Raw genomic sequence first — 56079 nt, forward strand, 5'->3', positions numbered from 1 at the left:
GGACTGCTCGAGACGCCCGCCCGGGTCGCGCGCGCCTACCGGGAGACGTTCGCCGGGCTCTACGTGGAACCGGATTCGGTGCTCAACACCACGTTCGACGAGGGGCACCAGGAACTGGTTCTGGTCAGGGACATCCCGATGTACTCCACGTGTGAGCACCACTTGGTGTCCTTCCACGGGGTCGCCCATGTGGGTTACATCCCCGGCCCGCACGGCCGGGTCACCGGCCTGTCCAAACTCGCCCGCCTGGTCGACCTCTACGCCAAGCGCCCGCAGGTGCAGGAGCGGCTGACCAGCCAGATCGCCGACGCCATCATGCGGAAGCTGGACCCGCGCGGCGCGATCGTCGTGGTCGAGGCCGAGCACCTGTGCATGGCGATGCGCGGGATCCGCAAGCCTGGCGCGAGCACTACCACCTCCGCGGTGCGCGGACTGTTGCAGTCCAACGCCGCCTCGCGCGCCGAGGCGCTCGATCTGATCCTGCGGAAGTGAGCGGGCCCCCGGTGTCCGAACCGAGGCGCGTCGACAGCCTCGGCGCCCGCGACGGGCGCTCCTGTGTGGTGATGGGCGTGGTGAACGTCACCAGCGATTCGTTCTCCGACGGCGGGCGATACCTCGACCCCGAACTGGCCGTGGCGCACGGTGTCCGGCTGCACGCCGCCGGCGCGGACATCATCGACGTCGGCGGCGAGTCGACCAGGCCCGGCGCGGTTCGCATCGACGCGGCGACCGAGACCGCGCGGGTGACGCCGGTCATCCGCGGTCTGGTCGCGGCGGGCGTGCCGACCAGCGTGGACACCATGCGCGCCGCCGTCGCCGAAGCGGCGATCGAAGCCGGGGTTTCGGTGGTCAACGACGTCTCCGGCGGCCGTGCCGACGCCGACATGGTGCATGTGGTCGCCGCCGCCCGCGTTCCGTGGATCCTCATGCACTGGCGGGCGGGCGCCGACTACCGGCACACCGGACCGGCCGACCACTACGACGACGTGGTCGCGGAGGTGGTCGCCGAGTTGGACGCGCAGGTGGACTCTGCCGTCGCCGCGGGCGTCGAGCCGTCGCGGCTGATCCTCGACCCCGGCCTCGGCTTCGCGAAGAACGCCGAGCACAACTGGGCACTGCTCGGCGCGCTGCCGGAATTGGTCGCGCGCGGGCTTCCGGTCCTGATCGGCGCCTCCCGCAAGCGGTTTCTCGGTTCGCTGCTCGCCGACGAGGCGGGTCTGCGTCCACCGGACGGCCGGGAGACGGCCACGGCGACCATCTCGGCGCTGGCCGCCTTGCACGGCGCGTGGGGGGTGCGGGTGCACGACGTGCGCGCCTCGCTGGACGCCATCGCGGTCACCGACGCGTGGCAGAATGCCGCACGGCAGCGCGCCGCACAGCACGACACCGCCCGATCCAGTGCGCAAGGAGCTCAATGATGAGCCGGTCCCCGGTCGACGCCGAAGACGATGTACCGCCGCGTGATTCGGCGCTCCGGCGCGGCGGCGACCGCATCGAGTTGCGCGGCCTGCGCGCCTACGGGCACCACGGCGTGTTCGAGCACGAGCGCCGCGACGGCCAGGAGTTCCTGGTCGACCTGACGGTATGGCTGGACTTCGCCGCGGCCGCGGCGTCCGACGATCTGGCGGCCACCGTGGACTACGGCGCGCTGGCCGAGCGGGCGGTGCGCATCGTCCAGGGGCCGCCGCGCGATCTCATCGAGACGGTGGTGTCGGAGATCGCCGACGACGTGATGACCGATCCGCGGATCAGGTCGGTCGAGGTGGTGTTGCACAAGCCGTCCGCGCCGATCCCGCACACGTTCGCCGATGTGCGGGTGATCACCGCGCGTCACCGGGGGGAGCCCGCCGAATGAGCGAGCACAACCGCGGCGCGGGCCTTTTCGCCGTGCCGGGCGTCGCGGAGGCGCGCCGATGACCCGTGCCGTGCTGTCCATCGGCTCGAATCTGGGTGACCGGCTCGCGCATCTGCGCAGCGTCTTGGACGGGTTCGGCCATCGCGTGCTGGCGGTCTCCGCCGTGTATTCCACCCCGCCCTGGGGTGGCGTGCCGCAGGGGGACTATCTCAATGCCGCTGTGCTCGTGGAGGATCCGGCCTTCGGCTGCGCCGACTGGCTGCGTCGCGGCCAGGAACTGGAGCAGGCCGCGGGGCGGGTTCGCGAACTGCGTTGGGGCGCCCGCACTCTCGACGTGGACGTGGTGTGGTGCGCCGAACTGCGCGACGGGCGGCCGGTCGCCTGCCGCAGCGCCGACCCGGATCTGATCCTGCCGCACCCGCAGGCGCATCGGCGTGCCTTCGTGCTGGTGCCGTGGCTGGACATCGCGCCGGACGCGGTGCTGGAGGTCGACGGCGTACCGCACGCCGTCGCGGATCTGCTCGCCCGGCTCGACCCGGCCGAGCGCGCCGGGGTGCGGCGCACCGAGTTCTCGCTGACGGGCGCGGTGTCGTGAAACTGAAGCCGACTCGCATTCTCGACCTCGTGGCGAACGTGCTGATCGCCGCGATCGTCGCGTGGATCGCCACCAGGGCGGCCTATGACAGCTTTCCGCCGATCTCGGTCTTCGCGGGCGCCTCGCTGTATCCGGTGGCCGCGATCGAGGCGGTGCTCGCCTTCGTCATCCGGGCGCGCGTCAACGATCATCAGATCGGCGACGGACGCCACCAGCTGCATCCGATCACCGCGGCCCGCGCCGTCGCGCTGGCCAAGGCGTCGGCGCAGGTCGGCTCGATCGCCGCCGGTATCTGGCTCGGCTTCCTGTGCTGGGTCTTCCCGCAGCGCGGCACGCTGCGCGCGGCCGCGGCCGACAGTCCAGGCGCGATCGTCGGGATGCTGGCGGGTGTCGCTTTGGTTGCTGCGGCCCTCTGGCTGGAGTATTGCTGCCGGGCGCCGGAGGATCCCACCGACGATGCGGCAACTACATAGCTAGCTTGACGAACGGAATCACAAAACCGAATCTGGGCGTGGCTCGAGCAATTGGCTACCCTGGCTGGCATGGTTTCACCCTCCCGTAGCAGCACTTCCCGTGGACGGCGGGACGACGCGGGAAAATTCTTCGTCGGCGTCCTGATCGTGCTCGGTCTGGTTGCCAGTATTTTCCTGATCTTCAGCAATAGCGTCGAGTTCGTACGGGTAGGTCTGGTCGCGGCCCTGTGGGCCGCGGCGATCGGGGCTCTGGCTGCGACGAAGTACCGCAAAGAGGCGACGATCGACAAGGCGAAGGTCCGCGATCTGCAGACCGTCTACGAGTTGCAGCTGGAGCGGGAGGTCACCGCGCGCCGCGAGTACGAGCTCGGCGTGGAGGCGCGGGTACGCGAGGAAGTGGGCGCCGACGCGGCCGAACTCGCGGCCTTGCGAGCGGAGCTGACCGTGCTGCGGCAGAGCCTGCAGCGGCTGTTCGACGGCGATCTGCCGATGGATCGCCCCGCGTTGCGCGCCGACGCGACCAGGATCCAGGAGCTGACCAGCTCGGGCGGGGAATCGGGGAACAATAGCTCCGCGAATGCCGGGATGTGGTCGCTGTTCGCCGACCAGCAACCGCGCAGCAGTATGACGCCGATCTTCGAGCCCGATCATCCCGAGCCGCCGGTCTTCGCCAGTCCGTTCGACGATCCGGTCACCGCGGAGACCGCGATCGTCTCGGTCGACGACGACGCCGAGCAGCCCGATGCGCAGCCGGCACGGTACGCCGAGCCGCGCGGCTGGGCCGACGCCTTCACCGAGACCGTGGACGAGCCGCCATCGGACGAGCCGCCGACCCAGCCCGCCGCGCGGCCGACGCCGGAACCGGCCCCCCGGCCAGCCTCGACGCCGATGGGCACGCCGAGCGCGCGCAGGCGCAGGCGGGCCGAGAGCGACGACCAGACGTCCGCGCGCCGTCTGTCGGTCGCGGAGATCATGGCCAACCTGCAATCCGAGGAGCGCGAACGCCGGTGATCCCGGCCGAGCCCGGTCCTGGCACTGCGGTCTAGATCACGCGCACACCCCGTGGCGGCGGCGAAGCGGCTCTGGATATCCTCTTGGCGTACCGTCCGGTACCCGCATGGCGGGACTGGAACGACATCGAGAGGACAACGTTGACCTCGAGAAGCGTGAATTCCGACAACGCTGATTCGGGCTACGACCCCGCGCCCGCACGCCTGACGGTGGGAATCGTCTCGGCGGGACGCGTGGGCTCGGCATTGGGCGTGGCACTCGAGCGCGCCGGACACGTCGTGTTCGGCGTCTGCGCGATCTCCGACGCGTCGGTGCGCCGTGCCAGGACCCGGCTGCCCGATTCGGAGATCCTGCCGATCGAACAGGTGGCCGCCCGCAGCGAGCTGCTGGTGCTGGCCGTGCCCGACGCCGAGCTTCCCGGCCTGGTTCGTGGCCTGGCCGGTGCCGGAGTGGTCCGGCCTGGCACCATCGTCGCCCACACCTCCGGCGCGAACGGCGTCGGCGTGCTCGCGCCGCTGGCCGAGGCCGGTGCGCTCGCGCTGGCCATCCACCCGGCCATGACCTTCACCGGACACGACGAGGACGTGGCCCGGCTCGGCAACGCGTGCTTCGGCATCACCGCCGCCGACGAGGTCGGCTATGCCATCGCGCAGTCGCTGGTGATCGAGATGGGTGGTGAGCCGGTCCGGGTCAGGGAGGAGAACCGGCCGCTGTATCACGCCGCGCTCGCGCACGGCAGCAATCACCTGGTCACGGTGATCGTCGACGCGGTGGCCGCGTTGCGCGCCGCCCTGGCGGGCCCCGGCCTGATGGGACAGCAGCTGGTCGACGAGCAGCCCAACGGCCTGGCCGAGCGTCTGCTCGCGCCCTTGGCGTCGGCGGCGCTGGACAACGCGCTGCGCCGCGGCCAGTCCGCGCTGACCGGCCCGGTCGCCCGAGGTGACGCGGACGCGGTGGCGGCGCATCTGGCCGCGCTGGCGTCGGTCGATGCCCGGCTGGCCGAGGCGTATCGCGCGCTGTCGCTGCGCACCGCGGAACGCGCGGGCACCGCCCCCGCCGTCATCGAACTGCTGGAAGGACGCTGATGTTCGACCCGAAATTGCGCGGCGCGTACCGGCCCGGTGCGCTGACCGTGCACCACGATCCCGCCGTGCTCGGCGCGGTGTCCGCCGCGCTGCGCGGTGTCGGCCGTACCGTCGCGCTGGTGCCGACCATGGGCGCGTTGCACGAGGGGCATTTGGAGATCGTGCGGTTGGCCAAGCGGACCAATCAGGTGGTCATCGTGTCGATCTTCGTCAACCCGCTGCAGTTCGGGGCGAACGAGGATCTGGACAAGTACCCGCGCACGCTGGACGCCGACGTCGAGCTGCTGCGGGCGGAGGGTGTCGAGCTGGTGTTCGCGCCCAGCGTGTCGGACATGTATCCGGACGGCCCGCGCACCACGGTGCATCCCGGCCCGCTCGGCGCGGAGCTGGAAGGGGCCAGCCGCCCGACTCATTTCGCGGGCATGCTGACCGTGGTGGCCAAACTGCTGCAGATCGCGCGGCCGACCGAGGCGTTCTTCGGCGAGAAGGACTACCAGCAGCTCACCTTGATCCGGCAGATGGTCCGCGACCTGAATTTCGATGTGAAGATCACCCCGGTGGTCACGGTCCGCGAGTCCGACGGCCTGGCCATGTCCTCGCGCAACCGCTATCTCGACCCGGCGCAGCGCGAATCGGCGCTCGCCTTGTCCGCCGCGTTGTCGGCGGGCAAGCACGCGGGCGGCCTCGGCGGGGATGCGGTGCTCGCCGCCGCCCGCCAGGTGCTCGACGCCGCGACCGGTGTGGACGTCGACTACCTGGAGCTGCGCTCGGCCACCCTCGGCCCCGCCCCGGCCACCGGCAACGCCCGGCTGCTGATCGCGGCCAGGGTCGGCGCGACCAGACTCATCGACAACATCGCCGTCACGCTCGGCGCTCCGATCGACGGCCATCCCAACGTCTCCGGTTCGCGGCCCGCCGTGGACTCCCGACCCGTACCGGCGGTGTCCGATCCCGCCCCGCTTCCTCCCGCGAACTAGAAAGGCCGACGCAATGCTGCGCACCATGATGAAGTCGAAGATCCACCGTGCCACCGTGACGCACGCCGACTTGCACTACGTCGGCTCGGTCACCGTGGACCAGGATCTGCTCGACGCCGCCGATCTGCTGGAAGGCGAGCAGGTCTGCATCGTCGACATCGACAACGGCGCCCGCCTGGAGACCTACGTCATCGCCGGTGAGCGGGGTTCGGGAGTGATCGGGATCAACGGCGCCGCGGCCCACCTGGTGCACCCGGGCGATCTCGTCATCCTGATCGCCTACGGCCAGATGAACGAGCAGGAAATCGCGGAATACGACCCCAAGGTCGTGTTCGTCGACGAGCGCAACCGCCCGGTCGAGCTCGGCTCCGACCCGGCGCACGCGCCGGAGGGCTCCGGCCTGACCTCGCCACGTTCGCTGTCGTTCGTCTGAGCGGCGGCGAGCCGGACATGTTGCTGACCATCGATGTCCGCAATACGAGTATCGAACTCGGCTTGTTCTCCGGTTCCGGAGAGCATTCGAAACTCGTGCGCCACTGGCGGATCCACACCAATCCGTTGCTGACCGCCGACGAATTCGCCATGCAGGTGCGCGGGCTGGTCGGCGCGCAACTGGACGAGGTGATCGGCGTCTCGGCGCTTTCCACGGTGCCGCCCGTACTGCGTGAACTGCGCGGCATGCTGGGCCAATACTGGGGTCATGTTCCGCACGTGTTGGTGGAACCCGGTGTGCGCACGGGGATTCCGCTGCTGGTGGACAATCCGAAAGAAGTCGGCGCCGACCGCATCGTCAATTGCCTGGCCGCCTACCAGCGGTATTCCGGGCCGGCGATCGTCGTCGATTTCGGCACGGCGATCTGTGTCGATCTGGTGTCGAAGAAGGGCGAGTTCCTGGGCGGGATCATCGCGCCCGGGGTGGAGATCTCCACGGAAGCCCTGGTAGAGCGCAGCGCGCTGCGGCGGGCGGAGTTGACCAGGCCGCGGTCGGTGCTGGGGAAGAACAGCATGGAATGCATGCAGTCCGGCGCGGTATTCGGTTTCGCCGGACTGGTGGACGGCCTGATCGATCGGATTCGCGACGAGTTCGACGCCTTCGCGGGCGACGATGTCGCGGTGGTCGCGACCGGCGCGACCGCACCGCTGATCGTCCCCGAATCGGAAACCATCGACGACCACGACCCGCATCTCACGTTGACCGGCCTGCGGCTCGTATACGAACGCAACCAGCGGCGCAAGGGAAATGTCTGATATGCGCGGTGTTGGATTTGTCGCAGGCCGGGACTTGTCGGCACCGCGTCGCATGCTGTTAAACTCCATCTCGTGACTTTCCACGTGAGCACCCAGGAGTGTTGTCGAGGCTGACGCGCCTCGACCGATCGAGGCTGACTTCCCGCCCTCGACCGTTACCTTCCTCCTGGAGATTCGCTCATGCGTTCTTCTGTCCTTTCCCTTTCTTCCGCGCGTACCGCGCTGTCGGCTACCCCGCCGGTGGAACGCTCGGTGGCCCCCGCCCTGCCCACCCGGTTGCGCCCGGCCGATCTGCTGCGGCTGACCGACGAAGGCGCCGAGGATGTGCTGGCCGGACGCTATGACCATCTCCTTCCCGCTGGTGGGATATGGCCGCAGGACGAGCGCTGGGCGACCAGACTGCTCTCCGACGACGAGGTCGACGTCTGGCTGATCAGCTGGACGCCGGGCAAGTCGACCGAGCTGCACGACCATGCCGGGTCGCTCGGCGCGCTCACCGTGCTCAGCGGCGCGCTGACCGAATACCGTTGGAACGGAACGGAATTGCGTCGCCGCACGCTCACGGCGGGTGATCAGGCGTCCTTCCCGATCGGCTGGGTGCACGACGTGATGCGGGCGCCTGGCGTCGTGGAATCCGCGGGCCCGCCCGATCCCACGCTCAGCGTGCACGCTTATTCCCCGCCGCTCACCGCCATGTCGTATTACGAGGTGACCGGCCACGGCACCCTGCGGCGCACTCGAACCGTCCTCACCGACCAGCCCGAAGGTGACATGTGATGACCCGTTTGACCATCGATCAGATGCTCGAGAACGCACGGGCCCAACTGGACCGGATCTACGCCTTCGAATTGCCGGAAGCCATCGAGCGCGGCGCCATTCTGGTGGATATCCGGCCCCAGGCGCAACGCGGCCGGGAGGGCACCTTGCCCGGCGCCTTGGTGATCGAGCGCAATGTCCTGGAATGGCGGCTCGACCCCACCAGTTCGGCCCGCTTGGCGCTGGCCTCCGATCACGACGTGGAATGGATCGTCGTCTGCTCCGAGGGCTATACCTCCAGCCTGGCCGCCGCCGCGCTGCAACAACTCGGGCTGCACCGGGCGACCGATCTGGTGGGCGGTTACCAGGCGTTGAAGGCCGCCGGGCTGTTGAACGTCGCCGTCGGGGCGCCGCACTTCGTGCGTGAGGCCGAGGCGCTCGCCTCGCTGTAATTACCCGTCAACACTTCCATCTCGAAATAGCCGGTCGCGCAGGTGTTTTCGCACACACTGTGATGCGCACCGGCTATTTCGCGTCTCCGGGAGGTCGGCTCCGGCCGCTCGGGCGCGGCCCCGCGTCGATACCGTTTCGTTACTCCGGGTCGGAGTCCGGGCGGCGCGCAAAACGATTTCCGGTGCACGCTAGGGTTGTTCGATGTGAGCACCCCGAACTCTGCATCTTCCAGCGCATCGACATCGGATTCGCGGCCCGCCGTGGCGCCGGCCGCCGACGATGCCCCGGAGCAGATACGGATTCGCCGGGAGAAGCGGGAGCGGCTGCTCGCGGCCGGTGGCGAGGCGTATCCCGTCGTCGTGCCGCGCACGCATACCCTGGCGGAAATTCGGGCCGCATATCCGGACCTGGCGGCCGACACCGCCACCGGTCAAGAGGTCGGCGTCGCCGGACGCGTCATATTCCTGCGTAATACCGGCAAGTTGTGTTTCGCGACACTGCAGGAAGGCGACGGCACCAAGCTGCAGGCGATGATCAGTCTGAACGGGGTCGGCGCGGACGCGCTGGCCGCCTGGAAGACGGACGTCGATCTCGGTGACTTCGTTTTCGTGCACGGTGAGGTCATCTCCTCGCGAACCGGGGAACTGAGCGTGATGGCCGATTCCTGGTTCATGGCGGCGAAGGCCCTGCGGCCGCTGCCGGTGGCGCACAAGGAGATGAACGAGGAGTCGCGGGTCCGGCAGCGCTATGTCGACCTGATCGTGCGCCCTGAGGCCAGGGAGATGGCCCGTACCCGCATCGCCGTGGTGCGCGCGCTGCGCGCCGCGCTCGAGCGCAGGGGCTTCCTCGAGGTGGAGACGCCGATGCTGCAGACGCTGCACGGCGGCGCGGCGGCCCGGCCGTTCGTCACCCATTCCAATGCCCTCGACATGGACCTCTACCTGCGCATCGCGCCCGAGTTGTTCCTCAAGCGCTGTGTGGTCGGCGGCCTGGAGCGGGTCTTCGAGATCAACCGCAACTTCCGGAACGAGGGCGCGGACTCCACGCATTCCCCCGAGTTCGCGATGCTGGAGACCTACCAGGCCTACGGCACCTATGACGACTCGGCGGTGATGATCCGGGAATTGGTGCAGGAAGTGGCGCAGGAGGCGTTCGGCACGCAGGTGGTGACCCTGGCCGACGGCACCGAATACGATCTGCGCGGCGAGTGGGCCACCGTCGAGATGTATCCTTCGCTGTCGGACGCGCTGGGTGTGCAGGTCACCCCGGAAACGTCGGTCGACGAATTGCGCGCGCTCGCGGATCGGGTCGGTCTGGAAATTCCGGAGGGCAAGGGCTACGGCCACGGGAAACTCGTCGAGGAACTCTGGGAACATCAGTATGGCGACAAGCTGTACGCACCGACTTTCGTGCGCGACTTCCCGGTGGAGACATCCCCGTTGACCAGGCAGCATCGCAGCACCGCCGGCGTCACGGAGAAGTGGGACCTCTATGTGCGCGGCTTCGAGTTGGCCACGGGCTATTCGGAGTTGGTCGACCCGGTGATCCAGCGCGAGCGGTTCGTCGACCAGGCTCGGCTGGCCGCGCAGGGCGACGACGAGGCGATGGTGCTGGACGAGGACTTCCTCGCCGCGATGGAGCACGGCATGCCGCCGACGACCGGAACCGGTATGGGAATCGATCGGTTGTTGATGGCCCTCACGGGTTTGGGAATCCGAGAAACGATACTGTTCCCAATTGTGCGTCCGGTCACCAGGTGACCACTGGATTGCAAAGCAGCGGCTCCGTCTTGGAATTTCCGGAATTCGAGGTATTCTTGCCTCGGGTAATCGGCCTAGTATGCGGGTCGCACGATTTCGAGAGGACGTTCATCTCATGGCAAAGAAGGTCACCGTTAGCCTGATCGACGATGTCGACGGTGAGTCCATCGCAGACGAGACCATCGAGTTTGCGATCGACGGTGTGTCGTACGAGATCGACCTGTCGTCGGCAAATGCGGCGAAGCTGCGCGACGGTTTGGAGGAGTGGGTTTCGAATGCGCGCCGGGTCAGCGGCCGGCGCCGGGTCAAGGCCGCCGCGGCTGCCACGGGCACTCCGAAGAGCCGGGTCTCGATCGATCGGGAACAAAGCGCCGCAATTCGTGAGTGGGCGCGTCGTAATGGACACAAGGTGTCCGCGCGTGGCCGCATCTCCGCCGACATCACCGACGCGTACAACAAGGCCGCGAAGGGATAGTTCTTTTTCCGGCCGCCGTCCCGGCGAATCGTGCGACGTCGGGGCGGCGGTCTTGTTTGTGATAGGGCTTCGATATAGCAGCGAGACCGGATGGCACGGTGGCCCGTCACGGCGGAGGAATCGATCTTGCTCGCGGTACCCCGACGCGGCACGATGGAAACGTGCGATGGTCACTGGCGGTATGGAGAGGTGAGGTATCGGCGCAGTGACAGGATTCGTCGGATCATTCTTGCGGTTCACCGATGACGCCGGTCGGCAACAGGAGTTCACGCTCACGCCCGACCGCGGCCGCGTCACCATCGGCCGCTCCCCGCATGCCGATCTCGCCCTGAGCTGGGACGCCGAGGTCTCCCGGCTACACGCGGCGGTCGAATACCTGGGCGCGCACTGGACCATCGTGGACGACGGCCTCTCCCGCAACGGCACGTTCGTCAACGGGGACCGGCTGGTCGGCCGCCGCAGACTCATGGCGGGCGACGTCATCCGGGTCGGCACCTCGCGGGTGTCCTTTCACGACTTCGGCGGCGTCTCCGACGACATCACCCGCACCTCCACCGGCTCGATACCCACCGCGCGGTCGCTCACCGAGACGCAGCGCTCGGTCCTGATCGCGCTGTGCCGCCCGTACAAGCACGGCGCCGGTTTCGCCACTCCGGCCTCCAATCAGCAGATCGCCGAGGAGTTGTTCCTCAGCGTCGACGCCATCAAGACCCATCTGCGCGCGTTGTTCGCCAAGTTCGGGGTGGAGGATCTGCCGCAGAACCAGAAGCGGGTGCGGCTGGCTGGACTGGCCATGCAGAGTGGGCTCATTTCCGATCGGGATCTGTGAGGCCTCCACCGTAGACGCTCGCTCATCTGGTCGAGCTTCTCGACCATGGAGAGTCGCGGCGGCGACGGCTTGACTCGGAGTATGCAGCCGGAACGACTCCGGCGGGTTTCCGAGCAGGAGGAAGTCATGACCGCGACACGTCTCGCCGCGCTGGTGCTCGCCACATTGGCGACGGGCCTGATCGCAGGCCTTTTCTACGCGTACGCCAACTCGGTGATGCCCGCGCTGGCCCGAACCGACGATCGCGCGATGATCGATGTGATGCAGAAGATCAACGTCGTGATCATCAATCCCTGGTTCATGGTCGGCTTCCTCGGCACGGTCGGGTTCACCGTCCTGGCCGCGGCGGTGCACCTGGGCCGCGAGCACCGGAGCACGCTGATCTGGATCGGCGTCGCGCTCGTTCTCAACGTGATCGCCTTCGCGGTGACCTCCGGGCTGAACGTCCCGCTCAACGACCAATTGGCCGCCGCGGGCGACCCGGCGTCGCTCGCCGATCCGGCCGCGGTGCGCGCCGATTTCGAATCGGCCTGGGTGCGTTGGAACATCGTGCGCGGCGCCTGCCACACGCTGGCGTTCCTGGCGCTGTGCGGTGCGCTGTTCGTCGCAGGCGTCCAGCAAGGGAAGGCCTCGGCCTCGGGGGCGCCCGGCCAGGCGATCGCGGACCGGTACCCGTCGTCGCAGCCCTCCGGCGCGTCGGCCCTCGGTCAGAGCTAGTTTCCGCAACGACCCGCCGGAATCTGCGCCGTGCGGTCCACTCCGTGCGGTAGCTTCCCCGCAGACGAGACCGGACCGGGAGGCTATCGTGCGGCGTGTCCCAGGCTTTTCGTTGCTCATCGTTCTGCTCGCCATGGTGTGCGCCCCCGCGGGTGCGGCGCACGCGCAGGACCGATATCCGGTCGAGTTCAACTTCTTCGCGGGCATACCCGCCGAACTCGCCAACCCGGGCGGCTCGCTGCCCGGCACCAACGACTGGTCCTGCAGGCCCAGCGCCGAGCATCCGAACCCGGTGGTTCTCGTGCACGGCACCGGTGGTGGCGCGCAGACGAATTGGGGCGTGTACGCGCCGTTGCTGGCCAACGAGGGCTACTGCGTGTACGCGGCCACGTTCGGCGCCTACAACCTGCCGTGGCCCGCGTCGGCCGTCGGCGGCATGCTCCCGATCGAGCAGAGCGCGGCTCAGCTGGCCGGTTTCGTGGAGCGGGTGCGCGCCGCGACCGGCGCGCGGAAGGTCGATCTGATCAGCCACTCCCAGGGCAACTTCATCGGCAACTACTTCGTCAAGCGGCTCGCGGGCGCGGGCAAGGTGGACAAGATGGTCGGCCTTGCCCCGCCGTGGGAGGGCTCCAACGCGTACGGCATGGCCGACCTCAACGCGTTCGGCACGCGCCTCGGCCTCGGCCCGCTGTTCGACGCGGTGGCCGGATCGCCGTGCAACGCCTGCCGCCAGGTGCTGCAAGGGTCGGAGTTCGTGCGCGCGCTCAACGCGGACGGCGTCTACCACCCCGACGTGACCTACACCAATATCGCGACCGTGCTCGACGAGCTGGTGGTTCCGTACACCTCCGGCTTGGTGACCGGCCCCCATGTGACCAACATCGTGGTTCAGGACGGCTGCGCGACGGACTACTCTGGGCATACGGGCATCGCGGGCAGCAAGAGGGCCGCGACCTACGTGCTCAACGCGCTCGATCCCGCTCATCAACGCCCGGTGCCCTGCGGTTTCGTCGACCCGTACACGGGGTAGGCGGCCGAGGTCGTACGTGTGCGGCGCTGATCCGGTCGGCGGACGGTTTGTTCGCTGAGGGCAAAACCCGGCCGGAAACGAATCCCGCGACGCCCACGTTATGAGTGAATGACCGTGCTGTCGCCGGTCGGCAATAGGGTGGACCGGCGGCGGTGGCATCCCCCGCCAACTAGAGTGGAGGCGGGGGCCGCAACCCCCGGGCTTCATGGCAGGCTGACGCCCACGGTTGTTGTACACAGCACACTGCGGCGTCTGTTGCCAGAATGTCGGAGCAGGAGAGTGAGGGAGCGATGTTCGAGAGGTTCACCGACCGCGCGAGGCGTGTCGTTGTCCTGGCCCAGGAAGAGGCCCGGATGCTCAACCACAACTACATCGGCACCGAGCACATCCTGCTGGGGCTGATTCACGAGGGTGAGGGCGTCGCGGCCAAGTCGCTGGAGTCGCTCGGCATTTCGTTGGAAGGCGTGCGCAGCCAGGTGGAGGAGATCATCGGCCAGGGCCAGCAGGCCCCGTCCGGTCACATCCCGTTCACCCCGCGCGCCAAGAAGGTGCTGGAGCTGAGCCTTCGCGAAGCGCTGCAGCTGGGTCACAACTACATCGGCACCGAGCACATCCTGCTCGGCCTCATTCGTGAGGGCGAGGGCGTGGCGGCGCAGGTGCTGGTGAAGCTGGGCGCCGATCTCAACCGTGTGCGCCAGCAGGTCATCCAGTTGCTGTCCGGGTACCAGGGCAAGGAGCCGGTCGAATCCGGCTCGCGCGGCGAGGCGGGCACCCCGTCCACCTCGCTCGTGCTCGATCAGTTCGGTCGCAACCTGACCCAGGCCGCGCTCGAGGGCAAGCTCGATCCGGTCATCGGCCGCTCGAAGGAGATCGAGCGGGTCATGCAGGTGCTCAGCCGCCGCACCAAGAACAACCCGGTGCTGATCGGCGAGCCCGGCGTCGGCAAGACCGCCGTCGTCGAGGGGCTCGCGCAGGCCATCGTCAACGGCGAGGTCCCCGAGACGCTGAAGGACAAGCAGCTCTACACCCTCGATCTGGGCTCCCTGGTCGCAGGCAGCCGCTACCGCGGTGACTTCGAAGAGCGCCTGAAGAAGGTGCTCAAGGAGATCAACACCCGCGGCGACATCATCCTGTTCATCGACGAGCTGCACACGCTGGTCGGTGCGGGCGCGGCCGAGGGCGCCATCGACGCGGCCTCGATCCTGAAGCCGAAGCTGGCCCGCGGCGAGCTGCAGACCATCGGCGCGACCACCCTCGACGAGTACCGCAAGTACATCGAGAAGGACGCCGCTCTGGAGCGCCGGTTCCAGCCGGTGCAGGTGGGCGAGCCGACCGTCGAGCACACCATCAACATCCTCAAGGGTCTGCGCGACCGCTACGAGGCGCACCACCGGGTCTCCATCACCGACGGCGCGCTGGTGGCCGCGGCCACGCTGGCCGACCGCTACATCAACGACCGGTTCCTGCCGGACAAGGCGATCGACCTGATCGACGAGGCGGGCGCGCGGATGCGCATCCGTCGCATGACCGCTCCGCCGGACCTGCGCGAGTTCGACGACAAGATCGCCGAGGCCCGCCGGGAGAAGGAGTCCGCGATCGACGCGCAGGACTTCGAGAAGGCCGCGCGGCTGCGCGACAAGGAGAAGCAGCTCGTCGCCAAGCGGGCCGAGCGGGAGAAGCAGTGGCGTTCCGGTGACCTGGACGTCGTGGCCGAGGTCGACGATGAGCAGATCGCCGAGGTGCTGGCGAACTGGACCGGTATCCCGGTGTTCAAGCTCACCGAGGAGGAGACCACCCGTCTGCTCCGCATGGAGGACGAGCTGCACAAGCGGATCATCGGCCAGGAGGACGCGGTCAAGGCGGTCTCCAAGGCCATCCGCCGCACCCGTGCCGGCCTGAAGGACCCGAAGCGTCCGTCCGGCTCGTTCATCTTCGCCGGCCCGTCCGGCGTCGGTAAGACCGAGCTGTCCAAGGCGCTGGCGAACTTCCTGTTCGGCGACGACGACGCGCTCATCCAGATCGACATGGGCGAGTTCCACGACCGCTTCACCGCTTCGCGGCTGTTCGGTGCCCCTCCGGGTTACGTCGGCTACGAAGAGGGCGGCCAGCTCACCGAGAAGGTGCGCCGCAAGCCGTTCTCGGTCGTGCTGTTCGACGAGATCGAGAAGGCCCACCAGGAGATCTACAACACCCTGTTGCAGGTCCTCGAGGACGGTCGCCTGACCGACGGCCAGGGCCGGACCGTGGACTTCAAGAACACGGTGCTGATCTTCACCTCGAACCTCGGCACCTCGGACATCTCGAAGGCCGTGGGTCTGGGCTTCTCGCAGTCGAACAACGAGGGCTCGAACTACGAGCGGATGAAGCTCAAGGTCAACGACGAGCTGAAGAAGCACTTCCGGCCGGAGTTCCTCAACCGCATCGACGACGTGATCGTCTTCCACCAGCTCACCAACGAGCAGATCGTCGAGATGGTGGATCTGATGATCGGCCGCGTCGCCACGCAGCTGAAGAACAAGGACATGGCGATCGAGCTCACCCCGAACGCCAAGAACCTGCTGGCCAAGCGTGGCTTCGACCCGGTGCTCGGCGCCAGGCCGCTGCGCCGCACCATCCAGCGCGAGATCGAGGACCAGCTGTCGGAGAAGATCCTCTTCGGCGAGATCGGCCCCGGCCAGACCATCGAGGTCGACGTCGAGGGCTGGGACGGCGAGGGCTCCGGCGAGGACGCCAAGTTCACCTTCACCGGTAAGGCGAAGCTGACCAAGGCCGCGAGCGAGGAGAAGCCCGAAGTCGTGCTGACCGGCGCGACGGAAGGCTCCACCGAGGCCGCCTCGGGCGAGTAAGTCGCAACCGAAAAGCCCGTGCCCAGTAGTGGGCACGGGCTTTTCGTATTTCTCCGGAGGTGGCGCGAACTCAGGAGTGCTCGGCGAAATAGGCGAGGATCGGTGCGAAGTCCCCGGCGAGTTCGCCGGGCACGATGACCTCGTCGATGCCGTACTTCTCCCGGCGGCGCTCGAGGATTTCGGCGGCGGCGGACGGTTCCGCGGGAATCATCCCCGCCGCGCCCGCGTCCGTGAGGGCGTCGGCGGTCGAGCCGAGCTTTGTCGCGGTCCAGATCGGCAGCCGTCGGCCGATGCCAACCACTTGATGGGTGAAGCACAGGGTGCGGTCGGTGGCCTCCCGCGCGGTGCGGACCAGTTCGGCCAGCTCCGCCTCGGTGGCTGCGGGCCCCGCGGCCAGCAGGATGCGGTCGGCGACTCCCGCCGCGGTCGTCAGCATCTTGGGGCCGTTGGCGGCGACCACGACCGGCGGGGCGGGGTTCACTTCAGCGCGTACGGCGGCGATGGTGTCGACCAGGCGCGCGCGTCGTTGCGCGGGCGAACCCCAGGACGCGCCGAGCCATTGCGCTTCGGCGGCGGCGCCGGGCCGTCCGGAGCCGATCCCGAGTTCGAAACGCCCGTCCGACAGCAATTGCAGGGCCGCCGTCTCCCTGACCGTCGCGGCGGGGGTGCGTAGCGGTGCGGCGAGAACGTTCGGGCGCAGCCGGACGGTGGTGGTGACGGCAGCCGCCGCGGCGAGAGCCGGGAACGGGGACGGGGTGAACCGGGTGTCCGGCAGCAGAATGGTCCGGTAGCCCTGCTGTTCGGCGGCGCTCGCGGCGCGCGCCCAGTCGGCTCCCGAACGCGGAGTGAGGACGATGCCGAAGGTCATGCTCATGGTGGGATCTCCCGATCGTGCGGACCATCAGCGCTTGCCGCCGCGCCGCGGTTCGGTCAGGACGGCGAGCCTGCCGCGGTACTGGTCCTCGGTGATCTCGCCGCGGGCGAACGCAGTGCGCAGCGCGCCGATACCGCTGCCGGGTCCGATGAACCGCCTCCGGGCCAGGAGCAGCACCACGACGACGGTCAGCCAGAACAGCAGCGGGAAAATCCAGAAGAGCGGCCACGGCTGCCAGCGGCCGTCGTAGTGGTCGGCCAGAAAACCCACAGCTTCGGGGCGAGTGAAAATATTCATGACGAAAGACTGCGCTCGAAGGCAGGCTGGGGGCATCGGTCGCGCGTCGGCACTCGGAATACGCCTGGAGACGTACGCGCGGAGTGCGCAAAGGCCTGCCCGCAGTGATTTACCAGTTATTTGCTAGACATCAACAGGTGCGGAAATTCTAGTTCGCTGAAAAATTGCTGCCAGTCTAAATCGGAGGCGGGGAGACTCTGCGGCACTGTGCTGCCGCGCCGTGCGAGGAGGAGTATTCAGAGCTGAGGCACGGTAGTGCGCTGGTGGTCCTGGCCTTGGTGGCGTGACGAACAAACCGATGGTTCAATCGCGAACCACTGAATTCGACGTCGTTTGCCCGCGCTGGGTCGCCCCCCTACGGTCTCATTTCGGCGGGCCGCGCGCTGGTTCGTTCCGGTTCCTCCGGTAGGGCGATCGGACCCAAAGCGGCGGTTCACTGCCAGCCGGGGCGGACCAGTCCGGATTCGTAAGCCATGACCACGAGCTGGGTGCGGTCCCTGGCGTGCAGTTTGGTGAGGATCCGGCTGACATGGGTGCGGGCGGTCGCAGGGCTCAGATAGAGACGTTCGGCGATCTCCGCATTGGTGAGTCCTTCGGCGACGAGCGCCATCACCTCGCGTTCGCGGTCGGTGAGCTCGGCGAGAGTGGCCGGGGGCGGCGTCTTCGCGCGCGCGGAGAATTCCGCGATCAGCGTGCGGGTCACGCCGGGGGACAGCAGCGAGTCGCCGGCGGCGACCACGCGGACGGCGCGAACCAGATCGGCCGGCTCGGTGTGCTTGACCAGGAAGCCGGTCGCGCCGGAGCGCAGCGCCTCGAAGACGTACTCGTCGAGTTCGAAGGTGGTCAGCACTACCACGCGCACCTCGGTCAACGAAGGGTCCTCGGCGATCATGCGGGTGGCGGCCAAGCCGTCGAGGACGGGCATGCGGATGTCCATCAGCACCACGTCGGGACGCAGACCGCGGGTCATGCGCACGGCCTGCTCGCCGTTGTCCGCCTCGCCGACCACCTCGATGCCGTCTTGGGCGTCCAGCAGCGCCACGAAACCGCCGCGCACCAACGCCTGATCATCGGCCACCAGCACCCGGATGTCGTCGGGCGGAACCGCGTCGTCGTGGTGGTGCATCGAGTCTCCTGTGCCGTGGGGCCGACTCATTCCGTCAGGGCTGCGTGCGGCCGGCCGGGGTGCTCGGTCGTTCGGCGCTATCTGCGGGCAGGCCCGAGATGTCGGATTCGGTCTCGCTGGGGCTGGTAGTGCCGGAACCTGTAGTCGCCGAGCGCGATGTTCCCGCACCCTGCCTCGCGGATTTCTCCCCGCTCGGCGCCGACGACTCCGGTGCCGACCGGTCCCCGGACGCGCCGGGTTCGGGTGTTCGTGTGGGCAGCCGGGCCGCGACCCGGAATCCGCCGCTGGGCCGTGGGCCCGCGGTGAGGGCGCCGCCGAGGGCGTGGGTGCGCTCGCGCATGCCGATGATGCCGTTGCCGCCGCCGTTGCCGGAGCGCGACGGGGCGCTGGTCGGGCGGCTGTTGTCGACGGTGATGTCGACCGAGTCCGGGGTGTAGCGCACGGTCACCGCGGCGTCGGCGCCCGGCGCGTGCCGCAGCACGTTGGTCAGCGACTCCTGGATGATGCGCGCCGCCGCCACGTCGATGACGCTGGGCAACTGCTGCGGAGTGCCGAGCACCCGGGTGGTGACGGTCAGTCCGGTGGTGCGGGGGCGCTGCAACAGTTCGTCCAAGTCGCCGATGCTCGGCGCGGGTGCGCGCGGGGCGGGCGGCGGCTCGGCCTCGGTCGAGGCGGTCTCCTCGGCCTCCGCGTCGGCCGTCGCCGATTGTTCGCCGGGGGCCGTGGAGTCGCTTCCGGACCGGATCGTGTGCAGGAGCGCGTGCACCTCGGCGAGGGCGTCGCGGCTGGCGTTCTTGATCGCCGTGAGCGCCGTCTCCGCCTGCTCGGGGCGTTTGTCGAGCAGTTCCAGCGCCACCGAGGACTGCACATTGATCATCGACAGGCTGTGCGCCAGCACGTCGTGCAGCTCACGGGCGATGGCGAGACGCTCTTCGCTGGCCCGCCGCTCGCGCTGCGCTTCCTCGTCCCTGCGCGCGGCCTCGGCGCGCTGCCCGCGCGCGACGAGCACGGCCTTGCGCTGCCGGATGCCCTCGGCCACCAGCAGCAGCACGGCCAGCCACGCCATCAGGGCGAACACCTGCCACAGGTTCGCGGGGCGGTCGAGCAGTGCGGGCAGCGGCCAGACCAGCGCCAGATACCCGAGCGGAACGAGAGGGTAAGTCCACCACCGTGATCCGCTGCTGCCTGCGGTCAGAAAGGCGACGACCAACGAGACGAAGATCGGTCCGTACCCGTAGCCGCGCAGGAAGAACGCCACGCAGACGGCCAGGACGACGATCAGCACGGGCAGCGGCTGCGCGCGCCGCCAGATCAGCGCCACGGGGCCGGCCAGCAACAGCAGGTAGCCGAGCACATCCAGGGAGTGCACTCCGGTCTGCCGCATATTCGCGAAAGTGCCTCCGACCAACTGAACCGCGGCGACGACGAGCGCGACGCCCCAATCCCAGCCGACCGAACTCCGATCTGTCATCCCTGCCACCCGCACCCACGTAGCCTATGCGGCCCGGTCGTGATCCGACGTCCGCCTGGGAACGTATTTCGCGTGAATTGCGCCGATTCGGCGGCCGGCAGACGGTTGCGGCAGCTCCGCACCAGCCGATCCGGGCCGAGCCGTCGTTCCGGTTACGTATGCCGATCGTCGCCCGGCGACGGATGTCCGCGCCGGGCCCGCGGCGGATTCTCGATGCATGGCAGATTCGATCGTGGTCACCCGAGGGTTGACCAAACGCTACGGGGAGCACACCGCTGTCGACGACGTGAACATGAGCGTCGCGTCCGGCGAGATCTACGGCTTCCTCGGCCCGAACGGCGCGGGCAAGACCACCACCCTGCGCATGCTGGCCGGGCTGATCCGTCCGAGCGAGGGCACGGCCACCGTCGCCGGGCATCGGCCCGGTGATCCCGCTGTGGTGCGCCGGATCGGCGTTCTCATCGAGGGACCCGGCTTCTATCCCTACCTCTCCGGCCGGGACAACCTGCGCGTGCTCGCCGAATATCGCGGCCTCGGGCGGGCGGAGGTCGAGGACACGCTGGAGCGAGTCGGGCTGGCCGGCCGCGGCGAGGACAAGTACCGCACCTATTCGCTGGGCATGAAACAGCGTCTCGGCGTCGGCGCGGCACTACTGGGCGACCCCGATCTGCTCATTCTGGACGAGCCGACCAATGGCCTCGATCCCGCCGGGATGGCCGAAATGCGTGAGCTGATCACCACTTCGGCCGCCGAGGGCCGCACTGTGCTGTTGTCCAGCCACATGCTCAGCGAAGTCCAGGCGATCTGCGACCGGGTCGGGGTGATCTCGCAAGGCAGGCTGCGCACCGAGGCGACGGTCGCGCAGTTGCGCGGCAACTCGTCACTGCTGCTGCGGGCCGAGCCGCTGGAGGTGGCCCTGCCCGCGGTGCGACGGCTGGCCGGTGCGGGCTCGGCGCTGCCGACCGCGAACGGCATCCGGATCGAGTCGGACACCGTCACCGCGCCCGAGGTGGCGCGTGCGGTCGTGGCGGCGGGGGCGGATCTGCTGGAGCTGCGGGTCGACGGGAAGTCCCTCGAGGAAGTGTTCTTCGAGATGACGGGCTGGGAGGCCGCGCGATGACGGGCATGGCGATCCGCGATCTGATCGCGAGCGCGAAGGCCGAGATGCTGCGGCTGCGCAAGTGGCCCGCGTTCTGGATCGTCCTCGGAACGTGGATTCTGCTGAATCTCACGTTCGCCTATCTGTTCAACTATCTGGCCTATACCTCCGGCGAATCCAGCCGGATGTCCAACGGATTGCCGCGCGAGGTGTTGCTGCAACAGATGCTGCCCGCCGCGGTGCCCGAAGTGTTCACCCAAGGTATGGCCATGTTCGGCGGCGCGCTGATGCTTATCCTCGGCGCGCTGACCGTGGGCAGCGGATACGGCTGGGGAACCTGGAAAACCGTGTTCACCCAGGGGCCTTCGCGAGTGCAGGCGGTCGCCGCAGTAGTGCTGAGTCTCACGGCCGTGGTGGTGGCGCTGGTGTGCGCGGCATTCGTCGCCGACATCGCAGTCGCCGCGCTGATCGCGGCGTCCCAGTCTCAGGCGCTCACGTTGCCCGGATGGGATCGGTCGCTGCTCGGAATCCTGACCGGCGTCGCCATTCTCGGTATGTGGACACTGGCGGGGGCGCTGATCGGCGCCATCGCCCGCGGGCCTGCGCTCGCGGTGGGGCTCGGCCTGGTCTGGGTGCTGGTGGTGGAGAACCTGTTGCGCGGCGTCGCCGGGATCTTCGCGCCGATCGAAGTGGTCACCGATCACCTGCCCGGCACGGCGGCCGGGTCGCTGGCGGGCGCGATGCGCACCGTCGACGGTCCCGCCACGCCCGGTGTGCTGCACGTCCTTTCGCGAACGGAATCGCTGGTGGTGCTGGCCGCCTATCTAATGCTGTTCGCGGTCGGCACGATCTGGCTGATACGCGGACGCGATCTGGTGTGAACGACGAGGGGTGGCGAAACCGGCGGTGGATGTCATCCACCGCCGGTTTCGTCGTTCATGGACATCACCCGAGGCCCGAGAACGGCTTCGGCGATCGCGCGCAGCGCGTCGGTGATCTGTCCTGAGGTCAGCCCGCGCTCCCGTTGCTGTCGGTAGACCTCCGCTGCCAGCGGTGCGAGCAGCGGGTCGACCAGAGCGTCCGGTTCGCGAATTCCCGCCGCGACCAACAGTCCTCGCACGTGCGCGTACCAGAATCCGTAAGCGCCGGTCGCGAAGCGGGCTCCGCCGACTTCGGCGCCCAGCACCAGATGTGCGTGGGCATCGAGTAATTCGACCATCGCGGCGTAGAACGCGGCCAGCCGCTGCGCGGCGGGAGCGCCGGGACCCAGCGGCGGCGGGCCCGAGAGCAGTTTCTCTTGCAACGTTCGCTCGTGTTCGTCCAACAGGGCCATCGCGACCGAGTGGGTGTCGGGATAACGCCGATAGAGGGTGCCGCGGCCGACACCGGCGGCTTTCGCGATGTCGTCCATCGTCACCGTGCGCGGGTCGCGGTTGGCGAACAACTCCGCGGCGGCGGCGAGCACTTTGGCGCGGTTGCGTGCGGCGTCCGCGCGTTCCGGCGCGGACGCCGACCGGCCCGGCCCTTGACCGGCGAGCAGGTCGGATCGGGGTTCCATGCCGTGACTGTAGCCGATTCCGAAGGAACTGGACAATGTGTCCACTTTGGTCGTATGGTTGGCCCGTCGAAAGAAGTGGACATCTCGTCCGGTTATTCGGAGGTTCGATCATGAGCACCTTGTTGCACCTCGACGCCAGCGCCCGGCCGCGGTCGATCAGCCGGGAATTGAGCGCCGCTTTCGCGGACACGTGGCGCGTACGGCATCCGGACGGCCGCTATCACTACCGTGACCTCGCCGCGGAGCCGGTGCCTTTCATCGGGGAGGCGTGGACCCAGCTGTGCGACGCCGTGCTCGCCCTGCCGAGCACGGATCCCGAACGGCTCGGCGAATTGGTGCGCACTCCGGAACAGGCCGCCGCGTGGGAGGTCGTCGAGCCGCTGCTGGCCGAGCTGCTCGCGGCGGACGTGATCCTGATCGGCACCCCGATGTACAACTACTCGATCCCGGCCTCGCTCAAAGCCTGGCTGGACCAGGTGACCTTTCCGCGAATGTCGCTGGGACACCGGCGGTTCGTCGTGACGAGCGCGCGTGGCGGCGCCTATTCGCCCGGCGCTCCCAAAGCGGCCTATGACTATCAAGAACGCTTCTTGCGTGATTTCTTCGCGGGCCATTTCGGGGTGTCCGACACCGTTTTCGTGCACGCGGAGTTGGCCAACTCGCGCCAGGACCCGGCATTGGCACACTTGCGCGCCGAGCACGACAGGTCCCACGCTCACGCTCTGGCGACCGCACGTGACCTGGCCCGGGAGTACTGACATGAACTGGGTGGTCCTCGCCGCCGCCGGATTGGTGGAGATCGTCTGGTCGCAGAGCATCAAACCGACCGAGAATTTCACCAGGCTCGTCCCGACCCTGATTTGTTTCGTTCTCGGCGCCACCGCCGTGTACCTGCTGTCGCGCGCCATGCAGACCCTGCCGGTGGGCACCGCCTACGCCGTGTTCACCGGCATCGGCGCGCTCGGCGCGATCACCCTCGGCATCGTGGTCCACAAAGACCCGCTCGGTGCGGGGCGGTTGCTGGCGCTCGCCCTGATCCTCGGCGGGATCGTGCTGGCGCGGATCACGAATCCGGAGTAGGACAACGCGGATTCGTCTGGCGCGCCGCGGGTTTACCGCGCGAAGCGCACGACGTGGGCGCGTGGCGCGCGAAGTCGACCCGATCGCCGAACCGGTGGGCCGGGGCGAGCCGGCCGGGGTAGGTTCGTGCTGAATCGTCAAACGATCATCGGCGAAAGGACCGTGATGCCCACACGTACCGCGCGTACTGCCTGGACCGGCACCCTGCAGGAGGGTTCGGGACAGGTCGAACTGGCCAGTTCCGGGGTCGGTAAGTACGACGTGTCGTTCCCCAAGCGTTCCGCCGAGGAGGCCGACGGCACCACCAGCCCGGAGGAGCTGATCGCTGCCGCGCACTCGTCCTGCTACGCGATGGCGCTGTCGGCGCAGATCGGCAACGCGGGCGGCACGCCGGAGAGCTTGGACGTCACCGCCGACGTGACCCTCGGCCCCGATCCGGCGGGCGGCTTCCGGATCACCGGCATCGAGCTGACCGTCCGCGGTCGCGTCTCCGGCATCGACGCCGACGCGTTCCAGGCCGCCGCCGAGGCCGCCAAGGCGGGCTGCCCCGTCAGCAAGGCGCTCGCCGGCGTCGACCACATCACCCTCGACGCCGCTCTCGCGTAGCGCGCCCACTGGTTTCGTGCCCCTCTCCCAGGTGCGGGGCACGAAACCGGTGTGCGGAGTCAGCGTTCGCGGAAGTATCGGCGGGCGGAGCGGGTGTAGAGAGCCGGGATGGCGATCAGTACGGCTACGACGTGAACGGTGCGAAGCGTCGCGAGCAGCAAGGCCAGGGGTGAGGCGTCCCGGAAGAGATCGCGGAATTCGTTCGCGGACATGGCCGCGGCGAGCGGCTCGATGATCAGGGACAGCAGACCGAACACGCCGATGCCGACGGTGATCAGCAGGCGGGCCCAGCGGTCGCCGCGGGTCATCCGCACCGCGACGGCCAGCACCAGCAGATAGATCGCGATGCGCAGGCCCAACCCGGTCGCCAGGCTCGTCGGGTCGGCCGTCGGGAAATCGCGGGCGGCCCGCGCGATCGCCTCGGCGGCACCCGCGACCAATGCTACGACCAGAGCGTTGAACGCGACGCCGACCGCGGGCGGCGGTCCGGAAGGGGCGGCACGCAGCGATGCGGGCCAGACGGAAAAGGCAGTGCCGGTCATGGGACCGACACTGCCTCAATGCTTCCGAACGCGAATCACCCCGCGGTAGCGGGCGCTACCGATACCGGCGTATCGGTGCGTGTCGCGAACTCGGTGAGCGCGGCGAAGCCGAGCGCCAAGCAGGCCCACAGAGTCGCGGTCTCGGCCAGCGAGGCCACCCGGAACTGCCACAGCAGGGTGGCCGGGAAATCCGCGCTCACCTCGTTCACACCGGGCAGCAAGACGTAGCCGACCACGGTGACCAGCACGAACGCCGCGACGCCGCCGATCAGCCGGAACGTGGGCAGCTGGGTGCGCAGCGCGGTGAACGCCGCCACCGCCGCGCCGACCGCGACGATGCCGAGCACAACCGCGGCCAGCCACAGCACAGTGCGCTCGTTGATGGTGTCCGGGTCGCCCACCGCCGGGGGGTTGGCCGGGTACTTGAAGAACGGCACCGCGACGATCGCGGCCCAGCCGGCCACACCGAGCGTCAGCGCGAGCCGTGGCCCGGACAGCGTGGTGTAGCGCCGCGCGAAGTGCGCGACCGAGGCGTAGATGGCGCCGAGGGCGAGACCGGCCGAGCCGAGGGCGAGAAACTGTCCGAACTTCTGGCCGCCGCGGCTCACCAGCGGTTCTTCCTCGTCACCGTGGGAATGCCCACCGGTCGATTCGGCGTGCTCGCCGTGCGAGTGCCCGTCCGGCGATTCGGCGTGTGAGCTGTGCGCTTCCTCGATGGCGATGGCGGCGTCCACTTTGGGTTCGCCGACGAAATACCCCACTGTGGCGGCCAGCAGTCCGGCGATCAGACCGGCCAGCAGACCGCGCAACAGCAGTGTTCGGAGCGAGCCGATCAGTGGCACGGAAGCCCCAGCAGGTGGCGTCCGTCGTGCATCAGCTCGTGCAGGTACATCCCGCTGCGCGAGATGACGCCCTGATCGAAACCGACCAGGTACAGCGTGAGCAGTGCGAGAAGAACGACACCGACCGTGACGAGCACGGTGGCCAGGGAATCGGTTGCCCGGCTGGGTGAATGCGCGATGGCCATTCGAGTCCTCCTTGGGATACGCGTCCCTTAGGGTGGTGGCGCGACGGTGCCGGTGTCTGGCTTTCCGGCACCGGACTCGGTGCGTGGAACACAGTGGCGCGACCGCTCCGGATTCGCACCGGAATTACCGCGTCACCCTCGCGTTTGTCCTTCGAACTGTGACACCCGCACACCCTCGGCGTCAACCGGGTCCGGCACGGGCGTACCACGGCGTCGGGCGAGTCGCCGGGCAGGCGGGCCCGCCCGGCGGTAGGTCATCGGACTCAGTTCGCGGACTTGGCGTCCACGTCGAGCACGACCTCGAACTCCAGCAGCGACGCACCCGTGGAGACCGGCTTCTGGCGCTCGCCCGCGTGCGCCTCGCGCGCGGGTCCGTCCCGCCACGCCGCGAAGGACTCTTCCGAGTCCCACTGGGTGACAACGAAATACCGCTTCTCCCCGGCCACCGGGCGCAACAGCTGGAAGCCGAGGAAGCCGGGGGAGTTCTCGACCGCGTGCGCGCGGTGGGCGAACCGCTTCTCCAACTCGGGGCCCGCGCCCTCGGGAACCTCGATCGCGTTGATCTTCACAACAGCCATGTGTCCAAGCTAGCGGCTGCCGCCGAGCAGATGCTCGGTGCCTCGTATTGTCGAACCGATGTTGCACGACGAAGGCGGAGCAGGCGCGCCGATCCTGCTGCTGCACGGACTGATGGGCAGCGCGCGCACCTGGCGCGCACAGCTGGACTGGCTGCGCGAGCACGGCCACGTCTACACCTTCGACGCCGCCGGGCACGGCAGGCCTGCTCCCGCGGAGTTGACGACCGAGGCCTTCGTCGCCGACCTCGCCGCCGGTACCGCCGCGATCGAGGAGCCGATGGTCGTGATCGGGCACTCGATGGGGGCGCTGCACGGCTGGGTATTCGCGGCGACCCACCCCGACCGGGTACGGGCGCTGGTGATCGAGGACATCGCGCCGGATTTCACCGGCCGCACCGCGGCGCACTGGGCGGCGATGATCGAGGCGTGGCCGCAACCGTTCCCCGACGAGGAGGCCGTGCTGTCGTTCTTCGGGCCGGTCGCGGGGCGCTACTTCCTGAACGCCTTCGACCGCGGGCCGGAGGGATACCGGTTGCACGGCTCGGTCGCCACTTTCCGGGATATCTCCGAGGAGTGGGGGACGCGGAACTTCTGGCAGCACTGGCACGCGGTGCGGGTGCCCGCCCTGCTACTGGAGGGCGAGCACAGCATCACCCCGCCGGGGCAGATGCGGCAGATGGCGGCCGCCCATCCGCGCGCCGACCACGTCCTGGTGCCTGGCGCAGGCCATCTCGTGCACGACGACCAGCCGGAGCGCTACCGAGCGGAAGTCGAGCGCTTTCTACGGCGCGTGCTCGGCGGCTAGGCGGCACGGAATCGATCGCGGCGTCTCGCGCAGGCCGGGCAGGTCGGTCAGCTGTCGGCTGCGGCGGCCCCGCCCTCGCCCGCCAACGCGAACAAGCCGTCGGGCGTCTGTTCGATCAAGCCGTCCACCAGCAGTGAGTCCAACGCGCGGTCGCGCTGGCCCGGGTCGCGGGTCCAGGCCAGATCCAAGCGCACCCGCTCCACCGGCCCGCTCGCGTGCCGCAGGACATCCAGCAGCCTGCCACGCGCTTGGCGGTCGGTGCCCTCGTATTTCTGCGTGCGGCGCACCACCTCGCTCACCGGCCGTCCCGCGGTGACCCACGCACAACTCGGCAAAGGGCAACGCGAGCAATCGGGGGTGCGTGCCGTGCACACGGTCGCGCCGAGCTCCATGAGGGCGGCGGAGAACACCGCGGCGCGGTCGATCCGCAGCGGCAGCAGCGCTTCGGTCTCGGGCAGGTCCCGCGACGAGGGGTTGCCCGCTTCCGCGCGCCCGTGCACGGCCCTGGCAACCACACGGCGGACGTTCGTGTCCACCACAGGGACGCGCTGTCCGTACGCGAAACAGGCGACGGCGCGCGCGGTGTACGCGCCGATGCCGGGCAGCCCGAGCAGCACCTCCACATCCGCGGGCACCTCGTCGCCGTGCTCGCTCGCCAGCACCCTGGCGCACTCGTGCAGCCGCAGCGCACGGCGCGGATAGCCGAGCTTGCCCCAGGCGCGCAGCACTTCCGCCTGCGAGGAGGCGGCCATCGCCGAAGGCACCGGCCAGCGCGCCACCCATTCCCGCCAGATCGGCTCGACCCGGACCACGGGAGTTTGCTGGAGCATGATCTCGCTCATCAGGATCTGCCAGGCGGTGACGCCGGGGCGGCGCCACGGCAGATCGCGCGCGGTCCGCTCGTACCAGTCCAGCAACGTGTCGGCGTCGATGCCGTTCGGTGCGCCGTTCCGCACTGTTCTCACCATCCCCGTACTACTGCCGCCAGGCGATATTTGCCCGCCCGTAACCGACCGAACTCGCTGGTAACCGTAACCGTCCTGCACAATGGTCGGTATGCCGGATTCCAACCCGATCAGTGCCTGGAAGTCCCTGCGCGAAGGAAACGACCGCTTCGTCAGCGGCGCGCTGCTGCATCCTAGCCAGGGTGCCGCGGACCGGGCCAAACTCGTCAGTGGCCAGCACCCGCACGCGATCCTGTTCGGCTGCGGCGACTCCAGGGTCGCCGCGGAGTTGATCTTCGACCAAGGCCTCGGCGACATGTTCGTCGTGCGCACCGCGGGCCATGTGGTCGACAGCTCGGTGCTCGGCTCGATCGAGTACGGCGTGCAGGTGCTCAACGTGCCGCTCATCGTAGTGCTCGGCCACGACAGCTGCGGCGCCGTGAAGGCCACCATCGACGCGCTCGACGGCGGCGAGGTGCCGGGCGGGTTCATCCGCAGCGTGGTCGAGCGGGTCGCGCCGTCCATCCTGGTCGGACGCCGCGAGGGCCTGTCCACCGTCGACGAGATGGAGGCCAGGCACGTGGTGGAGACCAGCCGCCTGCTCATGCAGCGGTCGATGATCATCTCGCAGCGGGTCGCGACCGGCGAACTCGCCATCGCCTGCGTGACCTACAAGCTGGCCGAGGGCAAGGTGCAGTTGCACCGGGTCGTCGGCAACATCGGCGAGGTGGTCTGAGCCGCGGCACGCCCGCGCCGGGGCAGGCGTGCCGGCGGAATGTACTCGTCGCCCGCGGGTGCACGCGGCCGACACGCCGTGCCCCTGAGACGATGCGCCCGATGGTGCCCTTACCGTTGAGACGTGCTGGAACCGAATGGACCGCTGCCACCGGAGATCTACTGGCGTCGACGCGTGTTCGCCATCGGAATCCTGGTGGTCGCCCTGGCGCTGCTGATCTGGGTCGTGCTCGCGGTCGCTCGCGGCGGCGACTCGCCCGGTGACACCGCGGCCGCTGGAACCAGTTCGGCCGTGACCAAGTCCGCCGACGCGGCGGCCAAGCCGTCGGGCCAGTCCGGCGCGCCCAAGTCCTCCGCGGCGGCCACCACCGTCGCGGCAGGCCCGTGCCCGGACCAATCGCTGGCGATCAAGGTGACCGTCGAGCAGCCCACCTACAAAACGGGCGAGCAGCCGGTGTTCGGAATCGTCATCACCAACATCTCGGCGGTGGCGTGCACCCGCGACATGGGTTCCGGCCTCCAGCAGGTCTCGGTGCACACGCTCGACGGACAGCGGCGTCTGTGGTCGAGCACCGACTGCTATCCGGACGGTCAGCCCGACGTCCGCACGATGGGCCGCGGTGAGCAGGCGGCGTTCACTGTCACCTGGTCGGGCACCACGTCCCAGCCCAACTGCGCGGGCGAACGCGTCCAAGTCCCGCCGGGGCCCTACAGCGTCGTGGCGCAGCTGGGTTCGGTACGCAGCATGGCCGAGCCGTTCAACATCGCTTGAGAGGGGAGGGGTCAGCTGGCGGCCTCCTCAGGGGCGGCGCGTAGTTTGCGCAGGCCCGCTATGCGGATGGCGGAGCGCAGGTCGGTGACCTCGTGGATCTTCATGGTGCTCTTCAGCGGGGCGAGGCCGGGGGGCACCAGAGCGGTGGTGAAGCCGAGGCGTTCGGCTTCGGCCAATCTGCGGTTGACGCCGGTCACCTTGCGGACTTCGCCCGCGAGTCCGACCTCTCCGAGGATCACCCAGCCCGGAGGGATCGGGACATCGGACTCGGCGCTGGCGATGGCGAGCGCGATGGCGAGGTCGGCCGACGGCTCGACCAGGCGCATGCCGCCGACGGTCGCGGCGTACACGTCGCTCTTGCCGAGGAACACCCGGCCGCGGCTCTGCAGGACGGCCAGCACCATGGCGACCCGGTTGTAGTCCAGGCCGCTCACCGCGCGGCGCGGTTGCGGAATCTCGGTCTTCACCGTCAGGCCCTGCACTTCACCGACCAGCGGACGCTTGCCGTCCATCGCGACGGTCACCGCCGTGCCGGGCACGGAATCCGTCCGGTGGTGCAGGAACAGGCCGGACGGGTCGTCCACGCAGGCGATGCCGTCCTCGTGCAATTCGAAGCAGCCGACCTCGTCGGCGCTGCCGAAGCGGTTCTTGATGCCGCGCACCATGCGCAGCGTGGAGTTCTTGTCGCCTTCGAACTGGAGCACCACGTCGACCAGGTGCTCGAGCGTGCGCGGGCCCGCGACGTTGCCGTCCTTGGTGACGTGCCCGACCAGCAGCACCGCGATGCCGCTCGCCTTTGCCAGCGAGGTCAGGGCCGCGGTCACCTCGCGCACCTGGGTGACACCGCCGATCACCCCGTCCACCTCAGGGGCGAGCATGGTCTGCACCGAGTCGACCACCAGCAGCGTCGGCCGCACCTGCTCGACGTGCCCGAGCACGATCGACAAATCCGATTCCGCCGCCAGATAGACCCGGTCGTGCACCGCTCCGGTGCGATCGGCCCGCAACCGGACCTGGCCCGCCGATTCCTCGGCGGTCACGTACAGCGACTTCTCGTCCCGCTGGGCCGCCCAGCGATGCGCCACCTCGAGCAGCAGCGTCGACTTGCCCACCCCCGGCTCGCCGGACAGCAACACCACCGATCCCGGCACCACGCCGCCGCCGAGCACCCGGTCCAACTCGGTGACACCCGTCGGCCGCGCCTTGGTGATCTTGGAATCGATCTGCGAGATCGGCGCGGCCGCGGTGCTCGGCAACATCGCCTTGCGCCCCGGCGAACCGACCCCACCCGCCGCGGCGACTACTTCGTCAACGGTGCCCCAAGCCCCGCACTCAGGGCACTTGCCCACCCATTTCGCGACCTCGTGCGAACAAGCAGAGCAGCGAAAGGTCGGCTTCGTCTTTGCCACACCCGCACCATACGCACCAGCCCTGACAGTGTTGGTTTGGCCGCGACTGCGTCGCGGCGTGTTCGCGGCCCTCTTGTGGCTCGCGTGTGCGCGACCGCCGCTTGCTCCTTCGTCGCCTACGCGGCGGCCGCGCACACGCGAGCCGGGCCGCGAACGGCGGATGCTTGGTCTCGCTTCGCTCGAAAGTCGTGGTGGGGGTGCGCTGGGCGCGTTGGTATCGAAGCTCGCTATCGGTGCACGCGGGTAGTGGGCGCTCCGCCTCGGCGCGCAGCTTGCCTGCTACTCGGGCCGACTGATTGATGTCGCATAAGCGCAGTGGCTCTTCGCGCCGGGGGTGGTGAGCGGACCGCGGGCGCCGAGCTCCCGCGGCGCAGTGGCTCTCCGCGCCGGGGGGTGGTACGTCGAGTCGGGAGGCGCTGCCCGGCCAGGCGGTTTATGGCGTGGTCGGGGCCGCTCCATCCCACGTTCCGAGCCCCGAAGAGCGCGAGTCTTACGAGGGCCGCGAACACGCAGCGCCGCAGGCGCTGCAAATCTAACTCAGTGACCGCCGGTGTGCTCGGCTTCGGCCGGGCCGGACTTGTCGGACTCGTGGCGCTCGGTGTGCTGGCCCGCGTCGACCGGGACCTGGACCTGGACGGTGCCGTTCTGCTTGAAGTTGAACGAGACGTTGTAGGTGAGGCCGGGGGCGATGTCCCTGGTCAGACCGGTGATCTCGATCAGGATGGGGTTGGCCTCCGGGTCTTGGCCCGCGGCGGGGGAGCCGTGCTCGCCCGCGCCGTGCGAGTCGGCGGTGGTGGTCGGCGCGGCGGAGCGCGGAGCGGAGGTGGGCGCGCCCGCGCTCGTGGTGGGCGCGGCGCTGGTGGTCGTCGGCGCGGCCTCGCGCTTGACCGGCTGGGTCGCCGCGACGACGGTCTGCTGCGGGGCGAGTTCGACGACCGACTTGCCGGAGGCCGGAGTGATCTTGACGGTGCCGAGGTCGGTGGTGATGCTGGTCAGCTCGTCGGCCACGGACTCGCCGTTGTTCACGATGGACAACGCGATGAGCGCCTTGCCGCCCTTGGTGTTGTTGTAGCCGGTGCCCTCGGACGGATACACGATGTGCACGTTGCGCAGCGCGATGCGGCCCACGTCGGCGTGGTTGCCGTTCACCGCGGCGACCTGTTGCGCGGTCTGCGAGACCTGGCCCGCGCCGCAGCCGGACAGCGCGATCGCCGCTCCGGCGGCGAGTGCGGCAACCGTCACCATGCGACGTCGCGCCCCCTTGGGGGCGGTCACAGCTTTCAGGGCAGTCACGGGTTGTCCCTCCATGTCGACCGGGCTCTGGCTCCGCGCTGGAGCGTAGTAACTAGGCAGCGTAGTAGTTCCCTCGGCGGCACGGGCGCGGGGGCCGGGTCGAACTCGCGCGCACGCGGTGGAGTGTGCGGCCGACCACGGGACGTGCGCGCCGACACTCGGTGCGTTGATAACGGTTCGATCGAACTTCGGAGGTTGCCGCGAAGGTGCCGGCGCGCGGGCGGCGAGCGGCGGCGACGGAGCCGGGAGATAACCCGTTCTGGCACAACGTAATGCACACCGCCTGGCATCTGTCAAGCCCCAGGCTTGCCTCGTTGTGGCCCTGACCTGCACAGTTGATCGCGCCGTTACCGAGTCGCATGTTAAACTGTGAACATCGAAAGGGGCACGGGACACATGATTTTTAAGGTCGGAGACACCGTCGTTTACCCCCACCACGGAGCGGCGCTGATCGAAGCAATCGAGACTCGCACCATCAAGGGTGAGCAAAAAGAGTATCTGGTCCTGAAGGTCGCCCAAGGCGATCTCACTGTTCGGGTTCCCGCGGAGAACGCCGAATACGTCGGCGTGCGTGACGTCGTGGGTCAGGAGGGTCTCGATCGGGTCTTCCAGGTGCTTCGGGCGCCGCATACGGAGGAGCCGACCAACTGGTCCCGCCGCTACAAGGCCAACCTCGAGAAGCTCGCCTCCGGCGATGTGAACAAGGTGGCCGAGGTCGTCCGCGATCTGTGGCGCCGGGAACAGGACCGCGGCCTGTCCGCGGGTGAGAAGCGCATGCTCGCCAAGGCTCGGCAGATTCTTGTCGGTGAGCTCGCGCTGGCCGAAGGCACCGATGACGGCAAGGCTGAGACCCTGCTCGATGAGGTCCTCGCAGCGGCTTCCTGACCGTGAACACAACTGACAACGGTGTTCGTCCCGGTGACGGACCCGTCGTTGCTCTTGTGCCTGCCGCCGGCCGTGGCGTGCGCCTGGGTGAATCGACACCCAAGGCGTTCGTCCCGGTCGGCGGCACGCCCATGGTCCGGCTCGCCGTCGAAGGCTTGATCGCCTCCGGCGCGGTCGACCGGATCATCGTGATGGTTCCCACCGAACTCGTCGACAGCGCCGTTGCCCTGCTGCCGCCATCGAGTTCGGTTCAGGTGGTCGTCGGCGGCGCCGAACGCATCGACTCGGTGCGGGCGGGTATCGCCGCGGCGCCCGACGCCGCCTACTTTCTGGTGCACGACGCCGCCCGCGCGCTCACGCCGCCCGAGCTCATCGCCCGGGTCGCGGCCGAACTGCGTGCGGGGCGTCCCGCCGTGGTCCCCGGGCTCCCGGTGGCCGACACCATCAAATCCGTCGACGCGACCGGCGCGGTGACCGGCACTCCCGATCGCGCCCGGTTGCGCGCCATCCAGACGCCGCAGGGTTTCGCGGCCGACCTGCTGCGCTCCGCTTACGCGCCAGAGGGCATCCAGGCGACCGACGACGCGGGCCTGGTCGAGCGGCTCGGCGTCGCGGTCCACACCATTCCCGGCGATCCGCTCGCCTTCAAGATCACGACTCCACTCGACCTCCGGCTCGCCGACGCGGTGCTCGACGGCGCGGGCATCGGACGGGCGGTGGCGCCGTGACCATGCGCGTCGGCATCGGCAGTGACGTCCATCCGATCGAAGCGGGCAGGCCGTGCTGGATGGCCGGTCTCCTGTTCGACGGCGATCACGGCTGCGCGGGCCACTCGGACGGCGACGTCGCCGCGCACGCCCTGTGCGACGCGCTGCTGTCCGCGGCGGGCCTCGGCGATGTCGGCGCGGTGTTCGGCACCGGACGCCCGGAATGGGCCGGCGTCTCCGGTGCGGCCATGCTGAAGGAAGTGCGCAGGTTGCTGGACGAAGCGGGCTTCGAGGTGGTCAACGCGGCGGTGCAAGTGATCGGCAACCGCCCCAAGATCGGGCCGCGGCGCGCCGAGGCGCAACAGGTGCTCGGCGGGCTGCTCGACGCCCCGGTCTCGGTGTCCGGCACCACCACCGACGGGCTCGGCCTGACCGGTCGCGGCGAGGGTGTCGCCGCCGTGGCGACGGCCCTGCTGCAAGCCTGTCGTTGATCCAGCTCCGACGGACCCGAGCCGGTCCGTGAACGACCTTATACACCAGCTAGGATCGACTGCCGTGACGCTGCGCCTCTTTGACACCGACACGCGGACCATGCGCGATTTCGCGCCCCTGGTCCCCGGCCGTGCCTCGGTGTACCTCTGTGGCGCCACCGTGCAGGGCGAGCCGCACATCGGCCACGTGCGCAGCGGAGTCGCGTTCGACGTGCTGCGACGCTGGTTGCTCGCGCACGACATCGACGTCTTCTTCATCCGCAATGTCACCGATATCGAGGACAAGATCCTGACCAAGGCCGCCGAGGCGGGCAGGCCGTGGTGGGAGTGGGCCGCCACGCACGAGCGCGCCTTCGACCGCGCCTACGAGCAGCTCGGTGTGCTGCCGCCGTCGGCGGAGCCGCGCGCCACCGGCCACATCACCCAGATGGTGGAGATGATGCAGCGGCTGATCGACCGCGGCCACGCCTACGCCTCGGCCGGGAACGTCTACTTCGACGTGGTCAGCTACCCCGATTACGGCAAACTGTCCGGCCACAAACTCGACGACGTGCACCAGGGCGAGAGCGCGGGCGAGGGCAAGCGCGACCCGCGCGACTTCACCCTGTGGAAGGCGGCCAAGCCGGGCGAGCCGACCTGGCCGTCGCCATGGGGGCCCGGCCGCCCCGGTTGGCACCTGGAATGCTCCGCGATGGCCGAGTTCTATCTCGGCGCGGAATTCGACATCCATTGCGGCGGCATGGACCTGGTGTTCCCGCACCACGAGAACGAGATCGCCCAGTCGAAGGCGGCCGGCGACGGTTTCGCCCGGTACTGGCTGCACAACGGCTGGGTGACCATGGGCGGGGAGAAGATGTCCAAGTCGCTGGGCAACGTGCTGTCCGTGCCGAACGTGCTCAAGCAGGTGCGTGCCGTCGAACTGCGGTTCTACCTGGGCAGCGCGCACTACCGCTCGATGCTGGAGTACTCGGAGAAGGCCCTGCACGACGCGGCGCAGTCCTACCAGCGCATCGAGGCGTTCGTGAACCGGGTGGTCGACCGGGCCGGTGCGATTCCGGTGGGCAAGTGGACCGACGCGTTCGCCGCCGCTCTCGACGACGATCTGGCGGTGCCGAAGGCGTTGGCGGAGATCCACCGCGCGGTGCACGAGGGCAACAAGGCGCTGGAGGTCGGCGCGATCGACTCCGCGCGTGACCTCGCGGGCCAGGTGCGCGCCATGCTCGCCGTCCTCGGTGTCGATCCGCTCGACCCGCACTGGTACACCCCGAGCGATTCCTCGGCCGCGCTAACCGCTCTCGACGTGCTGGTACGCGCGGAACTCGACCGCCGCCAGGAGGCGCGCGCCGCCAAGGACTGGGCGACCGCCGACGCCGTGCGCGATCGCCTCCAGTCCGCCGGCATCGAGGTCACCGACACGGCCGACGGCCCCGAATGGGCGCTGGCGGCATCGCAATCCGGAAAGGCCGAGTGATGGCAGGCAATTCGCAGCGCCGCGGTGCGGTTCGCAAGAGCGGCAGCAAGAAGGGCGCCGTGGTCGGCTCCGGCGGCAAGCGCAGGCGCGGGCTGGAGGGGCGTGGCGCCACGCCGCCCGCGGAGATGCGCACCAAGCACCCCGCCGCCAAGCGGGCTGCCGCGAAAACCAAGGCCGCGCAAGGACGTTCGTCCGCGCGCGGCGCCACCACCCGTCCCGCCGGACGCAAGACCGACGACGGCCCCGAGTTGGTGCTCGGGCGCAATCCGGTGGTGGAGTGCCTGCGGGCCGGTGTGCCCGCGACCGCGCTGTACGTCGCGGTCGGCACCGAGAACGACGACCGGTTGACCGAGAGCGTGCGGCTGGCCGCCGACACCGGGATCTCCATCCTGGAGGTGCCGCGGACGGACTTGGATCGGCTGAGCGCCAACGGTTTGCACCAAGGCGTGGCCCTTCAGGTGCCGCCGTACCGCTACGCCCACCCGGACGATCTGCTCGACCGGGTGCGCGGCGCCGCCGAGCCCGCGCTGCTGGTCGCGCTGGACAACATCTCCGATCCGCGCAACCTGGGCGCGGTGGTGCGTTCCGTGGCGGCCTTCGGTGGTCACGGTGTGCTCATCCCGCAGCGGCGCAGCGCGAGCGTCACCGCGGTGGCCTGGCGCACCAGCGCGGGCGCTGCCGCTCGGCTCCCGGTCGCCCGCGCCACCAATCTCACTCGCACGCTGAAGGATTGGGCCGCCAAGGGCATCCAGGTAGTGGGCTTGGACGCCGGTGGCGACACCACGCTGGACGATTTCGACGGTCGCGAGCCGACCGTGATCGTGGTCGGCTCGGAGGGCAAGGGGCTGTCGCGCCTGGTACGTGAGTCCTGTGACTCGATCTTGTCGATCCCGATGGCGGGGCCGGTGGAATCGCTGAACGCGTCGGTGGCCGCCGGTGTGGTGCTCTCCGAAGTCGCCCGCCAGCGCCGCGTCTGAAGGTTTTCGCCTCGCACGCCTAAAAACACGGAGAGGCGGCTCACCCCAGTAGAATTCGGGTGGTGGTGATACCCAATCAGCCCATAGGTTCGCCGGTCGAGCATCCGAACGCGACGGCGGTGTTGTTTCTCGGCGCGGCGAGTGTCTTGTGCTGCGGGGTGCTCGGACCGGTGGCATGGGCGCTGGGACGGCGCGCGCTCGACCAGATCGAGGAATCCGGCGGCGCGTACGGTGGCCGGGCCCAGGTCATGGTCGGCTACATCCTCGGCGTCGTCGGCACCGTCCTGATGATCATCTTCGCGGTGCTGTTCCTGCTCATCCTGTTCGGCGGGAACGCTTGAGCGGCGGTGTGCAGGCGCCGGACGAGATCGGGACCGATCAGTCCCCGCACTGAAGTGCGACAGGCCACGCCTGAGTCCGTTCCGCCCATCAGGGGATGGGTGACGGTCGACCGTGTCCATGCGCCGACATCGCCGGAGCCGGGCGGAGCGCCGTCTAGTCCAGACTCGGCCGCTCGCGTTCGGCGGCGTCCCAGGCGGGCCATTCCGTGCTCACGCTGCCGGACCAGCTCGGCTGCCTTCGGTCCCGGAACGCGGCCATGGCCTCGCCGCCGTCGATGCTCTTGGTCGCGTGCTGGTTGAGATCGGTCTCGAGTTGCCCGACCATGGCCGGGCTCATGCCGAGCCCTTCCCAGAGCAGCCGTTTGGACAGTGCCACCGGTAGCGGCGCCGAGCCGTTCGCGATGTCGTGCGCGACGGCCAGCGCGGTGGGTAGCACCTCGCCCGCGGGCAACGAGCTGTTGGCCACGCCCATCGCCTTCGCCTCGTCACCGTCGAAGGTGCGCCCGGTGAGCATGATGTCGGCGGCGTTGGCCATGCCGACCAGCCTGGGTAGCGTCCAGTGCGCGTAGCCGTCGGCCAGGACGCCGCGGCGCACCTGGTTCAGCCCGTATACCGCGTCGCGCGCCATGTACCGCAGGTCGCACTGCAAGGCCAGGGCCAAGCCGATGCCGACCGCGTGGCCGTTGACGGCCGCGATCACCGGCTTGCGCACGCGCCACGGCGGCGGGTCGATGGTGGCGCTCACCTCGCCCACCCGATTGGATAGGTCCGCGCCCGCGCAGAACGCGGGCGGGGTGCCGGTGATGATCACGGCACGGATGGCGTCTTCCGAATCGCAGCGCTGCAACGCGGCGCCCAATTCGGCCGCCATCGTCGGGGTGAAGGCGTTCTGCTGGGCGGGCCGGTTGAGCGTGAGCACGGCGACGCCCCGAGAGACGTCGACGTGCAGTTCCGAACTCATGCCACAGGATGTTAGCCGACGCGCGCTGACCTGACCCGGGGCCGAAAGTCCTCCGCTATCCGCGCAGCACCTTGCGCCCGATGGCGTACTTGTGCACCTCGGTCGGCCCGTCGTAGAGGCGGAAGGCACGCATGTCCCGGAAGATCATCTCGACCACCGTCTCGTCGCTGATGCCGATGCCGCCGAGCACCTGCACGCACCGGTCGGCGACCTTGAACAGCTCCTCCGACACGAACGATTTGGCGATCGAACTCTCGTGCCGCGCCTTCTCGCCGTTGTCCATCAGCCAGCACGCGTGCCAGATGGTCAGCCTGCACTGGTGCAGCGCGATCTCGTTGTCGGCCAGCATGAACGACACGCCCTCGTGCTCGCCGATCGGCTTGCCGAACGCGGTGCGGGTGCGCGCGTGCTCGATCGCGATGCTCTGGGCACGCTCGGCCGCGCCGAGCCAGCGCATGCAGTGGGTCAGGCGGGCCGGAGCGAGCCGGAGCTGGGCGTAGCGCAGCGCCTGGCCCGCCTCGCCGAGCAGCGCCTCCCTGGGCAGGACCAGGTTGTCGAAGCGGACCACGCCGTGTCCGGCGACGTAGTTGCGGTCCATGGTGTTCATCGTGCGTTCGATGACGATGCCGGGCTGGTCGCCGTCGGCCAGGAACAGCGTGGGGCCCTCGGGCAGGTGCGGGTTGGCGGCGAGGCGCGCCATGATGATCCAGGTCTTCGCGCCGTTCGCCCCGGTGATCAGCCACTTGCGTCCGTTGATGGTGAAGTTCTCGCCGTCGAAGGTGGCGCTGGTGGACAGCTGGGCCGGGTCCGAGCCCGCGCCGTCGGGCTCGGTCATGGCGAAGACCGAGCGCTGGTGGCCCGCGACGACGGGGGCGAGGAAACGCTGGACCTGGCCGGGATCGGCCACCTTGGACAGCAGGAACATGTTGCCTTCGTCGGGCGCCGCGCAGTTCATCGCGACCGGGCCGAGCGTCGACCAGCCCGCCGCCTCGTAGATCACCGCCTGTTCGATGTGGGTCAAACCGCGTCCGCCGAGCGACTCGGGGGCCTGCACGGTGAGCAGCTTCTCGGCGCGGGCGAGTTCGACGAGTTCCTGCCGCAGCTCGTCGGTCGGGCCGTGCGCGGTCAGGCGCGGGTCCCGCTCGTAGGGAACGATCTTGTCGATGACGAAGCGGCGCACTCGGTCGCGTTCGGCGGCGAGGTCGGCGGGAATCGCGAAGTCGATCATCGTTGGTCACCATTCGTTCGGGGGCGCGACGGGTCGAGCATACGAAAGCATCTCGATGTGACTGAAGGCGGCTGCCATCACTGGCCCGTGAGTGCCGGAGGCCTGAGCTGCGCCGACAATCGCTGGTTGCGGTCTCGGCATCGCCGAAGACGATGCAAGAACCGTCGCGAGATCGCACGGGCCAGTCCATCGCACTGGAGGAGTTCCGTGCAGAGGAACCTGTCCGCCCGGAGATTCAGGAGTGCGGGACGGTGACCAGCCCGCAGCCAGGGCGCGCGCCGGGACGTGCGACGACTCTCAGGACGGCTCTCCATAGCAGGCGGCCATTGCGGCGGCGCGGTCGCGCAGGGAGGTGCGCAACCACTGCGGGGACAGGGCTTCCGCGTCCGCGGCGAGCTCCCAGAGCGCCCATTCGGCATGTCGCGCGTCCTGGAAGGTCACCTCCAGTCGCAGCAGGCCGCCGGTGTCGGGTTCTTCGGCACGGACGCTGAGTGCGGTGCTCACCAGGGCAGCCCGCCGAGCCGGGTTCACCCGTACCAGCACGGTGACTTGGTCGCCGCCCATCCGGAACCGCGTGCTGTGTTCCTGCCAGGCCCGGTCCAGATCGACCCGGTTCGGTCGCTGCGCGGGTTCGGGGAGTTCCTCGGCGGCCAGCACCCGTGCGAGCCGGTAGGTGCGGTCGGCGCCGGACCTGGTGGCCAGCAAGTAGCCTTGGCCGCGTGCGGTGACCAGGCCGATCGGATCCACCGTGCGCCACGCCGGGGTCTGGTCCACAGCCGCGTAATGAATGCGCAGTTTGTGTCCGGCCAGCACCGCGCGCCTGATCTCGGTCACGATCGCGTCGGGCACCTCCTCGGCAATCAGCCGACGCGCGAGGATGTCGGTCTCCGGGTCGATGAGCAATCGCTGCGCCGCGTCGCTCGCGATGGCCCGATGACTCTCGGGTAGCGCGTCGACCACCTTGAGCATGGCCGAGGCGAGCGCGGAGCCCAGGCCGAATCCCTGCGCGCCGCGCCGGGTCCCGGCGACCAGCAGGGCGAGCGCCTCGTCGTGGTTCAGGCCGGTGAGTTCGGTCTGGAACCCGGGCAACAACGCGAAACCGCCGTGCCGCCCGCGTTCGGCGTAGACCGGGACGCCGGCAGCGGACAGGGCTTCGATGTCGCGCAGCACCGTGCGGGTGGATACCTCCAGCTCGCGGGCGAGCGCGTCCGCGGTCAACCGACCGCGCTGACGCAGCAGCAGCACCAGCGAGACCAAGCGGTCGGCGCGCATGCGGAAAACGTACCGGAATACGTGACCGAAGATGTCGTGATTTGTTGGGAGGCTCGACGGCGTACGGATTCGCGATGGATCGATGGGAGCTGATGTGGCAGTGGAACGAACGGCGGTCAACCCGGTGACGTGGGCGGCGGAGATGGGTTTCAACCAGGGTGAGGTCGTCTCCGGGCACACCAGGACGCTGTATTGCTCCGGGCAGACCGCGATGAGCGGCGACGGCAAGCCTCAGCATGAGGGTGACATGGCGGCGCAGTTGGCGCTGAGCATCGACAACTTGGAGGCCGTGCTCGTCGAGGCGGGGATGTCGCTGGCGAACCTCGTCCGGCTGAACGTCTACACCACCGATGTCGATCTGCTGTTCCCGCACTACGGGGTGCTGGCGTCGCGGTTGGGGGCCGCCGGGGTGGCGCCTGCCACGACGATGCTCGGCGTAACGCGGCTGGCGATTCCCGGCCAGATGGTGGAGCTCGAGGGCACCGCCGTCGCGTGACGTGGCCTGGCCGCTCCTCGTGCCGGGGGACCGGCACGAGGAGCGGGAAGGTGGATGGTCGCTGGTGACGCGGACGGGCCGTGGGTGGCGGGCTCAGCGGGCGCGGGCGAGTCGGCGGTTGCGGGTGCCGAGCACGCGGCAGGCGAGGTAGATCAGGAACGAGATCGTGGTGACGAACGTCGAGACGGGGACGCCCGGCGCGAGCGAGAGCAGGATGCCGCCCACGGCGGCGAGTTCGGCGAACACCACGGCGAGCACGGTCGCCCGGATCGGGTCCGCGGTCAGTTGGGCGGCTGCGGCGGCGGGGGTGATCAGCAGGGCGAGGACCAGCAGGGCGCCGACGATCTGCACGCCGAACGCCGCCGTGATGCCGAGCAGGACGGCGAACACGATGGACAGCCCCCGCACCGGAACACCGCGGGCCACGGCCACTTCCGGATCGGAACTGGCGAACAGCAGCGGCCGGTAGACGAAGGCGAGCACCGCGATCACCCCGGCGGTGCAGACGGCGAGCAGGCCGAGCCCGTTGTTGCCGACGCTGACCACCTGGCCGGTCAGCAGCGAGAATTTCGATCCGGCGCGATCGGGGCCCAGCCACAGGAAAAGCACCGAGAGTCCGAGACCGAACGAGAGCACCACGGCGATCACCGAATCGCGTTCGCGCGCCCTGGCCCCGAGCAGGCCGAACAACACCGCCGCCACCACCGACCCCGCGATGGCGCCGAGGCCGACACCGACACCGGCCAGCAGCGCGGCGGCGGCGCCGGTCAGAGAGAGCTCGCTGGTGCCGTGCACGGCGAACGACATCTGCCTGCTGATGATCAGTGGGCCGATCACGCCGGACAGCAACCCCAACAGGGCCGCGGCGAGCAACGCCTGCTGGACGAAACCGTAGGACAGCAGGTTCGCCGTGGTGCCGAAATCCAGCATCTTGCCGAGGACGCCGGAGAGCTTGTCGTTCACGAACGCACTCCGCTCTGCTCGGGCTCCGTGGACGGCCGGTCGCCGTCGCCCTGCGCACCGTCGGCCGGGGCTTGGGATGCCTCCGCCGTGCCGTTGCCGTGTGGTGAGCGGTCGGACACCACGTCGCTGCCGTCCACCGACCCGGTCGATGCGTCCACCGCGGTCGCCAAGCCGCTCGGCGTCGGCTCGAGCGGGGATGCGCCGTGCGTCCACGGCTCGAACGGCGTCGCGTCGTCGCTTGTCAGGTCGGTGTCCGAGGACGGGCGGGTGGCGGTCGCTGCGGCTGCCGGTGCCCGTTCGGCCGCGGTGTCGCCGTTGCCCACCGGGTGGGTTGGTGAGTCACTGCTTTCCGCGTCTGTCGTGTGGGCGGTTGCCCCGTCGGTCTCCGGCGATCGGCGGGTGGCGGTTGCCGACGCTGCCGGTATCGGCTCGGCCGGGGCGTCGCCGTTGCGTGCCGGGTGAGCTGTCGACCGGTCGCTCTGAGTGCTGGTCCCCGAGGCGGAGGAGGTCGTGGGGGCGGTGAGGTCGGTAGGCGCCGAGGTCGGTGCTGCGGGGAGCGGCTTCGCCGCGGATGTCGCGGGCGAGGTGGCTGCGTCATCCACCGTTGCCTGGTCGCCGTGCGCGAACTCGTCGCCGGCCGGGCCGTGGCAGTGGCCGCCCGCGGTGCCGAGGGCGTCCATGGTGTCGCCGGTGCCGACGACCACCAGCCGCTCGCGTACCCGCAGGACGTCCACCTGGGTGCGGTACAGCTCCGACAGCACCGCCGAGGTCATCACCTCGTCCGGCGTTCCGATCCGGAACCGGCCGTCGACCAGGTACAGCACCCGGTCCACGAGGGGCAGGATCGGGTTGATCTCGTGCGTCACGAACAGCACCGCGGTGTCGTGGGTGCGCCTGCGGCGATCGATGAGTTCGGCGACCAGTCGCTGATTCGCCAGGTCCAGGCTGAGCAACGGTTCGTCGCACAGCAAGACCTTCGGATCGCCGACCAACGCCTGCGCCACCCGCAGGCGCTGCTGCTCGCCGCCGGACATGGACTCCAGCGGCGCGTGGGCGAAACGCTCCGCGCCCACGTCGGCGATGGCGGCGGCCACTTTGCGCTTGCGTTCGGCGCGGGAGCGCAGCCCGAGCCCCCACCGATGTCCGTCGACGCCGAGCCCGACGAGATCGACGCCGCGCAACTGCACCCCGGCGTCGATCGTCTTCTGTTGCGGCACGTAGCCGATGTCGTGATTGCCCGCGCGCGCCGGCGAGCCCGCGATCCGAGCTGTGCCCGAACTCAGGGCGACCTGGCCCAGCAGCACCTTCAGCAGCGAGGTCTTGCCCGAACCGTTCGGCCCGAGGACCGCGACGAATTCACCGGGCGTGACAGTGAGATCCAGCCCCTCCCAGAGGGTTCGGTCGCCGAACGACAAGCGGGCGTCCGCCAGCCGCACCGCGGCCGCGTCGTCGCCGATGTTCGATCGCCGTTCCACCCCGTCGGCGTGCTCGGTCAGCGCGGCTCCCTTGTTCATCTGCTCAGCCCAGCGCGGCGGCAAGCGCCTGCGCGTTCTTCGTCTGCCACTGAATGTAATCCACGCCGTCGGGCAGGGTCTCGGTCACCTCGACGACGGCGACGCCCGCGCGCTGCGCGGTGCCGCGCAGGTCCTTGGTGATCTTGTCCTCGGTCTGCACGTTGTAGATCAGGGCGCGGACCCGCTTGCCGGTGAGCAGATCCTGGGTCGCCGCGACGGCGGCGGGAGCCGGGTCGGTCTCCTGCTCGATGGCTTCCTGGAATTCGTGCGGAGTCAGGTCGTCGGCTCCGGCGGCGGCCACGAGGTAGTGCGCCAAAGGTTCGGTTTGCAGCACCGGCGTCTTCGGGTGTTCGGCGGCGAGCTTGCCGGTGATGGCGGTGACCGCGGCGAGCCGGTTCTTGAACGTCGTCGCGCGCTCGGCGTAGGCCGCGGCCTTGTCCGGGTCCAGTTCGCCGAGCTGGGCGGCGATCCGGTCGGCGACCACGTCGACGGTGCGCACGTCGTACCAGACGTGTTCGTTGTCGTCGCTCTGGTCGGCCCGCAGGGCGAACGCGTCCACGGTGCGCTTGTTCGTGCCCGCCACCGCCTTCTCGGCGAACTCGTCGTAACCACCGCCGTTGTAGACCACGAGGTCGGCATCGCTGAGCGCGGCCGACTCGACGGCCGAGGTCTCGTGCGAGTGCGGGTCGGCGGAGGGATCGGTGATCAGCGCGCGGACGGCGGCGTCGGGGCCTGCGACGGCGGCCGCGATATCACCCCAGACGTCGGTGGAGGCGACGACCGAAGGCCGCCCGTCGTCGTTCGAGCCTGCGCAGGCGGTGAGCGTCATGGCGGAGACGAGCCCCACGGCGATGCCTGCGCAACTGATGGCGAATCGGGTTCTCACGTGGGCGTACTCCTGGCCGTGCTCTAGATCATAATGGAAATCGTTCCCGTTTAACTCTAGCAGGGCACGTCAAACGGCCGGAGGCGACGCTCACGCGGGAGCGGAATGCCAAGGGCCCGTGAACGATCGCTCGTTCGCGGGCCCTCGCCTTGCCTGCGGTCAGACCAGCGCGGCCTCCACCGGCTGTCCGAGCAACTGCGCGCAGCGCAACAGGCCGAGATGGCTGTATGCCTGCGGATGGTTGCCCAGCGATCGTTCGGCCACCGGGTCGTATTCCTCGCTGAGCAGCCCGGTGGGGCCTGCCACGTCGACCAGCTGGGCGAACAGCGCCTCGGCGTCGGAGCGCTTGCCGATCAGCAGGTACGCCTCCACCAGCCAGGCCGCGCACAGGTGGAATCCGCCCTCGCCGCCGGGCAGGCCGTCGTCGTGGTGGTAGCGGTACACCGTCGAGCCGCTGCGCAGCTCGGCTTCGGTCGCGACGACCGTCGCCGCGAAGCGCGGGTCGGACGGATCGATCAGCCCGCTCAGCCCGATGTGCAGCGTCGCGGCGTCCAGATCGGTGCCGTCGTAGGCCGCGGTGTAGGACTGCACCTCGTCGTTCCAGCCCTTGGCCTTCACCTCGTCGGCGATGGTGTCGCGCAGCAGCGGCCAGGCCGGGTCGGCCTCGCGATCGAACTTCTGCGCCAGGGTGAGCGCCCGGTCGACGGTCAGCCAGCCCATCACCTTCGAGTACACGTGATGGCGCGGGTTGCCGCGGATCTCCCAGATGCCGTGGTCGGGCTCCTGCCAGCGCCGCTGCACCGCCGAGACCATGGCGCAGACCAGCTCCCAGTCGGCGTCGGGCAGCACGTCGGCCGGATCGGTGACGCCGCGCAGTTCCCTCGCGTGCGCCAGGGTGGCGATGAGGTCGACGATCGGACCGAAGACGTCCAGCTGGACCTGCATGTTGGCCGCGTTGCCGACGCGCACCGGGCGGGAGCCGGCGTAGCCGGGTAGCTGGTCGATCGAGGCCTCCGGCGGCAGCGTCTCGCCGTACAGGGTGTACAGCGGGTGCAGCCGCTCGGGTCCGGGCAGCGTCTCCAGCACGCGGTGGACCCAGCCGAGGTAGTTCTCGGCCTCCTCGAGCGAGCCGAGGGAGACCAGCGACTGCGCGGTGAGCGCCGCGTCGCGCAGCCAGCAGTAGCGGTAGTCCCAGTTGCGCACGCCGCCGATGTCCTCGGGCAGCGAGGTGGTGGCGGCCGCGAGGATCGAGCCGGACGGCGCGTGTACCAGTCCGCGCAGGGTCAGCGCGGAGCGCTTCATCAGATCGGGCTTGAGCGGCGGCAGCGTGAGCGTGCCCGCCCAGTCCGACCAGTAGCGCTCCGCCTCCCGGCGCCGCTGGGACTCACTGATCGGGGAGGGATCGAGATCAGCGGTGCCGCAGCGCAACTCGAGCACGACCGGACCCTTGGACGGATCGACGACGGCCCGTGCCGACTCGTGGGTGCCGTCGGAGACGATCTCCCACCGCACGCCGGGCGAGCGCAGCACGATCGGGTCGTTGGTGCCGTACACCCGCAGCCCGCCCTCCTGGGCTTCGAGGTTCACCGGCACCTGGCCGAACTCCGGGCGGGGGGCGAAGGTGACGACGGCCTTCGCGTCGCCGGTGATCACCCGGGTGAGGTCGGTGCGGGTCGGGGCCACGTCGTGCGGCAGGTAGTCGGTGACTTGCAGTTTCGCCCAACGGGTTTCGACGGTCATCGTGCCGTCGACGTAGCGCTGCGACAGCGGCAGGCCCGGTCGCTCCGGCTCGATGGTGAAGTGCCCGCCCTGCGGACCGCCGAGCAGGTGCGCGAACACCGCGGCCGAATCGGGCTCGGGGTGGCAGAACCAGGTCACCGTGGCGTCGGGGGTGAGCAGCGCGACCGAGCGCGGGCTGGCGAGCATGGTCAGCCGCTCGATGCGCGGCGCGCTCGCGCCCGCCAGCCAGGTGCGGCGCTCCTCCAGCAGGTAGGCCAGCGCGCAGGCGACGGCCTCGGTGCTGTCCACCCGGAACTTGGCCAGGCTCTCGCCGTCGCCGACCTTGATGCCGACGTCAGGGCCCGACAGCACGCGGAACGCCTTCTCGTCGGTGACGTCGTCACCGAAGAACACCGCCGCGGAGGCCCCCGCCTGATGCCGGACGGTGTCGAGCGCGGTGCCCTTGTCGGTCTGCACCACGGCCAGTTCGATGACGGCCTTGCCCTCGGTGACCTGCACGCCGAACCAGCAGGCCGGACCGAGCCGGACCTGCGACAACGCGCGATGACCGATCTCAGGGCTGGCGTTGCGCACGTGCAACGCGACGCTGGCCGGTTTGATCTCGACGGTGACGCCGGGGTTGTCCGCGGCGATCTGGTTCAGCGACGTCTGCACCTCTTGGAGCAGATGCTTGGCGTCGTTGTCGATCGCGTGCACGAAGCCCACGTCGAATTCCGAGCCGTGGCTGCCGATCAGTTGCACCTCGACCGGCAGACGAGACAGCGCCGCGAGATCTCGCAGCGCGCGGCCGGAGATCACGGCGGCAGTGGTCCCGGTCAGGCCGGCGAGGGCTCGTAACGCGCTCACCGATTCCCGATGGGGGAAGGCTTTGGCCGGGTCGGACACGATGGGCGCGAGTGTCCCGTCGTAGTCCGATGCGACCAACAGCCGTGGCACGCGCGCGACCGTCGACAGTGCACGGCGAAGTTCCAGTGGCAGATCCTGTGCGCTCACGCATCCAACCTAGTGATCGGAGGAGTTTTTTCAGGGGGCGGGCAAAACAATACTGTGTTGAATTTGCCGCACAGAAGCGCGCCGGTTCGCGTGCGAACGATAACGCACGACCTGAACCGGTGTCCGGTAGATCTGCCCAGCTAACGGCAACGGTATCCGAGCGGGTGAGCTTCGTCGCAGCCCAGCGGGCCTTTCGTGCCCGGTTGGTGGCCGGGCGCGCAAGAGTCTACTGGTTGCGTTCGCCCAGGAGGAGGTCGACGGTCAGTTCCAGGCGTTCGGTGACGTCGGTGGCCGACGCGCGCCTGGTCAGCCAGGCGACCAGGTTCGACAGCCAGACGTCGCTGATCACCCGGGCGATGGCCAGCTGGCGTTCGGTGGGCTCGCCGTCGTTCATCGCGCGGGCGAAGACCCGGTCCATCACCTTGCCGACGCGGTCGACCTCGGCGGCGGCCGAGGCGTCGGCGAACATGAACGCCCTGGTCATGGCCTCGGTGAGCAGCGGGTCGCGCTGCATCATGCGGGTGATCTGGGTGAGCAGCAGGTGCATGCGCTCCTGCGGGGACTGCCCGGCAAGCGGCTTGCGTTTGCCCTCGATCTGCTCGAACTCGCGCGAGAGCGCGGACACCAGCAGGTGGACCTTCGACGGGAAGTAGCGGTACAGGGTGCCGACCGCGACGTCGGCGCGTTCGGCCACCGCCCGCATCTGCACCGCGTCGTAACCGCCTTTGGACGCGAGCGCCAAGGTGGCGTCCAAGATCCGCTTACGCCGTTCGCGCTGCGCCGCCGAGCTCAGCTCGTCCTCGCTGAGCGTGGTGACCGGCCGGGCCGCGCTCTGGTCGGCTGGCTGCGATCGGGACGGACTGGCCATTGATGAAAGTCCTTTCCGGAAACGTCGTTTCGTCGGCTACGTGCGCGGTGCGGCCGCGGCGGCGATGGTGTCTTGACTTCCGCCCGGCTAGGATATTAGAACATGTTCTAGGTGTGGGAGTCACGCCGGAAAGGCGGTATGGAGTGTGACCATCGCCACCACTGACGAGCATAAAGCCGTTCAGGAGTCGATGCGCGGATGGGCCGCCTCGGTCCGTCCGATTGCAACAATGCGGGCCGGCGCGGCCGACTTCTGGCGCGCCTACTGGCCCGCGCTCGCCGAGATCGGGATCTTCCGGGTAGCCGTGGCCGAGGACGCGGGCGGCGCGGGCGGGTCGGTCTCCGATCTGGCCGTGCTGGTGGAGCAGGCGGCGCACGATCTGGTCGGCGGCCCGGTGCTCGCGACGGCTTTGGCCAATCTGATCACCGCCGGGCAGCTCGACGAGGACCTGCCGTGCGGCGTCGCGCTCGACTTCGTCGTCGGTGCGACGGTGAGCGTACCCGCCGCAAGCGACGGCGTGTTGCTCACGGGTACCTGGGATTCCGTCCTCGGCGCCGCCCCCGGCACCGCCGTGCTGCTGCCGATCGACCAACCGCAGGGGCAGCGGTGGTGCCTGGTCCCGCCCGACGCCGATGGCCTGCGAGTGGAAGCGCTCGCGCCGCTCGACCCGAGCACGCCGCTGGCGCGGGTGCACTGCGCCGACCTGCGCGTGCCCGCCGAACGCGTCTTCGTCGCGCCGCACGCGGCGGCGGACCTGCTCGTCACGCTGGTCACCGCCGAACTGTCCGGCCTCGCGGGCTGGTGCCTGGAGACCGCGGTCGAGTACGCCAAGGTGCGCGAGCAGTTCGGCCGCAAGATCGGTTCGTTCCAGGCGGTCAAGCACATCTGCGCGTGGATGCTGTGCCGCACCGAACTCATCCGCGCGGTGGCGGCCGACACCGCCGCGGCCGTGGACGACGGCGGCGCCGAACTGCCGATCGCCGCCGCCATCGCGGCCGCCATCGCCCTGGACGCGGCGGTCGAGACCGCCAAGGACTGCATCCAGGTGCTCGGCGGCATCGGCTTCACCTGGGAGCACGACGCGCACCTGTATCTGCGCCGCGCCACGGCCTTGCGTCAACTGCTCGGCGGCTCGGCGCGCTGGCGGGCCAGGGTCACCGAGCTGACCCGCCGCGGCCTGCGGCGGACCACCGGCGCCGACCGGGTCTTCGCCGAGGAGGGCGTGGCCGCCGTCGACGGCGACAGCGCGCACGAACTGGCCGCCGAGGTCGCGCGGATCGCGGCGCTGCCCGCCGATCGGCAGCGCGCTGCGCTGGTCGACGCGGGCCTGGTCATGCCGCATTGGCCGCGGCCGTACGGACGCGCCGCCGACCCGATGACCGGCCTGGTGATCTCCGAGGAGCTGCGCCGCGCCGGGCTCACCGCGCCCGACCTGGCCATCGGCGGCTGGGCGATCCCCACGCTGTTGCAACACGGGACGCAGGAGCAGATCGAGCGCTTCGCCTGGCCGACCTTGCGCGGCGAGGTGGTCTGGTGCCAGCTGTTCAGCGAACCGGAGGCGGGCTCCGACCTCGCGGCGCTGCGCACCACCGCGAAGAAGACCGACGGCGGCTGGGTGCTGCGGGGGCAGAAGGTCTGGACTTCGCTGGGCGACAAGGCGAACTGGGCGATCTGCCTGGCGCGCACCGATCCGGACGCGCCCAAACATCGCGGCATCACGTACTTCTTGGTCGACATGCGCAGCGCCGGGCTGGAAGTGCGCCCGCTGGTGCAGATCACCGGTGAGGCGCGGTTCAGCGAGGTCTTCCTCGACGATGTGTTCGTGCCGGACGACTGCGTGGTCGGCGCGCTGAACAACGGATGGAAGATCGCCCGCTCCACCTTGTCGACGGAGCGGGTGGCCATGGGCGGCAACGGCATCGGTCCCGTGCTCGAAGAGCTGATTGCGAAGTCGCCCGCCACCGGCCCGGGCACGGAGCTGGTGAACGACCGGCTCGGTGGATTCGTGGCCGAGGCGATCGCGGGCCTGTTGCTGGAGCAGCGCGCCGCGGTGAAGATGCTCGCGGGCGGGGATCCCGGCGCGCAGAGCAGCGTGCGCAAGCTGGTCGGCGTGCGCCACCGTCAGGCCGTCGCCGAATTCGCCGCGGAGGCGGCGGGGCCGCTCGGCGCGCAGGACTGCGAGGTGACCACGGAGTTCCTGCTCACCCGCTGCCTGTCGATCGCGGGCGGAACCGAGCAGATCCTGCTCACCGTGGCCGCTGAGCGCATTCTGGGGCTGCCGCGTGACGCGAACAGCTAGCCCTACAGTCGATCGGGAGACGAGCGTGGACTTCACCAGGGACGAGGGCCAGGACGCGGTGGCCGAGGTCGTCGTGAGCTTGCTGGAGCGCGAACCGGCGCGCGACATGGGATTGTGGCCGAAGCTGGCCGACTCAGGCCTGCTCGTCGTCGCGTTGCCGGAACGGTTCGGCGGCGACGGCATGGGGCTGCTCGAGGTGTCGGCGCTGCTCACCGAGCTGGCCACCGACGCGGTGGCGGTGCCTGCGCTGCCGACGCTGGGTTTCGGCGTGCTGCCGCTGGTGGCCTGCGCGCCGGAGCACGTGCAGTCGCTCGTGCTGCCGGGAGTCGCCGAGGGCGTCGTGCTCACCGCGGCGCTGAGCGAACCGGCGGCGCCGTTCACGCTCGAGCCGAAGACCACCGCCGTGCTCGGCGGCGACACGGTGCGCATCACCGGGCACAAGATCGCGGTGCCGTACGCGGAGGAGGCGAGCTGGCTGCTCGTGCCGACCGACGCGGGCATCGCCGTCGTCGACGCCGGAGCCGACGGCCTGACCCGCACGCCGACGCCGGTTTCCGGCGGCATCCCGGAGTGCACGGTCCGGCTGGACCAGGTGGAGATTCCGGCCGATCAGCTGTGGCCGGTCGGCCTTCCCGATCTGCACCGGCTGGCGCTCGCTTCGATCGGTTCGGTGGCCGACGGACTGCTGAAGGGGGCGATCACGCTCACCGCCGAGCATCTGCGCACCCGTCATCAGTTCGGCAGGCCGCTGGCCGAGTTCCAGGCCGTGGCCCAGCAGATCGCGGACCTGTACGTCGTCTCGCGGACCCTGCACGTGGCCGCGGTGTCGGCGAACTGGGCTCTGGCGCAAAAAGACACGAGCCAGGAGCATCGCGAGCGCACCGACGACGACCTGGAGATCCTCGCCTACACCGTCACTGCGGAACTGCCCGCGGCCATGCAGAAGTGCCATCACCTGCACGGCGGCCTCGGCGTCGACGTGACCCATCCGATGCATCGCTACTACTCACAAGCCAAGGACATCGCTCGCTGGCTCGGCGGCGCGTCGTTCCGGCTCGACCGATTGGGGGCCAGATGTTCATCGACCTGACCACCGAGCAACGCAGGCTGCGCGACGAATTGCGCGCCTACTTCGCCGATCTCGTGACTCCGGACGAGGAGGCCGAGATGGCGGTGAACCGGCACGGCGACGCCTACCGCGCCGTGGTGCGCCGGATGGGTCGCGACGGCTGGCTCGGCGTCGGCTGGCCCAAGGAATACGGCGGCCAGGGCTTCGGGCCGGTCGAGCAGCAGATCTTCTTCAACGAGGCGGTGCGGGCCGACGTCCCGCTGCCGCTGGTGACGCTGCTGACCGTCGGCCCGACCTTGCAGCAGTTCGGCACCGACGAGCAGAAGCGGCGGTTCCTGCCCGGAATCCTCTCCGGCGACATCCATTTCGCGATCGGCTACTCCGAGCCGGAGGCGGGCACCGATCTGGCCGCGCTGCGCACATCGGCGGTGCGTGACGACTCCGGGGACTGGATCGTCAACGGGCAGAAGATCTTCACCACGGGCGCGCACGAGGCCGACTTCGTGTGGCTGGCCTGCCGCACCGGCTCCACCGAGTCGCGCCACCGCGGCATCACGATCCTGATCGTGGACACCACCGACCCCGGCTACTCGTGGACGCCGATCATCACCTGCGACGGCGCCCACCACACCAACGCGACCTACTTCGACAACGTGCGCGTCCCGGCGAACATGCTGGTCGGCGAGGAGAACCGGGGCTGGAAGCTGATCACGACGCAGCTCAACCACGAGCGGGTGAGCCTGGGTCCGTCCGGCAAGATCGAGCAGCTCTACGACCGGGTGCGCGACTGGGCGCAGCCGCGCGGCGTGCTCGCCGAACCGGACGTGCGCCGCGCGCTCGGCCGCATCCGCGCCATGGTGCGGCTCAACGAACTGCTGAACTGGCAGGTGGCCGCCACTGCGGACGGCGACCAGGCCCAGGTGATCGCCGACGCGTCGGCGACCAAGGTCTACTCCACCGAATCGCTCCAGGAGGCGGGCAGGCTCGCCGAGGAGATCGTCGGCCGCTACGGCGACCCGGCCGACCCGGCCACCGGCGAACTGCTGACCTGGCTGGACCGCAGGACCAAGCAGAACCTCGTGGTCACCTTCGGCGGTGGCGTCAACGAGGTGATGCGCGAGCTGGTCGCCTCCTCCGGTCTGCGGTTGCCGCGAGTACCCCGATAACGAGTGAAGGAGCCGCGCGTGCCGGAAACCACTACTCCGGAAGCGATCGTCGCCGCAGCAGAAGCCATCAAGGCGGCGGGTGCGAGCGCCCCCCGTTTCGGGCGTGATCCGGTGAACCAGCCGATGATCAACAACTGGGTCGAGGCGCTCGGCGACGCCAATCCGATCTACGTCGACGAGGAGGCGGCGCGCGCCGCGGGACATCCCGGCGTCGTCGCGCCGCCCGCCATGGCCCAGGTGTGGACCATGTTCGGGCTCAACGGGTCCCGTCCCGCCGACGATCCGATGGGCGCGGCCACGGAGTTGCTCGACGCCGCCGGATACACCTCCGTGGTCGCGACGGATTGCCAGCAGACCTACCACCGCTATCTCCAGGTCGGTGAGCAGGTATCGGTCACCAGCACACTGGCGGACATCCGCGGCCCGAAACGCACCGCCCTGGGCGAGGGGTGGTTCGTCACCTTCCGGACCACTTGGCGTGTGGGTGCCGAAGTGGTCGCCGAAATGCTGTTCCGGCTGCTGAAATTCGCTCCCGGCACCGCCGCGCCGAAAGCCGAGGAGGGTGCGCGGGTCAAGCCGCTGGTCTCCTGGGACACCGAATTCTTCTGGGAGGGAACGAAAGCGGGCGAGCTGCGCATCCAGCGGCTGCCGGACGGCTCGCTGCGGCATCCGCCCATTCCGGCCATCTGGCAGGACAAGTCGAAACCCACCGACTACGTCGTCGCCTCCGGGCGCGGCACCGTGTTCAGTTACGTCGTGCACCACGCGCCGAAGGTGCCGGGACGGCGGCTGCCGTTCGTGGTGGCGCTGGTCGAATTGGAGGAAGGCGTGCGCATGCTCGGTGAACTGCGCGGCGTAGACCCCGCCGAGGTGCGGATCGGCCTGCCGGTCGAGGTGGGCTTCGAGCAGCTCGACGACGAGGCCACGCTGCCGTTCTGGCAGGTGATCTCATGAGCGCCGCCGTGGAACCGGATGCCGTTCGCGTCGGCACGGTGCTGCCCGAGCTGGCGATCCACGCCGACCCCACCTTCGTGATCAGCACCGCCCTGGCCACCAGGGACTTCCAGGACGTGCACCACGACAGGGACAAGGCCGTCGCCCGCGGCTCGAAGGACATCTTCGTCAACATCCTCACCGACACCGGCCTGGTGCAGCGTTTCGTCACCGACTGGGCGGGCCCGCGCGCGGTCGTCAAGTCGATCGCGCTGCGCCTGGGCGTGCCGCTGTACGCGGGGGACACGCTGACGCTGACGGGCACGGTGACCGCGGTGGACGGCGAGGACGTCCACATCGACGTCGTCGGCAAGGACAGCCTCGGCGACCACATCACGGCCACGGCCGTCATCACGTTGCGGAGGGCCGATGTCTGAGCACCCGATCTCCGGCCGGGCGGCCATCGTCGGCATCGGCGCCACCGATTTCTCCAAGGACTCCGGGCGCAGCGAACTGCGCCTGGCCGCCGAGGCGGTCACCGCGGCGCTGGCCGACGCGGGCCTGACGCCCGCCGACGTGGACGGCCTCACCACGTTCACCATGGACACCAACACCCAGGCCGCCGTGGCGAGGGCGGTCGGCATCCCGCAGCTGACGTTCTTCAGCCACATCGGCTACGGCGGCGGCGCGGCCTGCGCCACGATCCAGCAGGCCGCGATGGCGGTGGCGACCGGAGTCGCGGACGTGGTGGTGGCCTATCGCGCGTTCAACGAGCGGTCGGTGTCGCGGTTCGGGCAGTTCTCCACCGCGCTGGCCACCGCGCCCACCTCGTCGGGCATCGACGCGGGCTGGTCCTACCCGCAAGGGCTGGGCACACCGGCCGCGCAGGTCGCCATGGTCGCCCGGCGTTACATGCACGTCTACGGGGCCACCAGCGAGGACTTCGGCCGCGTCGCCGTCGCCGACCGCAAGCACGCCGCGGTGAACCCGGCCGCGTTCTTCTACGGCAAGCCGATCACGCTGGAGGACCATCAGAATTCCCGCTGGATCGCCGAGCCGCTGCATCTGCTGGATTGCTGCCAGGAGTCCGACGGCGGCGTCGCGATCGTGGTGACCAGCGTCGAGCGGGCTCGCGACCTGCCGCAGCGGCCCGCCGTGATCGCCGCGGCCGCGCAGGGTTCCGGCGCCGACCAGTACGTGATGACCAGCTACTACCGCGACGCCATGACCGGTCTGCCGGAGATGGGCCTGGTCGGCGAGCAGCTGTGGGCGCAGAGCGGGTTGCGTCCTGAGGACATGCAGGCCGCGATCCTGTACGACCACTTCACTCCGTTCGTCCTCATGCAGCTGGAGGAACTCGGGTTCTGCGGCCGGGGCGAGGCGAAGGACTTCATCGCCGACGGTGCCATCGAGGTCGGCGGGCGACTGCCGCTCAACACCCACGGAGGTCAGCTCGGCGAGGCGTACATCCACGGCATGAACGGCATCGCCGAAGCCGTGCGCCAGATCCGCGGCGCCTCGGTCAACCCGGTCTCCGGCCTGACCAACATCCTGGTCACCGCGGGCACCGGCGTGCCGACCTCGGGGCTCGTCCTCACCGCCTGAGGTCCCGCCGGGCGTATCCGCGCTTCGCATCGCGTGCGAAGTGCGGGCGCTTCCGGTGCGCGAGGTGGCGCGTAGCTTGGGGCAGGTGGTGGCCCGACATGTGGTTGACGTGCACGTGTTGCTGGTGCGCGGCGCGGAAGTGTTGCTGAGCAGGCGGCGCAGCGCGGACGAGTTCGACGGATTGTGGCACCTGCCCGCCGGGAAGCTGGAGGCGGGCGAGTCGGCGCTCGCCGCGGTGGTCCGCGAAGCGTGCGAGGAGGTCGGCGTCGTGATCGACCCGGCGGATCTGCGGCACGTCCATTCCGCGCATGTCGTCGAGCCAGGGCGAGAGGCCAGGGTCGGGTTGTTCTTCCAGACGAGCCGCTGGTCGGGCGAGCCGGTCAACCGCGAGCCGGACAAGTCCTACGAGCTCCGGTGGTTCCCGCTCGGGAACCTCCCCGAAACGCTCATCCCGTATCCGGCCGCGGGCATCGACGGCTATCGCACCGGCGTGACCTACAGCCAGCGAGGCTGGCCGAGCTGATCACACTCGCAACTGCGCGGCGATGACACGGGTGAGTTGCCGGACGCTCTCCGTCGTGTTCGGGCGCAGGGTGGTGCGGTTGCCCGCGAAGCGGTCGAAGACGACTCCCTCGAGCACGGCGACGAAGTCCTCGGCCCTGGTGTCCGGATCGGGCGCGCCCATGGCGCGGAAGAGGTCGCGCGCGCGGTCGACGGAGAACAGGCTGTGCACCAGCCGTGGATGCAGGCCGGGATCGTCCAGCAGGTCGATCAGGAGAGCGTGGCGGGCGATCAGGTGCGCACGCCGCTCGGCCAGTAGCCGGTCCAGCCAGGCGGCGATGGCCTCCGCGGCCGGTTGCGCCGCGGCGGTCGGCGTCAGTGCGGCGG

Annotated in this window: 60 protein-coding genes, 1 pseudogene and 1 riboswitch (2 of these 62 cut by a window edge); of the genes and pseudogenes, 40 read left to right on the top strand and 21 right to left on the bottom strand. The window is 69.5% G+C overall.

Annotated features, from left to right (window positions below; all coding sequences use genetic code 11):
• From folE to NB3_RS00350, 18 genes are all read left to right on the top strand, one after another.
• On the top strand, window positions 1–492 hold the 3' portion of the coding sequence (gene folE, locus NB3_RS00265; RefSeq protein ID WP_244891720.1) for a GTP cyclohydrolase I FolE. The gene continues 120 nt to the left of window position 1, outside the view; 492 of the gene's 612 nt are visible here — the last part of the coding sequence; the start codon falls outside the window, past its left edge; it ends in the stop codon at window positions 490–492.
• A 71-nt stretch (window positions 493–563) separates the two neighbouring features.
• Complete coding sequence (gene folP, locus NB3_RS00270) at window positions 564–1418, top strand: dihydropteroate synthase (protein ID WP_067794850.1); 855 nt, start codon at window positions 564–566, stop codon at window positions 1416–1418.
• A complete protein-coding gene (gene folB, locus NB3_RS00275; protein ID WP_084485499.1) occupies window positions 1418–1855 on the top strand; it encodes a dihydroneopterin aldolase in 438 nt (145 codons plus the stop codon). The genes folP and folB overlap by 1 nt, the downstream gene beginning before the upstream one ends.
• 58 nt (window positions 1856–1913) lie before the next feature.
• On the top strand, window positions 1914–2450 hold the full coding sequence (folK, locus tag NB3_RS00280) for a 2-amino-4-hydroxy-6-hydroxymethyldihydropteridine diphosphokinase (RefSeq protein ID WP_067794621.1): 537 nt from the start codon (window positions 1914–1916) through the stop codon (window positions 2448–2450).
• A 2-nt stretch (window positions 2451–2452) separates the two neighbouring features.
• On the top strand, window positions 2453–2923 hold the full coding sequence (locus NB3_RS00285) for a DUF3180 domain-containing protein (protein ID WP_067794857.1): 471 nt from the start codon (window positions 2453–2455) through the stop codon (window positions 2921–2923).
• Window positions 2924–2992: 69 nt separating this feature from the next.
• Window positions 2993–3934 (top strand): DUF6779 domain-containing protein, encoded by a 942-nt coding sequence (locus NB3_RS00290; RefSeq protein WP_067794624.1) that lies wholly within the window; start codon window positions 2993–2995, stop codon window positions 3932–3934.
• 155 nt (window positions 3935–4089) lie between these two features.
• The gene (locus tag NB3_RS00295; protein ID WP_067794627.1) at window positions 4090–5019 is read left to right on the top strand and encodes a Rossmann-like and DUF2520 domain-containing protein; all 930 of its coding nucleotides are present in this window, start codon (window positions 4090–4092) and stop codon (window positions 5017–5019) included.
• A complete protein-coding gene (panC, locus tag NB3_RS00300) occupies window positions 5019–5996 on the top strand; it encodes a pantoate--beta-alanine ligase (protein WP_067794630.1) in 978 nt (325 codons plus the stop codon). The genes NB3_RS00295 and panC overlap by 1 nt, the downstream gene beginning before the upstream one ends.
• Before the next feature lie 13 nt (window positions 5997–6009).
• Window positions 6010–6429: an aspartate 1-decarboxylase gene (panD, locus tag NB3_RS00305; protein WP_067794633.1), complete on the top strand. Its 420-nt coding sequence runs from the start codon at window positions 6010–6012 to the stop codon at window positions 6427–6429.
• Between the two features lie 17 nt (window positions 6430–6446).
• Window positions 6447–7244: a type III pantothenate kinase gene (locus tag NB3_RS00310; RefSeq protein WP_067794635.1), complete on the top strand. Its 798-nt coding sequence runs from the start codon at window positions 6447–6449 to the stop codon at window positions 7242–7244.
• Window positions 7245–7424: 180 nt separating this feature from the next.
• Entirely contained in the window at window positions 7425–8021 is a 597-nt protein-coding gene (locus NB3_RS00315; protein ID WP_084485501.1) for a cysteine dioxygenase, read from the top strand.
• 8 nt (window positions 8022–8029) lie between these two features.
• Complete coding sequence (locus NB3_RS00320; protein WP_067794860.1) at window positions 8030–8452, top strand: rhodanese-like domain-containing protein; 423 nt, start codon at window positions 8030–8032, stop codon at window positions 8450–8452.
• A 261-nt stretch (window positions 8453–8713) separates the two neighbouring features.
• Window positions 8714–10213: a lysine--tRNA ligase gene (lysS, locus tag NB3_RS00325; protein ID WP_067794642.1), complete on the top strand. Its 1500-nt coding sequence runs from the start codon at window positions 8714–8716 to the stop codon at window positions 10211–10213.
• Window positions 10214–10328: 115 nt separating this feature from the next.
• Window positions 10329–10688 (top strand): histone-like nucleoid-structuring protein Lsr2, encoded by a 360-nt coding sequence (locus tag NB3_RS00330; protein ID WP_039794672.1) that lies wholly within the window; start codon window positions 10329–10331, stop codon window positions 10686–10688.
• Window positions 10689–10893: 205 nt separating this feature from the next.
• Window positions 10894–11517: an FHA domain-containing protein gene (locus tag NB3_RS00335; protein ID WP_039794674.1), complete on the top strand. Its 624-nt coding sequence runs from the start codon at window positions 10894–10896 to the stop codon at window positions 11515–11517.
• Window positions 11518–11643: 126 nt separating this feature from the next.
• A complete protein-coding gene (locus tag NB3_RS00340; protein WP_067794863.1) occupies window positions 11644–12234 on the top strand; it encodes an anthrone oxygenase family protein in 591 nt (196 codons plus the stop codon).
• A 133-nt stretch (window positions 12235–12367) separates the two neighbouring features.
• Window positions 12368–13264, top strand: coding sequence for an esterase/lipase family protein (locus NB3_RS00345; protein ID WP_157111403.1), 897 nt, complete (start codon window positions 12368–12370; stop codon window positions 13262–13264).
• A 290-nt stretch (window positions 13265–13554) separates the two neighbouring features.
• Window positions 13555–16110: an ATP-dependent Clp protease ATP-binding subunit gene (locus tag NB3_RS00350; protein WP_067794648.1), complete on the top strand. Its 2556-nt coding sequence runs from the start codon at window positions 13555–13557 to the stop codon at window positions 16108–16110.
• Between the two features lie 70 nt (window positions 16111–16180).
• Here the strand turns inward: NB3_RS00350 and NB3_RS00355 are convergent, their stop codons facing one another.
• The 4 genes from NB3_RS00355 to NB3_RS00370 form a co-directional block, all read right to left on the bottom strand.
• Complete coding sequence (locus NB3_RS00355; RefSeq protein ID WP_067794651.1) at window positions 16181–16984, bottom strand: LLM class flavin-dependent oxidoreductase; 804 nt, start codon at window positions 16982–16984, stop codon at window positions 16181–16183.
• Window positions 16985–17011: 27 nt separating this feature from the next.
• The gene (locus NB3_RS00360) at window positions 17012–17281 is read right to left on the bottom strand and encodes an SHOCT domain-containing protein (protein ID WP_244891717.1); all 270 of its coding nucleotides are present in this window, start codon (window positions 17279–17281) and stop codon (window positions 17012–17014) included.
• A gap of 433 nt (window positions 17282–17714) precedes the next feature.
• On the bottom strand, window positions 17715–18407 hold the full coding sequence (locus NB3_RS00365) for a response regulator transcription factor (RefSeq protein WP_067794657.1): 693 nt from the start codon (window positions 18405–18407) through the stop codon (window positions 17715–17717).
• Between the two features lie 34 nt (window positions 18408–18441).
• Entirely contained in the window at window positions 18442–19878 is a 1437-nt protein-coding gene (locus tag NB3_RS00370; protein WP_067794660.1) for a histidine kinase, read from the bottom strand.
• 217 nt (window positions 19879–20095) lie between these two features.
• On the opposite strand from NB3_RS00370, the gene NB3_RS00375 reads away from it, so the two are divergent.
• Window positions 20096–20998: an ABC transporter ATP-binding protein gene (locus tag NB3_RS00375; protein ID WP_067794663.1), complete on the top strand. Its 903-nt coding sequence runs from the start codon at window positions 20096–20098 to the stop codon at window positions 20996–20998.
• The gene (locus NB3_RS00380) at window positions 20995–21858 is read left to right on the top strand and encodes an ABC transporter permease (protein ID WP_307693123.1); all 864 of its coding nucleotides are present in this window, start codon (window positions 20995–20997) and stop codon (window positions 21856–21858) included. The genes NB3_RS00375 and NB3_RS00380 overlap by 4 nt, the downstream gene beginning before the upstream one ends.
• A gap of 32 nt (window positions 21859–21890) precedes the next feature.
• Here NB3_RS00380 and NB3_RS00385 read toward each other — a convergent pair whose 3' ends face one another.
• Window positions 21891–22535: a TetR/AcrR family transcriptional regulator gene (locus NB3_RS00385; protein ID WP_067794868.1), complete on the bottom strand. Its 645-nt coding sequence runs from the start codon at window positions 22533–22535 to the stop codon at window positions 21891–21893.
• A gap of 110 nt (window positions 22536–22645) precedes the next feature.
• On the opposite strand from NB3_RS00385, the gene NB3_RS00390 reads away from it, so the two are divergent.
• From NB3_RS00390 to NB3_RS00400, 3 genes are all read left to right on the top strand, one after another.
• Window positions 22646–23293 (top strand): FMN-dependent NADH-azoreductase, encoded by a 648-nt coding sequence (locus NB3_RS00390; RefSeq protein WP_067794666.1) that lies wholly within the window; start codon window positions 22646–22648, stop codon window positions 23291–23293.
• A 1-nt stretch (window position 23294) separates the two neighbouring features.
• Entirely contained in the window at window positions 23295–23615 is a 321-nt protein-coding gene (locus NB3_RS00395; RefSeq protein WP_067794669.1) for a DMT family transporter, read from the top strand.
• A gap of 165 nt (window positions 23616–23780) precedes the next feature.
• Window positions 23781–24221: an OsmC family peroxiredoxin gene (locus NB3_RS00400; RefSeq protein ID WP_067794871.1), complete on the top strand. Its 441-nt coding sequence runs from the start codon at window positions 23781–23783 to the stop codon at window positions 24219–24221.
• Between the two features lie 59 nt (window positions 24222–24280).
• On the opposite strand, the gene NB3_RS00405 is transcribed toward NB3_RS00400, so the two are convergent.
• From NB3_RS00405 to mhuD, 4 genes are all read right to left on the bottom strand, one after another.
• Window positions 24281–24763 carry a hypothetical protein gene (locus NB3_RS00405; RefSeq protein WP_067794671.1) on the bottom strand — a complete coding sequence of 161 codons (483 nt, stop codon included), beginning with the start codon at window positions 24761–24763 and terminating at the stop codon, window positions 24281–24283.
• 35 nt (window positions 24764–24798) lie between these two features.
• Window positions 24799–25605, bottom strand: coding sequence for a CbtA family protein (locus NB3_RS00410; protein ID WP_067794674.1), 807 nt, complete (start codon window positions 25603–25605; stop codon window positions 24799–24801).
• A complete protein-coding gene (locus NB3_RS00415) occupies window positions 25596–25790 on the bottom strand; it encodes a CbtB domain-containing protein (RefSeq protein ID WP_039794710.1) in 195 nt (64 codons plus the stop codon). Before NB3_RS00415 ends, NB3_RS00410 begins: the two co-directional genes overlap by 10 nt.
• A gap of 30 nt (window positions 25791–25820) precedes the next feature.
• A riboswitch (cobalamin riboswitch) is annotated at window positions 25821–25972 on the bottom strand.
• Between the two features lie 81 nt (window positions 25973–26053).
• The gene (mhuD, locus tag NB3_RS00420) at window positions 26054–26368 is read right to left on the bottom strand and encodes a mycobilin-forming heme oxygenase MhuD (RefSeq protein ID WP_067794677.1); all 315 of its coding nucleotides are present in this window, start codon (window positions 26366–26368) and stop codon (window positions 26054–26056) included.
• A 58-nt stretch (window positions 26369–26426) separates the two neighbouring features.
• On the opposite strand from mhuD, the gene NB3_RS00425 reads away from it, so the two are divergent.
• Window positions 26427–27173: an alpha/beta fold hydrolase gene (locus tag NB3_RS00425; protein ID WP_067794680.1), complete on the top strand. Its 747-nt coding sequence runs from the start codon at window positions 26427–26429 to the stop codon at window positions 27171–27173.
• 47 nt (window positions 27174–27220) lie between these two features.
• On the opposite strand, the gene NB3_RS00430 is transcribed toward NB3_RS00425, so the two are convergent.
• Complete coding sequence (locus NB3_RS00430) at window positions 27221–28141, bottom strand: HhH-GPD family protein (protein WP_067794684.1); 921 nt, start codon at window positions 28139–28141, stop codon at window positions 27221–27223.
• Between the two features lie 88 nt (window positions 28142–28229).
• Here NB3_RS00430 and NB3_RS00435 point away from each other — a divergent pair, with 88 nt between their 5' ends.
• Together NB3_RS00435 and NB3_RS00440 are read left to right on the top strand one after the other, a co-directional pair.
• A complete protein-coding gene (locus NB3_RS00435; RefSeq protein WP_067794873.1) occupies window positions 28230–28853 on the top strand; it encodes a carbonic anhydrase in 624 nt (207 codons plus the stop codon).
• A 123-nt stretch (window positions 28854–28976) separates the two neighbouring features.
• On the top strand, window positions 28977–29624 hold the full coding sequence (locus NB3_RS00440; protein WP_067794687.1) for a hypothetical protein: 648 nt from the start codon (window positions 28977–28979) through the stop codon (window positions 29622–29624).
• An 11-nt stretch (window positions 29625–29635) separates the two neighbouring features.
• On the opposite strand, the gene radA is transcribed toward NB3_RS00440, so the two are convergent.
• Both radA and NB3_RS00450 read right to left on the bottom strand, forming a co-directional pair.
• A complete protein-coding gene (radA, locus tag NB3_RS00445; RefSeq protein WP_067794690.1) occupies window positions 29636–31033 on the bottom strand; it encodes a DNA repair protein RadA in 1398 nt (465 codons plus the stop codon).
• Window positions 31034–31570: 537 nt separating this feature from the next.
• Window positions 31571–32326: a hypothetical protein gene (locus tag NB3_RS00450; protein ID WP_244891718.1), complete on the bottom strand. Its 756-nt coding sequence runs from the start codon at window positions 32324–32326 to the stop codon at window positions 31571–31573.
• 396 nt (window positions 32327–32722) lie between these two features.
• Here NB3_RS00450 and carD point away from each other — a divergent pair, with 396 nt between their 5' ends.
• The 6 genes from carD to NB3_RS00480 all read left to right on the top strand — a co-directional run bounded on the left by carD (window position 32723) and on the right by NB3_RS00480 (window position 37198).
• The gene (gene carD / locus NB3_RS00455; protein WP_011206964.1) at window positions 32723–33211 is read left to right on the top strand and encodes an RNA polymerase-binding transcription factor CarD; all 489 of its coding nucleotides are present in this window, start codon (window positions 32723–32725) and stop codon (window positions 33209–33211) included.
• Window positions 33212–33213: 2 nt separating this feature from the next.
• On the top strand, window positions 33214–33939 hold the full coding sequence (ispD, locus tag NB3_RS00460; RefSeq protein ID WP_067794695.1) for a 2-C-methyl-D-erythritol 4-phosphate cytidylyltransferase: 726 nt from the start codon (window positions 33214–33216) through the stop codon (window positions 33937–33939).
• A 2-nt stretch (window positions 33940–33941) separates the two neighbouring features.
• Window positions 33942–34409, top strand: coding sequence for a 2-C-methyl-D-erythritol 2,4-cyclodiphosphate synthase (gene ispF, locus NB3_RS00465; protein WP_067794698.1), 468 nt, complete (start codon window positions 33942–33944; stop codon window positions 34407–34409).
• Window positions 34410–34473: 64 nt separating this feature from the next.
• The gene (gene cysS / locus NB3_RS00470) at window positions 34474–35880 is read left to right on the top strand and encodes a cysteine--tRNA ligase (protein ID WP_067794700.1); all 1407 of its coding nucleotides are present in this window, start codon (window positions 34474–34476) and stop codon (window positions 35878–35880) included.
• The gene (gene rlmB / locus NB3_RS00475; RefSeq protein ID WP_067794703.1) at window positions 35880–36857 is read left to right on the top strand and encodes a 23S rRNA (guanosine(2251)-2'-O)-methyltransferase RlmB; all 978 of its coding nucleotides are present in this window, start codon (window positions 35880–35882) and stop codon (window positions 36855–36857) included. The genes cysS and rlmB overlap by 1 nt, the downstream gene beginning before the upstream one ends.
• 62 nt (window positions 36858–36919) lie before the next feature.
• On the top strand, window positions 36920–37198 hold the full coding sequence (locus NB3_RS00480) for a DUF4190 domain-containing protein (protein WP_067794706.1): 279 nt from the start codon (window positions 36920–36922) through the stop codon (window positions 37196–37198).
• A 154-nt stretch (window positions 37199–37352) separates the two neighbouring features.
• Here the strand turns inward: NB3_RS00480 and NB3_RS00485 are convergent, their stop codons facing one another.
• The 3 genes from NB3_RS00485 to NB3_RS00495 form a co-directional block, all read right to left on the bottom strand.
• Entirely contained in the window at window positions 37353–38159 is an 807-nt protein-coding gene (locus NB3_RS00485) for an enoyl-CoA hydratase/isomerase family protein (protein ID WP_067794709.1), read from the bottom strand.
• 55 nt (window positions 38160–38214) lie between these two features.
• Complete coding sequence (locus NB3_RS00490) at window positions 38215–39387, bottom strand: acyl-CoA dehydrogenase family protein (RefSeq protein ID WP_067794712.1); 1173 nt, start codon at window positions 39385–39387, stop codon at window positions 38215–38217.
• Between the two features lie 297 nt (window positions 39388–39684).
• The gene (locus NB3_RS00495; protein ID WP_067794715.1) at window positions 39685–40659 is read right to left on the bottom strand and encodes a helix-turn-helix transcriptional regulator; all 975 of its coding nucleotides are present in this window, start codon (window positions 40657–40659) and stop codon (window positions 39685–39687) included.
• A 100-nt stretch (window positions 40660–40759) separates the two neighbouring features.
• On the opposite strand from NB3_RS00495, the gene NB3_RS00500 reads away from it, so the two are divergent.
• Window positions 40760–41155 (top strand): RidA family protein, encoded by a 396-nt coding sequence (locus tag NB3_RS00500; RefSeq protein ID WP_067794718.1) that lies wholly within the window; start codon window positions 40760–40762, stop codon window positions 41153–41155.
• A gap of 93 nt (window positions 41156–41248) precedes the next feature.
• Here the strand turns inward: NB3_RS00500 and NB3_RS00505 are convergent, their stop codons facing one another.
• The 5 genes and pseudogenes from NB3_RS00505 to kstR all read right to left on the bottom strand — a co-directional run bounded on the left by NB3_RS00505 (window position 41249) and on the right by kstR (window position 48119).
• A complete protein-coding gene (locus NB3_RS00505; protein ID WP_067794721.1) occupies window positions 41249–42118 on the bottom strand; it encodes a metal ABC transporter permease in 870 nt (289 codons plus the stop codon).
• A gap of 653 nt (window positions 42119–42771) precedes the next feature.
• Window positions 42772–43632, bottom strand: a pseudogene (locus tag NB3_RS00510) (metal ABC transporter ATP-binding protein); the annotation flags it as partial.
• 4 nt (window positions 43633–43636) lie between these two features.
• Window positions 43637–44518 (bottom strand): metal ABC transporter solute-binding protein, Zn/Mn family, encoded by an 882-nt coding sequence (locus NB3_RS00515; RefSeq protein WP_067794724.1) that lies wholly within the window; start codon window positions 44516–44518, stop codon window positions 43637–43639.
• A 159-nt stretch (window positions 44519–44677) separates the two neighbouring features.
• Window positions 44678–47251: a trehalose-phosphatase gene (gene otsB, locus NB3_RS00520; protein ID WP_067794727.1), complete on the bottom strand. Its 2574-nt coding sequence runs from the start codon at window positions 47249–47251 to the stop codon at window positions 44678–44680.
• Between the two features lie 226 nt (window positions 47252–47477).
• Window positions 47478–48119 carry a cholesterol catabolism transcriptional regulator KstR gene (kstR, locus tag NB3_RS00525; RefSeq protein ID WP_067794729.1) on the bottom strand — a complete coding sequence of 214 codons (642 nt, stop codon included), beginning with the start codon at window positions 48117–48119 and terminating at the stop codon, window positions 47478–47480.
• A gap of 145 nt (window positions 48120–48264) precedes the next feature.
• On the opposite strand from kstR, the gene NB3_RS00530 reads away from it, so the two are divergent.
• The 7 genes from NB3_RS00530 to NB3_RS00560 all read left to right on the top strand — a co-directional run bounded on the left by NB3_RS00530 (window position 48265) and on the right by NB3_RS00560 (window position 55714).
• A complete protein-coding gene (locus NB3_RS00530; protein ID WP_067794732.1) occupies window positions 48265–50418 on the top strand; it encodes an acyl-CoA dehydrogenase family protein in 2154 nt (717 codons plus the stop codon).
• A gap of 25 nt (window positions 50419–50443) precedes the next feature.
• Window positions 50444–51508 (top strand): acyl-CoA dehydrogenase family protein, encoded by a 1065-nt coding sequence (locus tag NB3_RS00535; RefSeq protein WP_067794735.1) that lies wholly within the window; start codon window positions 50444–50446, stop codon window positions 51506–51508.
• Window positions 51493–52653: an acyl-CoA dehydrogenase family protein gene (locus NB3_RS00540; RefSeq protein WP_067794738.1), complete on the top strand. Its 1161-nt coding sequence runs from the start codon at window positions 51493–51495 to the stop codon at window positions 52651–52653. The genes NB3_RS00535 and NB3_RS00540 overlap by 16 nt, the downstream gene beginning before the upstream one ends.
• A gap of 18 nt (window positions 52654–52671) precedes the next feature.
• Window positions 52672–53607, top strand: coding sequence for a bifunctional MaoC family dehydratase N-terminal/OB-fold nucleic acid binding domain-containing protein (locus NB3_RS00545; protein WP_067794876.1), 936 nt, complete (start codon window positions 52672–52674; stop codon window positions 53605–53607).
• The gene (locus NB3_RS00550; protein WP_067794741.1) at window positions 53604–54023 is read left to right on the top strand and encodes a MaoC family dehydratase; all 420 of its coding nucleotides are present in this window, start codon (window positions 53604–53606) and stop codon (window positions 54021–54023) included. The genes NB3_RS00545 and NB3_RS00550 overlap by 4 nt, the downstream gene beginning before the upstream one ends.
• Window positions 54016–55191: a lipid-transfer protein gene (locus NB3_RS00555; protein WP_067794744.1), complete on the top strand. Its 1176-nt coding sequence runs from the start codon at window positions 54016–54018 to the stop codon at window positions 55189–55191. The genes NB3_RS00550 and NB3_RS00555 overlap by 8 nt, the downstream gene beginning before the upstream one ends.
• Window positions 55192–55276: 85 nt before the next feature.
• On the top strand, window positions 55277–55714 hold the full coding sequence (locus NB3_RS00560; RefSeq protein ID WP_067794882.1) for an NUDIX hydrolase: 438 nt from the start codon (window positions 55277–55279) through the stop codon (window positions 55712–55714).
• On the opposite strand, the gene NB3_RS00565 is transcribed toward NB3_RS00560, so the two are convergent.
• A protein-coding gene (locus tag NB3_RS00565) for a TetR/AcrR family transcriptional regulator (protein WP_067794879.1) crosses the window boundary here: on the bottom strand, window positions 55715–56079 show its 3' portion. The gene runs 208 nt beyond the window's last position; only the last 365 of its 573 coding nucleotides appear in the window; its start codon lies beyond the right edge, outside the window; its stop codon occupies window positions 55715–55717.

Source organism: Nocardia beijingensis NBRC 16342 (genome assembly GCF_001612785.1).
GTDB classification, from domain to species: Bacteria; Actinomycetota; Actinomycetes; order Mycobacteriales; family Mycobacteriaceae; genus Nocardia; species Nocardia beijingensis.

Coding starts and splice junctions, on each gene's coding strand:
- NB3_RS00485 (WP_067794709.1), bottom strand. CDS start 38,159: ATGAGTTCGGAACTGCACGTCGACGTCTCTCGGGGCGTCGCCGTGCTC.
- panC (WP_067794630.1), top strand. CDS start 5,019: ATGTTCGACCCGAAATTGCGCGGCGCGTACCGGCCCGGTGCGCTGACC.
- NB3_RS00540 (WP_067794738.1), top strand. CDS start 51,493: ATGTTCATCGACCTGACCACCGAGCAACGCAGGCTGCGCGACGAATTG.
- NB3_RS00360 (WP_244891717.1), bottom strand. CDS start 17,281: ATGAATATTTTCACTCGCCCCGAAGCTGTGGGTTTTCTGGCCGACCAC.
- NB3_RS00435 (WP_067794873.1), top strand. CDS start 28,230: ATGCCGGATTCCAACCCGATCAGTGCCTGGAAGTCCCTGCGCGAAGGA.
- NB3_RS00385 (WP_067794868.1), bottom strand. CDS start 22,535: ATGGAACCCCGATCCGACCTGCTCGCCGGTCAAGGGCCGGGCCGGTCG.
- NB3_RS00380 (WP_307693123.1), top strand. CDS start 20,995: ATGACGGGCATGGCGATCCGCGATCTGATCGCGAGCGCGAAGGCCGAG.
- panD (WP_067794633.1), top strand. CDS start 6,010: ATGCTGCGCACCATGATGAAGTCGAAGATCCACCGTGCCACCGTGACG.
- mhuD (WP_067794677.1), bottom strand. CDS start 26,368: ATGGCTGTTGTGAAGATCAACGCGATCGAGGTTCCCGAGGGCGCGGGC.
- NB3_RS00425 (WP_067794680.1), top strand. CDS start 26,427: ATGTTGCACGACGAAGGCGGAGCAGGCGCGCCGATCCTGCTGCTGCAC.
- folP (WP_067794850.1), top strand. CDS start 564: ATGGGCGTGGTGAACGTCACCAGCGATTCGTTCTCCGACGGCGGGCGA.
- NB3_RS00365 (WP_067794657.1), bottom strand. CDS start 18,407: ATGCACCACCACGACGACGCGGTTCCGCCCGACGACATCCGGGTGCTG.
- NB3_RS00430 (WP_067794684.1), bottom strand. CDS start 28,141: ATGGTGAGAACAGTGCGGAACGGCGCACCGAACGGCATCGACGCCGAC.
- NB3_RS00390 (WP_067794666.1), top strand. CDS start 22,646: ATGAGCACCTTGTTGCACCTCGACGCCAGCGCCCGGCCGCGGTCGATC.
- NB3_RS00490 (WP_067794712.1), bottom strand. CDS start 39,387: ATGATCGACTTCGCGATTCCCGCCGACCTCGCCGCCGAACGCGACCGA.
- NB3_RS00350 (WP_067794648.1), top strand. CDS start 13,555: ATGTTCGAGAGGTTCACCGACCGCGCGAGGCGTGTCGTTGTCCTGGCC.
- folK (WP_067794621.1), top strand. CDS start 1,914: ATGACCCGTGCCGTGCTGTCCATCGGCTCGAATCTGGGTGACCGGCTC.
- NB3_RS00315 (WP_084485501.1), top strand. CDS start 7,425: ATGCGTTCTTCTGTCCTTTCCCTTTCTTCCGCGCGTACCGCGCTGTCG.
- NB3_RS00555 (WP_067794744.1), top strand. CDS start 54,016: ATGTCTGAGCACCCGATCTCCGGCCGGGCGGCCATCGTCGGCATCGGC.
- carD (WP_011206964.1), top strand. CDS start 32,723: ATGATTTTTAAGGTCGGAGACACCGTCGTTTACCCCCACCACGGAGCG.
- NB3_RS00370 (WP_067794660.1), bottom strand. CDS start 19,878: ATGACAGATCGGAGTTCGGTCGGCTGGGATTGGGGCGTCGCGCTCGTC.
- NB3_RS00400 (WP_067794871.1), top strand. CDS start 23,781: ATGCCCACACGTACCGCGCGTACTGCCTGGACCGGCACCCTGCAGGAG.
- NB3_RS00375 (WP_067794663.1), top strand. CDS start 20,096: ATGGCAGATTCGATCGTGGTCACCCGAGGGTTGACCAAACGCTACGGG.
- folB (WP_084485499.1), top strand. CDS start 1,418: ATGAGCCGGTCCCCGGTCGACGCCGAAGACGATGTACCGCCGCGTGAT.
- NB3_RS00290 (WP_067794624.1), top strand. CDS start 2,993: ATGGTTTCACCCTCCCGTAGCAGCACTTCCCGTGGACGGCGGGACGAC.
- NB3_RS00310 (WP_067794635.1), top strand. CDS start 6,447: ATGTTGCTGACCATCGATGTCCGCAATACGAGTATCGAACTCGGCTTG.
- NB3_RS00330 (WP_039794672.1), top strand. CDS start 10,329: ATGGCAAAGAAGGTCACCGTTAGCCTGATCGACGATGTCGACGGTGAG.
- NB3_RS00395 (WP_067794669.1), top strand. CDS start 23,295: ATGAACTGGGTGGTCCTCGCCGCCGCCGGATTGGTGGAGATCGTCTGG.
- NB3_RS00340 (WP_067794863.1), top strand. CDS start 11,644: ATGACCGCGACACGTCTCGCCGCGCTGGTGCTCGCCACATTGGCGACG.
- NB3_RS00550 (WP_067794741.1), top strand. CDS start 53,604: ATGAGCGCCGCCGTGGAACCGGATGCCGTTCGCGTCGGCACGGTGCTG.
- NB3_RS00415 (WP_039794710.1), bottom strand. CDS start 25,790: ATGGCCATCGCGCATTCACCCAGCCGGGCAACCGATTCCCTGGCCACC.
- NB3_RS00495 (WP_067794715.1), bottom strand. CDS start 40,659: ATGCGCGCCGACCGCTTGGTCTCGCTGGTGCTGCTGCTGCGTCAGCGC.
- kstR (WP_067794729.1), bottom strand. CDS start 48,119: ATGGCCAGTCCGTCCCGATCGCAGCCAGCCGACCAGAGCGCGGCCCGG.
- NB3_RS00345 (WP_157111403.1), top strand. CDS start 12,368: ATGGTGTGCGCCCCCGCGGGTGCGGCGCACGCGCAGGACCGATATCCG.
- NB3_RS00355 (WP_067794651.1), bottom strand. CDS start 16,984: ATGAGCATGACCTTCGGCATCGTCCTCACTCCGCGTTCGGGAGCCGAC.
- ispF (WP_067794698.1), top strand. CDS start 33,942: ATGCGCGTCGGCATCGGCAGTGACGTCCATCCGATCGAAGCGGGCAGG.
- NB3_RS00405 (WP_067794671.1), bottom strand. CDS start 24,763: ATGACCGGCACTGCCTTTTCCGTCTGGCCCGCATCGCTGCGTGCCGCC.
- rlmB (WP_067794703.1), top strand. CDS start 35,880: ATGGCAGGCAATTCGCAGCGCCGCGGTGCGGTTCGCAAGAGCGGCAGC.